Here is a 55,662-nt window from a genome sequence, read left to right as displayed (position 1 = left end):
GGCGACGTGCTGTGGTCGGCGTTGACGCCGGTCTTAATATCAAAGTAGACATGACCGCTGATGACAGCCGGATGCGTGGGATTAGGGCTGAATTTCCTAGCAGAAGATACGATGTAGGCCGAAGTTGCCAACGGCCGCCTGGCCTACCATATGCGACGAAAAATGTACGCCTCCGCCAGCAAAGATCTGGCGCTTCAAGCCTTACGCAGCCTCAATCATTAACAACGTGCGGCGGCAGCGCTTGCGAGATGCGACGGTAGTGTTCCAGGCGCTGTTTGAAATAAGCGCGCAGATGCTCTGGTTGTTCGGCCTCGACCAGATCGGGCCTTACCGGCAGATTCATCCACTCTTTGCCCGCCACGCCGCTGGCGGCGATATCCGCGCTGACTTTCCCCTCATACTTACCGGGCAACCCACTGTAATAAAGAGACATTGAACACCATCCTGCGCTAAAGGCTGCGTTATTGCCGAGCGTACCTTCACGTTCACTGAACATCGGCAAAGCGGAATGTAACCAAATATATAGCGACTTTCCAGACCGCGACAAAACGATCGGGCCCCGCATCATGGGGTAGCCCAAATGCGCCATACATGGTGGCCCCCTACACAACGCCCATTCCATGCATCACGATGTCATTCGGGGTATTATCGCCGCCTCCACTGCCGCAACGGCGGCAAGGTGGTCTTTATATCGTCAGAAGATACTACCTTCTGGCGCAGTGTAGAGTTTTTGGTTGAGATCAAAGGACTGCGGATAAATGCGATTTTTCATCGGTTTTCTTATCATCATGAGCCCAATCCTGTGGCTTACTGATACGCTCGGCAAGTTTGCCATCATCGCCTGGTTGGCAAACGGCGTGATTCTTACCTGTATCGCTAAATATATCGTCAACAGCAAACCCAAAGAGTACGACGAGGATCAGGATGTATTCTGATTCCTTTCATGCAACGGTGGTTGAAATAAAACCAGGTAAGAGCAACCCCATATCATTCGGATATCCCGTCCTTACCGGCCCGAACCGCTTATCACGTTGATCGCAGGGAACCCCTTGAGCACTTCCATGTCTAATTCTCCGGTCCAGGCAAGGAGCAACACCATGAGAAAACGCACATTTTTAAGCATCGTCGCCGCAATGCCCGCTTTTGGCGGCACCACTTTCGATACCCTCCCTATTGGAATCGGCGATCCGACCGAAACGGTCTTGTTGGTGCCACGGGAAGAAAAGGTGAAATTTGCCGCAGCCGGCGACGACTACAGCTGTTTTTACAAAGGCGAGAAATTTTCTCTCGGCGCCACGCTGGACGGTAAAACCTGCCGACTAATGGAGATAAAATCCGGTAAACTGCTGTCGAAAGTCAGCGTGCCACAGTGGGTGAAAGACGGGTAAATGTTTTAATTATCTTGCCTGCGTCATATTGGCCCTATTTGTGATAATGGAAGCCTAACCTGACAGCTCAGTATTGTAAAAATGCGGGGACGATGCCGGCTTACCACTACCGGAACATCATGTATTCCAGCCAACTCAACGATTGATGATGGAAAGACATCCATTCCTTTTGATTAGATAAAAAGTGGAGCACTTCATATTAACACCTCCCCTAACTTATTAAGTTAACAACAATCAATAGCTCTCCCCGATGCAGAAATTCTATCCATACCAAGATAGCCAACACCATTAAAAGAAAGCAAAAAAAGGATAATACCCAAAACAAAACAAGATAAATCCCTTTACTATCGGAATACTCCATTTAATATCCATGCTTTTAAATACAATAAAGACTTTCTTATGGAATAGCATCTAAATCGAGGTTAAGATACGAAGAGATTACGATAAGGAACGTTAATCCTCACAATCATTACATTATAAAAATCAATGAAAATAAATTAAGTTATCATTTTATGGATAGGGATATGCCTTTATTTTTAAAAAATATAGAGTTAACCTTTTACTTTTCTGCATCTTTAATTCTTATGCTGATTTCATTTCTATCGGCGACATGTCGCTCAATATCACTTGACAGGATTAACGCCTTTTTGGTGGCAATAATGATGGTGCTTTTTTATGGACTAAGGGCTGAAGGCACGTCAGACATAAAAATGTATCTTGATTTCTTTGACAAAATGGGTGACTTTGAAGACTTCCCATGGAGTTATGGTTTTTACGTCATAGCCCAAACGATAAAATCAATTAATCCATCACATGAATTCTACATATTTTTCACATCCCTATTTTTTGTTTTCGCCGTTTTAATATGCACATTCAAGTACTTAAAAGGAGAACCATACAAGTCATTACTTATGCTTTCTTTTTTTAATGGCTGGTATATCTTGGATTTAGCAACAAATACCATAAGACAAGGTATGGCGCTCCCATTCGTCATGCTCTCATTTTATTTCTTAATATACGGAAGAAAGTCTCTTTTCTTACTATTTGCAGCATTAGGAATAAGTATACACTGGGGCGCATTAACCCCCCTGTGCTTTGGTGTTGCCGCCTACTTTATCGCCAAAAGAAGATTCCTGCTAAGATCAATCACGATAGGCGTCCTCCTTTTTTATACAAGCTCTTACTTCATTAACCTCGATATTGCCCGAGTCCTGGTGGAGAAAACGTTCATTGACACGCTCCAAAAAGTTTTTGTCGGCGTTAACCTAAAAAGCAAAGCCTATGCGTACCTCAACTCAGAAATAATCGGAGCTCATTTTTACCAACTGCCAATTATTACACGACTAAAATACACCACAGAGTCATTTATTCCACTTGTTGTCAATGCTATCTTTTTCCTCAGTCGCAAAAAAAACGATCCGTTTTTTTATCAAAACAAATTATACCTGCCTGTATATACTCTATTCTTACTCTTAACCGCATATGGCGTAAGCATCATATCCATGGTGTGGTTCTTCCGGAATTTTTACTGGGGACCAATGTTATCAATGATAAGCTTGATGATAATACTTTCATATTATAAAAAATCAAAAAATCACAATGCATACGTGTTTGTTTTAACTTTATGTGTGCTTATCGTAGGGTTGCTTGCCAACTGGCCGTCAGCACTTTTACAGTTGTCATATCCCGCTTAGTTATCAGGATGATTATATTTATTCTTGCCGCCCGAGCGCTGAAAGGTAAGAACCACACCACAGAATACAAACAATCTGACATAGTATAAAAAACTTCAATTTAATGCCGGGTATCCCCCGGCATCTTTACCTGGCAAACAGGTTACGGTTTTTCCGCAATTCTTCGCAGATATTCGTTATTTTTAAAAGCAATAATAATCATCTCAAATGCCACACGGACAAATACGCCGCCAATCAGGATAGCCAGCAAACCACTAAACACTCCGCTGTACGTCATCATACCAATGCCGCTAATGATCACCCCCAACAAGGTTAACCAATAAACTACAGTGATGATTTTTGGCGTAAGCATCGCATCAAATAAAAAAATACTCTTCATTACTATCTACCTTAATATTATTAATACTATTCCATAAGTTCTACCGCTGTGCAGCGGTTCTATTTTGACATAATAATAAGATTGGCGGCTAGCCCTATAGCCGCGTTGGCGGAGTAAAATCACATTTCCAGGATGCGGACGGAAAATAGTGGCTAATACGGAAGTCCGTTTCCCCTGTCGGAAATAATGACGTTCTCGATATGAGCATGGCCAAATGAATCAGGCGTCAACCAACGGAACCTGGAGAAGATAAAACTGCTGCTCGGGGAAAAGTTCAGACTCGAAATGGCACGCCCTGTAGGACTCGAACCTACGACCTACGGCTTAGAAGGCCGTTGCTCTATCCAGCTGAGCTAAGGGCGCATTGAAGAGATGCGGCAACCCGGGGTTGCGGCTTGGATTATACGGCCCGAAGAGAGTGAGTCAATGCCTTTTCATTGTGTTGTCGTCGGCAGGGCGTTTTATGCTGCTTTTTCCGCCACCGCCGTACGCTAACATCATGATCTCTTAGCGCTAATCAGGTGTTTTACTGATGTGAAAACACGCGTATTGCACGGCTTCGCGCCCCATCGACTTCACCGCAATCGCGACATTAACACGATTCAGCGCCTGACAGCGCGCTCAGCTTCTGACAAAATAGCGCCATCCCCCGCTTTTTCTTTAAATGATGGATTTCCACACCGATGGCAGCAAAGATTATTGATGGTAAAACGATTGCGCAGCAGGTTAGAAGCGAAGTGGCTGAGCAAGTTAAACAACGTCTGGCCGCAGGAAAACGCGCGCCGGGTCTGGCCGTTGTGCTGGTGGGTGAAAACCCGGCCTCACAGATTTATGTCGCCAGCAAACGCCGCGCCTGTGAAGAAGTCGGCTTTGTTTCCCGCTCTTACGATCTGCCGGCCTCCACCAGCGAAGCAGAGCTGCTCAAGCTGATCGACCAGCTGAACGCCGACGCGGAAATCGACGGTATTCTGGTGCAGCTGCCGCTGCCTGCCGGCATCGATAACGTCAAGGTGCTGGAACGCATCCACCCGGACAAAGACGTCGACGGCTTCCACCCGTACAACGTCGGCCGCCTGTGCCAGCGCGCGCCTAAACTGCGCCCGTGCACCCCGCGCGGCATCGTCACCCTGCTGGAGCGCTATAATATCGATACCTACGGCCTGAATGCCGTGGTGGTCGGCGCGTCCAACATCGTCGGCCGCCCGATGAGCATGGAGCTGCTGCTGGCCGGCTGCACCACCACTGTGACGCACCGTTTTACCAAAAACCTGCGCCATCACGTGGAGAATGCCGATCTGCTGGTGGTGGCCGTCGGCAAACCGGGCTTTATCCCGGGCGACTGGATCAAACCGGGCGCGATCGTGATTGACGTCGGTATCAACCGTCTGGAAAGCGGCAAAGTGGTCGGCGACGTCGAGTTTGACGCCGCAAGCGAACGCGCCGCCTATATCACGCCGGTTCCCGGCGGCGTCGGCCCGATGACCGTCGCCACGCTGATCCAAAACACCTTGCAGGCCTGCGAGGAATATCATGACGTTCAACCTAAATAAGTAAGGCAGTATGGAAATTTTTAATCTGGATAACCACCCGCACGTCGAACTCTGCGATCTGCTGAAGTTTCAGGGCTGGAGTGAAAGCGGCGGCGCGGCGAAAGAAGTGATCGCCGACGGCCTGGTCAAGGTTGACGGCCAGGTGGAAACCCGCAAACGCTGCAAAATCGTCGCCGGACAAAAAGTCAGCTTTGCCGGCCGGACGGTCACCGTTCAGGCTTAAACGCCGCGGCACAGCCGGGTTGCACACGTGCAGCCCGGCTTTCCCCCTTGTTCCCCTCCCTTTTCGCCGCTAATTTCTCGATCGTCGTCAAAAAATCACTTTTTCCTCTGGATGAATGTGAAAATTATGTTGCACGCCCCGCTGAGTTGCCAGACGATGAGTAGAACGTTCTACTAGAACGTTCTACTTACAATAACAACGCCGTTTCAGGCGCATCCAGGGTCTCACATCGGGGGAAAACAGCATGGGTCTGTTCTCAGGGTTTGTTAAATCGTTATCCAAACTGTCTATGATTGGCCGCGCGCTGATGCTGCCGATTTCACTGCTGCCGGCCGCCGGCCTGTTGCTGGCATTCGGCGACAAATTCCATCTGCCGCTGATGATGAACGCCGGCGGAGTGATTTTCGATAACCTGCCGATGCTGTTCGCCATCGGCTCGGCGGTCGGGCTGGCCTCCGAATCCGGGATTGCCGCACTGTCCGCCGCCGTATCGGTGTTTGTCACCAATATCACCATCGGCACGCTGCTCGGCATCACGCCGGAGATGGCCGCACAGGGCGGAAAATATGCGCTGGTGGTCGGCATCCCCACCCTGCAGATGGGCGTGTTCGGCGGCCTGATCTGCGGCATTCTCGCTGCCTGGTGCTACAACCGTTTCCACGCCATGCAGCTGCCGGAGTTCCTCGGCTTCTTCTCCGGCAAACGCTTTGTGGCCATCGCCACCGCCTTGCTGTCGTTTATCATGGGTCTGCTGCTGCCCTACGTCTGGCAACACATTCAGTCCGGTATCGATGCGCTCTCGGTGGTGGTCAACGGCGATAATCAGGCGGCCTCCACCTTTATCTTCGGGCTGGTGGAGCGGGCGCTGATCCCGCTCGGCCTGCACCATATCTGGTATCCCTCCTTCTGGTATTCGTTCGGCGACTACACCACCGCCGCCGGCCAGGTAATCCACGGCGATCAGACCATCTGGTTCAAGATGCTGGAGGAAGGCGTGAAGTCTTTCAGCAGTGACAGCTACCAGGACGCCGGTAAGTTTATGCAGGGCGAATTCCCGCTGATGCTGTTTGCCCTGCCGGCCGCCTGCCTGGCGATGTATCACGAAGCCCAGACGGCCAATAAGAAAATCGCCGCCGGCATTCTGTTTTCCGCCGCGCTGACCTGCTTTTTAACCGGCATCACCGAGCCGGTGGAGTTCACCTTTATCTTTGTGGCGCCGATTCTGTACGTCTTTAACGCCATCATGGCCGGCCTGGCGTATATGACCATGTATCTGCTGCATGCGCATATCGCCAAATCGTTCTCGGCGGGCTTTATCGACTACCTGTCATTCGGCATCCTGCCCTCGTTCAACGGCTACCAGACCAACTTTATCAGCGCCGTGATCGTCGGTATTCCGATGGCGCTGATCTACTACTTCACCTTCCGCTTTGTCATCCGCCGTTTCGACGTGAAAACGCCGGGACGCACCAACGTAACCGCCAATGCGGATGACAAAAGCGACACCGAGCTGGCAACGGAAATCATCAGTCTGCTGGGTGGCGCACAGAATATCGACTCCGTCGGTTCCTGCATTACCCGCCTGCGCCTTGAGGTGGTAGACAGCAAATCGGTGGATAAAGACGGCCTCAACGGCCTCGGCGCACGCGGCGTGGTGTTTGTCGGCGACGCCGGCATTCAGGTTATTTTTGGCGCCAGGGCGCAATTTATTGCACAAACCATGTCAACGATGATGGGCAAATAAGCAAAAAATGGTAGGCTGTGAACGTCTCCGGCAGCGGCCGGAGACGTTGTGTTATCCCGCTGATTGCAGCGGATTTTTCTGGGAGCCGGTGTGAAAAAAGTCAGCATTATCGACGTGGCAAAGCTGGCGGGGGTCTCCGTCTCGACGGTGTCGCTGGTGCTGCGCCAGAAGGGCAAAATCTCCGACGCCACCATCGCCAACGTACAGGCCGCCATCCGCCAGCTGGGCTACGTGCACAACGTGGCGGCTGCCAATTTACGCGCCAGCACCTCTAACCTGATCGGCCTTATTCTGCGGGATTTCAGCGACAGTTTCTCCATCAAGGTGATGGCCAGCATCGTGCAGGAGCTGGAAAAACAGGGTTATATGGTGTTTCTCGGCCAGCCGCAGGACGAAGGGGAACACCTTGAGCGTTGCCTGCTCTCCTTCAAACAGCAGGGGGTGGCCGGCGTGATTTATCTGGCGTCGGACGCCGCCAGCCCGCATCTGCCCGCGCTTATCCGCCAATGTCCGCTGCCGCTGGTGGCGGTCTCGCAATCGCTGCTGGAGGAAAACGGCAACCTGGTGATGCGCGACAACCGCCAGGCGGCGGGGCTGGCCGCCCGCTATCTGATCGAACGCGGGCACCGCAGCATCGGCTATATCGGCGGCCGACAGGAGTCGCTGATTCGCCAGCAGCGGCTGCTGGGGTTGCGCAGCGCGCTCGTCCAGCACGGCATGAGCTACAAAGAGGAGTCCGCCCCCGCCTGCAGCGACGATACCCGCGCCGCCAGCCAGGCAACCCGCCATTTGCTCGAGCAAAACAACACCATCACCGCCCTGCTCTGCCACTCGCCGGACGCCATGCTTGGCTGCATTAACGGCATTCATCAGGTGGGGCGCACCATCGGCAAGGATGTATTTCTGACGCAGCAGGTGGCGCTGATTGGCTTTGAGGATATGCTGCACGTCAACCTCACCTCGCCGTCGTTCACCTACGTCTCCTCCGCCAGCGAAGAGACCGGTCGTCAGGCCGCAGCGCTGATGATGCGCAAGCTGAAGGAGCCGGCGTTACCGACCCAGCGCATTACGCTGTCCGGCCAATTGGTCGCCCGGGAGTCGGCATAAAAAAAGCCGGGGAGTGCGGCACACTCGCCCGGCCTGAGAATGGCTTGATGAACTCAGCGCTTACTTACGGCGCCAGGTGGTGCCCTGCGGGCCGTCTTCCAGCACGATGCCCATTTCGTTCAGCCGGTCGCGGGCGGCATCCGCCAATGCCCACTCTTTCGATTTACGCGCGTCATTGCGCTGCTTGATCAGCGCTTCGATCTCCGCCACTTCACCGTCATCAGCCTGCGCGCCGCTCTGCAGGAACGCTTCCGGCTCCTGCTGCAGCAGGCCCAGCACGTTCGCCAGTTTGCGCAGTTCGGCCGCCATGGCGTTGGCCGCCGCCATATCTTCACTTTTCAGGCGGTTGACTTCACGCGCCAGATCGAACAGCGCCGAATAGGCTTCCGGCGTATTGAAATCGTCGTCCATCGCCTCGCGGAAGCGCGCCTCAAAGGCTTCTCCGCCGGCAGGCTGCGCCGCCGGGTCGGTGCCGCGCAGCGCGGTGTACAGACGCTCCAGCGAAGCGCGCGCCTGCTTCAGGTTCTCTTCGCTGTAGTTCAGCTGGCTGCGGTAGTGGCCGGACATCAGGAAGTAACGCACGGTTTCCGCATCGTAATAGCCCAGCACGTCGCGGATGGTGAAGAAGTTGTTCAGCGACTTGGACATTTTTTCGCGGTCGATCATCACCATGCCGGAGTGCATCCAGTAGTTGACGTACGGGCCGTCGTGGGCGCAGCTGGACTGGGCGATTTCGTTTTCATGGTGCGGGAACATCAGGTCCGAACCGCCGCCGTGGATATCGAAATGGGTGCCGAGCTGTTTGCAGTTCATCGCCGAGCACTCAATGTGCCAGCCCGGACGGCCCGCGCCCCACGGTGATTCCCAGCTCGGTTCGCCCGGCTTGGACATTTTCCACAGCACAAAGTCCATCGGATTGCGTTTGACGTCGTCAATCTCCACCCGCGCACCAGCCTGCAGCTGCTCCAGGTCCTGACGCGACAGCAGGCCGTACTGCGGATCGCTGTCGATGGAGAACATCACGTCGCCGTTGCTGGCCACATAGGCGTGATCGCGTTCCAGCAGGCGCTGGGTAATCTCAATAATCTCGGCGATATGCTGCGTGGCGCGTGGTTCCAGATCCGGGCGTTCGATCAGCAGCGCGTCAAAATCGGCGTGCATCTCCGCCAGCATGCGGCCGGTCAGTTGTTCGCAGGTTTCACCGTTCTCCGCCGCCCGGCGGATGATTTTGTCATCCACGTCGGTCACGTTGCGCACGTAGTTCAGATCGTAACCGAGATAGCGCAGGTAGCGCGCCACCACGTCAAAAGCAACGAAGGTGCGGCCGTGGCCGATATGACACAGATCGTAAATGGTTACCCCGCACACATACATACCGACCTTTCCGGCATGAATTGGTTTGAATTCCTCTTTTTGACGACTCAGGGTATTAAAAATCTTTAGCATCGGGACATTCCGTGGTGTGCGTTGTAACAATATTAATTAACAGGGATCCGCGTATTGAACCCCGAAGGCCGCAGTAATGCAAGGTTAAGGCCAAGGAATGCTGACATCATCGGCAGAAAACCCTGCGTCGCGCGCCGCCTTCCGGTGTTATCTTATAACAAAACCCGGCGAACAGACAGCGCAAGCCAAGCCCGCTGCTGACTCGCTAATAGAGATATGTTATAAGGTCGGTCTGATTGTTTGCAGCCCGCTGTAACATCTCACTTCACCTTGTTAGGATTAAAACTATGGTTACTTTCCACACCAATCACGGCGACATCGTCATCAAGACCTTTGCCGACAAAGCACCGGTCACCGTTGAAAACTTCCTGAACTACTGCCGCGCAGGTTTCTACGACAACACCATTTTCCACCGTGTTATCAATGGCTTTATGATTCAAGGCGGTGGTTTTGAACCTGGCATGAACCAGAAAACGACCCAGTCGCCAATCAAAAACGAAGCCAACAACGGCCTGCAGAACACCCGCGGCACCCTGGCCATGGCGCGCACCAACGACCCGCACTCCGCCACCGCACAGTTCTTCATCAACGTGGTTGATAACGACTTCCTGAACTTCCGCGGCGAAAACGCGCAGGGCTGGGGCTACTGCGTATTTGCCGAAGTGGTAGAAGGCATGGACGTGGTCGACAAGATCAAAGGCGTGAAAACCGGCCGCAGCGGCATGCACCAGGACGTACCGGTCGAAGACGTGGTCGTCACCAGCGTAACCGTCAGCGAGTAACCGCGACGGCATGCACACGCTGTTTATCGCAGATCTGCATTTATGCGCACAGGAACCGGCAATTACTGCCGGTTTTCTGCATTTTTTGCAGCGCGACGCCGTTCACGCGGACGCGTTATACATTCTTGGCGACCTGTTTGAGGCCTGGATCGGCGATGACGATCCGGAACCACTGCACGCCGAGATCGCCGCCGCGCTGAAGGCGCTGCAGCAGGCCGGCGTCCCCTGTTACTTTATCCACGGCAACCGCGACTTTCTGCTGGGCAAACGCTTCGCCCGCGCCAGCGGCATGACCCTGCTGCCGGAAGAACAGGTGCTGGAGCTGTACGGCCGCCGCGTGCTGATCCTGCACGGCGACACGCTGTGCACCGACGATACCGACTACCAGCACTTCCGCCGTCGCGTGCACAATCCGCTGATTCAGAAGCTGTTTCTGGCGCTGCCGCTGCGCTGGCGTCTGAAGATTGCCGCCGGCATGCGCGCCCGCAGCCAGCAAAGCAATCAGCACAAGACGCTGGATATCATGGACGTGAACCCGCAGGCGGTTGCGCAGACGATGGAGCGCCACGACGTGCGCTGGATGATCCACGGCCACACGCACCGTCCCGCCATTCATCAACTTTCACTGCACGGCGCAGCGGCGCACCGCGCGGTATTGGGCGCCTGGCACCAGGAAGGCTCAATGATCAAAGTCAGCCGCGACGACGTCGAGCTGATCGCCTTCCCGTTCTGATAAATCGCTAACCTACTGACTTCAGGCGCGAGTGAAAGAATTCGCGCTTTTCACGGTGAAAACCGGCTACGCAACCGTTTTCCTTGCCGGGCGCCCGTGGTATGCTCTACGCCCTCAAATGGCTTGCCGCCTCAGGCAATTGGCCAACGCTTGTACAATACAGGAGCCTTACACCCATGGGAGCCAACGCCGCTTCAGCCACCACCGCTGGCGCTAAAATCGCAATTGTAATGGGATCGAAAAGTGACTGGGCCACCATGCAATTTGCGGCCGACGTCCTGACCTCGCTTGATGTCCCGTTCCATGTTGAAGTCGTCTCCGCTCACCGCACGCCGGACAAACTGTTCAGCTTCGCCGAACAGGCCGACGCCAACGGTTTCGATGTGATCATCGCCGGCGCCGGCGGCGCGGCGCACCTGCCGGGCATGCTGGCGGCGAAAACGCTGGTGCCGGTGCTGGGTGTGCCGGTGCAGAGCGCGGCGCTGAGCGGCGTAGACAGCCTGTACTCCATCGTCCAGATGCCGCGCGGCATTCCGGTGGGCACGCTGGCGATTGGCAAGGCGGGTGCGGCCAACGCCGCCCTGCTGGCGGCGCAGATCCTGGCGCGTCACGACGGCGCACTGGCGCAGCGGCTGGCCGACTGGCGTCAGGCGCAGACCGACGAGGTGCTGAGCAACCCGGACCCGCGGGAGGAAGCATGAAGCCGGTTTGCGTACTGGGCAATGGCCAGTTGGGCCGCATGCTGCGTCAGGCCGGCGAACCGCTGGGGATCGCCGTCTATCCGGTCGGTCTGGACGCCGAGCCGGAGGCGGTGCCGTATCAAAACAGCGTGATTACCGCCGAGATTGAGCGCTGGCCGGAAACCGCGCTGACGCGCGAGCTGGCGACGCACGGCAGCTTCGTCAACCGTGATATTTTCCCGCGTCTGGCCGACCGCCTGACGCAAAAGCAGCTGCTCGACCAGCTGAAGCTGGCGACCGCACCGTGGCAACTGCTGGCCGACGCGGCCGAGTGGCCGCAGGTGTTCGCCACGCTGGGTGAGCTGGCGATCGTCAAACGCCGCGTCGGCGGCTACGACGGCCGCGGTCAGTGGCGTCTGCGCCCCGGCCAGGAAAACGAGCTGCCGGCCGACGCCTACGGCGAATGCATCGTCGAGCAGGGCATCAATTTCTCCGGCGAAGTGTCGCTGGTGGGCGCGCGCGCTCACGACGGCCGCTGCGTGTTTTATCCGCTGACCCATAATCTGCACGAAGACGGTATCCTGCGCACCAGCGTGGCGCTGCCGACGCCCGATCCGGCGCTGCAGCAGCAGGCGGAGCAGATGCTGTCCGCAATCCTCAACGCGCTGGACTATGTCGGCGTGATGGCGATGGAGTGCTTTATCGTCGGCGACCGTCTGCTGATCAATGAGCTGGCGCCAAGGGTGCACAACAGCGGCCACTGGACGCAAAACGGCGCCTCCATCAGCCAGTTCGAGCTGCATCTGCGCGCCATTCTCGGCCTGCCGCTGCCGACGCCGGTGGTGAACACCCCGTCGGTGATGGTGAACCTGATCGGCACCGGTGTGAACAACGACTGGCTGGCGCTGCCGCTGGTGCATCTGCACTGGTATGACAAAGAGGTGCGCGCCGGCCGTAAAGTCGGCCACCTGAACCTCAACGATCCCGATGCTGGCGCACTGCGGCAGGCGCTGCAACAGCTGGCGCCGCTGCTGCCCGCCGAGTACCAAAGCGGCCTGGCGTGGGCACAGCAGAAGCTGGCGTAATCTGCGCCGCTAGCAACAAGGGTTCACGCTGGTGAACCCTTCAAACTGCTGACAAAGCCTGTTATTAGGGAGAGCGTGGCGATGGGGTCGTAGCGGCGTAAGCCGCCGGACAAATTTGCCGGGAGCAAATTTGAACAACCGCCAGGTTGGCCCGTAGGGTGGGACGCAGGGACGCGTCCCATAATCCCCCTCGTTACGCTAGGCCCGAGTATCTCGGATTCTCAGACCACGTTGTCATCAATCTCAAGGGTTCACGCAGGTGAACCCTTTTTTATCTCTGCATGAACACCACCTCCTATGGAGGTGGTCAGCAACAAGTTGGCTCTGCCAGTAATGCTACTCATGGGAAAATCCGAATCTGTTATCCCCATAACTGATAAGGATTTAACCATGAGTAGATTCCAGAAAGCATCTCATGTGCTCTGGTGTTGTCAATATCATATTGTATGGACACCCAAGTACCGATTTCGCATCCTTAGGAATAATGTTGGCAAAGAGGTCTACAAGCAGATAAGGATCTCAAGTGAGCAACTCGGGATAGAAGTGGTAGAGCTGAATGTTCAGATAGATCATGTCCATTTACTGGTAAAAGTCCCGCCACGTCTTTCTATTTCACATGTGATAGGTCATTTGAAAGGTAAAACAGCCCTTAGGCTGTTCAGCAAATTTCCCTATCTGCGGAAGAACAAGTTGTGGGGAAATCACTTCTGGGCGCGGGGTTACTGCGTAGATACCGTAGGTATAAATGAAGAAATGATAAGAAAGTACGTGAAGTATCAGGAAAAGCATGAAGTTGAAGAGAGCCAGCTTCCACTAAAAGAGGTGTGAAGCGAAGGCTCTCAGAGTCTGAGCTAAGTACGCCCCTCTGGGGCGCTATCAATGCCACCTGCTATGCAGGTGGTTTTTTACTGGCGTTAGCCGTCGTAGCGGCGGAACAGCGCCTGTCCGCGCAGCAGCCGGACGCCCAGCCAGCCGCCGCACAGTGACAGCAACAGCGCGCTGAGCAGCGGCAGCGCCCACCACAGCAGCGGCGTCGGCTGCCACGGGAAGTCGAACACCCGGCTCTGCAGCTGCCACAGCGCGGCTTCAGCGCCCAGCGCCGCCGCCAATCCCGCGGCCAGCCCCAGCAGCGCAAACTCGCACCACAGCGTCCGCCGCAGCAGGCGCTTGCTTGCCCCCAGCGTGCGATACACCACCAGCTCCTGACGGCGCTGGCGCATCCCCACCTGTACCTGCGCCAACAGCAGCAGGCCGCCGCACAGCACTACCAGAATCACCATCACCTCCAACGCCCGGCTGACCTGCTGCAGCACGCCGCCGACCTGATGCAAAATGGCGCCGATATCCAACAGGCTGAGCGTCGGGAACTGCCGGTTCAGCAGGGTCAGCACGCTGCCGTCGCCGCCGTAGCGGAAACTGGTCAGCCAGGTCTGCGGCTGGCCGTCCAGCGCGCCCGGCGGGAAGATAAAGTAGAAATTAGGCCGCAGGCTCTCCCAGTCCACCTGCCGCAGGCTGGTGACCTTGGCCTGAAACGACTGGGTATCGCCGCTGAAGGTCAGCGTGTCGCCCAGCTTCACCTTCAGCCGCTCCGCGATGCCGGCATCCATCGATACCTCGCCGCGCTGCGGCGGCCACTGACCCGCGGTCAGCGGATTATGTTCCGGCCGCTGCGCCAGCCAGGTCAGGTTCAGCTCGCGATTGACCGCCTCGCCGCCGGGATCGTCCTCGCGCACCAGCTCCGTTGCCGCCCGCTGATTAATCTCCGTCAGGCGTACGCGCACGATCGGATAGAAGGTTTCCGGCGCGATCTGATGCTGCTGCAGGAAAGCGCGCACCTGCGGCACCTGCTGCGCCGTCATATTCATCAGGAAGTAGTTCGGCGCCTCCGGCGGCAGCTGCTGCTGCCAGCGCTCCAGCAGATCGCCGCGCAGCACCAGCAACAGCGCCAGCAGCATAAACGACATGGAAAAGGCCGCCAGCTGGCTGACGGTGACCCACGGCTGATGCAGCAGCCGGTTGACCGCCAGCCGCAGCGCCAGGTTGCGCAGCCGGATACGGCGCAGCAGCGCGATACAGCCCCAGCCGATTGCGCCGAGCAGCAACGCCAGCACCACCGTACCGGCCAGCACTGACCACAACAGCGTGCTGCCGCCCATCAGCAGGCTCAACAGCGCCACCACAATCAGCAGCGCCGCCGGCAGGAAATAGCGCAGCGGCCAGACGTTGGCCACCACGTCGCGCCGCAGCACCCGCAGCGGCTGGGTCGCCAGCAGCTGCCGGTAAGGACGCAGCCCCACCAGCAGAGAGATCATCACCAGCGCGCCCAGCGCCCACAGCCACGGCCAGCCTCCGGCGGCCGGCAGCGCGTTGGGCAGCACCGGCGCCAACAGCCGGATCAGCAGCGCCTCAAACGCCAGCCCCAGCAGGCTGCCGCACAGCGCCGCCAGCAGCAGCACCGCCAGCCACTGGCCGATAATCAGCCGCCGCAGCGCCTTGCGTCCGGCGCCCAGCGTTTTCAGCACCGCTATCAAATCATGGCGGCTGCGGCAGTAGTGGCTCATTGCCACCGCCACCGCGGCTACCGCCAGCAACAGCGTCAGCAGCGCCGACAGCAGCAGGAATTGCTGCGAACGCTGCAGCGATTTGCCCAGCGCGCCGCCGGCGTTCTCCGTATCAAACCAGCGCTGGTCGGCCTTCAGCTGCGGCGTCAGCGCCGCCGCATAACGCGCCAGATCCGCCTCGGCGCCGGCGAACATATAGCGGTAGGTCAGGCGGCTGCCGGGCTGCACCGCGCCGGTTTTCTCAACGTCCGCCATATTGATCAGAATACGCGGTGCGGTCTGGAAAGGATTAAAGCCGGCGTCCGGCTCCTGCAGTATCTCCCCGGCGATGCGCAGCGTGGCGTCGCCGACGTCCAGCTCATCGCCCACCTTGACGCCCAACAGCGCCAGCAGGCGTGGCGCCACCAGCACCGTGCCCGGCTGCGGCTTGACGTCCGCCGGCCGCGTTTCCAGCCTGCCGTACAGCGGATAGGCCAGATCGGTCGCCTTGACGTTAGCCAGCTGCGGCCGATCGCCGGCATAGGTCATGGTGGTAAAAGAGAGCTGACGGCTTATCCGCAGGTTTTGCCGGCTGGCGTCAAGCAGCCAGCCTTCCGGCACAGGATGCGCGCTGCGCAGCACCCGGTCCCCGGCGATAAAATCACGGCTCTGCTGGCTCAGCCCTTTTTCCATCCGGTCGCTGATGCTGCCGAGCGCCAGCACGCAGGCCACCGCCAGCGTCAGCGCCAGCCAGACAATCAGCAGCGACGGCGAACGCCATTCACGCCAAAACCAGCGCCAAATCATGCTTCCTCCCACAGCTTGCCGTCACGCAAGCGCAGCCGGCGCTGGCAGCGCGCCGCCAGCGTTTCGTCGTGGGTCACCAGAATCAGGGTGGTGGCAAAATCACGGTTGAGGGAAAACAGCAGGTCGGCGATGCGCTCGCCGGTCTGACGATCGAGATTGCCGGTCGGCTCATCGGCAAACAGCACGCGCGGCCGGCCGCTGAAAGCGCGCGCCAGCGCCACCCGCTGCTGCTCGCCGCCGGACAGCTGCGCCGGCAGGTGATCCAACCGCCGTCCCAAACCAAGCTGCTCCAGCAGTTGCACCGCCTGCTCGCGGCTGCGGCGATCGCTCTCGCCGCGCAGCAGCGCCGGCAGCTGTACGTTTTCCAGCGCGTTCAGCGTCGGCACCAGCATAAAGGACTGAAAGACAAACCCGACGTTGTTGGCGCGCAGCGCCGCGCGCCCCTCTTCATCCAGCGCGCCCAGCGATTTCCCCAGCAGATGCACCTCGCCGTCGCTGCCGTCGTCCAGCCCGGCCAGGATCCCGAGCAGCGTCGACTTGCCGGAACCGGACTCGCCGATCAGCGCCAGCGTCTGCGCAGGTTTGACAACCAGCTCGACTCCGGTGAGGATGGTGAGCTGATGCTCACCCTGACCAACGTGCTTACTAAGATGATGAACTTCAAGAACGTTTTCCGCTGGCATTTTCCCATCCTTTTATTGTTGGCTTTATTCAGTTTACGTGCGGCGGCTGCCGATACGTTATTGATTCTTGGCGACAGTCTCAGCGCCGGCTACCGTCTGCCGGTGGCGCAGGCCTGGCCGGCGCGGCTGGCCGAACAGTGGCAGAAACAGCCCGGCGGCCCCAAAGTGATCAACGCCAGCATCAGCGGCGACACCGCCGCCCAGGGGCTGGCGCGCCTGCCGGCGCTGCTGAAGCAGCATCGGCCGCGCTGGGTGTTGATTGAGCTCGGCGCCAATGACGGACTGCGCGGTTTTCCGCCGCCGGATCTGCAGCGCGACCTTGAGCAAATTATCACCCTGACGCAGCAGGCGGACGCCCGCCCGCTGCTGATGCAGATTCGGATACCACCGAACTACGGCCGCCGCTATACTGAGGCATTCAGCGCGGTCTATCCGCGGCTTGCCGAGCAGTTCAAGATCCCCCTGCTGCCATTCTTTATGGAGCAGGTGGCTATCAAGCCGGAGTGGATGCAGGATGACAGTCTGCACCCGAATCTGGACGCCCAGCCGTTTATTGCCAACTGGATGGCGAAACGTCTGGCACCGTTAGTAACACAATAAGCCTGTACCCCTTGATCCAGACCGCATTGCGACCACCCCGCAGCGGCTAGTATGACGGGTATAATCAAATTAGGGATGAAGAGTAGGTAAAGTTATGCAAAAAGCGGTACTCATTACCGGCTGCTCCAGCGGGATCGGCCTGATCGCGGCGCAGGACTTACGCAGCCGCGGCTATCGCGTTCTGGCCGCCTGTCGCAAGGCGCAGGACGTCGACCATATGCAGCAGTTCGGCTTCGAAAGCATCCAGTTGGATCTGGACGACAGCGCCAGCGTCGAGCGCGCGGCGGCGCAGGTGATCGAGATGACCGGCGGCCGCCTGTACGGCCTGTTTAATAACGGCGGCTACGGCGTTTACGGCCCGCTCAGCGGCATCTCCCGCCAGCAGCTGGAACAGCAGTTTTCCACCAACCTGTTCGGCACCCACCAGCTGACGCAGCTGCTGCTGCCGGCCATGCTGCCGCACGGCGAGGGGCGCATTATTCAGACCAGCTCAGTGATGGGGCTGGTCGCCAGCGCCGGACGCGGCGCCTACGCCGCCAGTAAATTCGCGCTGGAGGCCTGGTCCGACGCCCTGCGTATGGAACTGCACGGCAGCGGCATTCAGGTCAGCCTGATCGAACCCGGCCCGCTGACCACCCAGTTCACCCAGAACGTCAACCAGACCCGCAGCGATCAACCGGTGCATAACCCCGGCATCGCCAAACGCCTGACGCTGCCGCCGGAGGCGGTGCTGCCCAAGCTGCGCCATGCGCTGGAAAGCCCAAAAGCCAAACTGCGCTATCCGGTCACCCTGCTGGCCCATGCGCTGAGCGTACTGCGCCGCATTCTGCCCGGCCGGGCGCTGGACTGGCTGCTGCGCGGCAACGGTTAATTACGTTAACGGGGTTGAAGGATGCGTTCCCTGCCCCCACGTAGCCCTATATGCTTCGCAGATCAGAGAGAAAATAATGCTAACGCCGACAGTTATTGAGATTAACGAAACCAACCTGCATCAGACGCTGGAACAGTCAATGTCCGTTCCGGTGCTGTTTTACTTCTGGTCCGAACGCAGCCAACACTGCCTGCAGCTGACGCCGGTGCTGGACAAACTGGCGGCGGAATACGCCGGCCAGTTCGTGCTGGCGAAAGTCGACTGCGACGCTCAGCAGGCGATCGCCGCGCAGTTCGGACTGCGCTCGATCCCGACCGTCTATCTGTTCAAAGACGGCCAACCGGTGGACGGCTTCCAGGGGCCGCAGCCGGAAGAAGCGATTCGCGAACTGCTGCAGCGCGTTCTGCCGAAAGAAGAAGACCTGAAGCTGGCGCAGGCCGGTGAACTGCTGCAGGACGGCAAGGCGATCGACGCGCTGCCGCTGCTGAAAGAGGCCTGGCAGACCAGCAACCAACGCAGCGACATCGGCCTGCTGCTGGCGGAAACCCAGCTGACGCTGAACCGCGTTGATGAAGCCGAAGCGGTGCTGGCCACCATTCCGCTGCAGGACCGCGATACCCGCTACCAGGGGCTGGTGGCGCAGATCGAGCTGTTGAAACAGGCCGCCGACACGCCGGAGATCCAGCAGCTGCAGCAGCAGGTTGAGCAAGACCCGGCCAACGCCGAGCTGGCGACCCAGCTGGCATTGCAGCTGCATCAGGTCGGCCGTAATGAAGAGGCGCTGGAACTGCTGATGGGACATTTGAAACAGGACCTGGCCGCCGCCAACGGCAGCGCGCGCAAAACCCTGATGGATATTCTCGCCGCGCTGGGCACCGGCGACGCGCTGGCCGGCAAATACCGCCGCCAGCTGTACTCCCTGCTGTACTGATCCTCGTCGCCATCGGGGCCGCCACGCCCCGATGGTTCACCATTTCACACGCTCAGCGATACACCCGCACGCCGCCCTCCACCCCTTTCGGACTGAACAATACCTGCCACAGTTGAATATTGCGCGAGCGAAACGCGCCGGCGCAGGCATTCAGGTAATAGGTAAACATCCGCTCGAAGCGTTCCGAGTAGTCAGCGGCCAGCTCGGGCCACGCGCGTTTAAAATTATCCAGCCAGGCCATCAGCGTGCGATCGTAGTCCGCACCGATATTGTGCCAGTCCTCCATCACAAAGCGCCCTTCGCTGGCGTCGGCAATATGTTTGACCGACGGCAGACAGCCGTTGGGGAAAATATATTTATCAATCCAGGCGTCCACGTTCAGGTCGGTCTGATTGGAACCGATGGTGTGCAGCAGGAACAGGCCGTCCGGACGCAGGTTGCGCGCCGCGACGCTGAAGTAGGTATCGTAATTCTTCGGCCCGACGTGTTCGAACATGCCGACGGACACAATGCGGTCAAACTGCTGGTGCAGATCGCGGTAATCCTGCAGCAGGATCTCGACGTCCAGCCCGGCACAGCGCTGCTGCGCCATTTTCTGCTGCTCGGCGGAAATCGTCACGCCAAACACCTTCACGCCGTAATGTTGCGCCGCATACTGCGCCAGCCCGCCCCAGCCGCAGCCGATATCCAGCAGCGTCATCCCCGGCTTTAGCTGCAGCTTTTCGCAGATCATCTGCAGTTTATCCTGCTGCGCCTGCGCCAGCGTTGTCGCCTGTTTCCAGTAGCCGCAGGAGTATTGCATATAGGGATCGAGCATGCGGCTGAACAGATCGTTGCCGATATCGTAATGCTCTTTACCCACCTGCCAGGCGCGCTTGCGCGACTGGCGGTTAAACAGCCGGGCGTAGGCGATACGCGCAATATCCGCGATGTTTTTCGGCAGCCGTTCGTCAACGCCGGCTCGCAGCAGGCGGCTAAACAGCATATCCAGACGCTCGCACTCCCACCAGCCGTCCATATAGCTTTCGCCAAAGCCCAGCGATCCTTCCTGCAGCACCCGTTTAAACAGCTGCGGGTTATTCACCTGAATATCAAACGCCTGGTTGCCGTTAATCGTAATGCCGGCTTCCGCCAACATCTCTTCAACGATGGCGTACCAGCGATCTTTTCTACGGGACAGTGTGTTAATACCAGCCGAATCCATAACAATCCTCAATGCAGAAGACGTTTCAACAAGCATAGTCGCAAATTGAAATGACAAAATTTTGAAAGGAAAAAGCGCGTTGATGCAGGTTAACCAAGGTGGGAAACGGGTTGAAATGAATTAAAATCATTAACAATATGCCTGATTGGCATAGTGACCTGCTCCGGGGATACGGCGGACTTCCCCGCTCCGCCGTTCTGCACGGCAGATATACCGAATAATATCGGCCCCCAGGGCAGAGAAAACAGGCTTTCCTCGACAAAGTGGCGTAATATCCGCTTACATCTGTAAAACAGGAGGTTATGCAATGTTCGCTTTTATTCTGATCGTAATTGTTCTGGCGTTGGTCACCGTGTTTGCCGGCGCCAAAATCGTGCCGCAGGGTTACCAGTGGACGGTGGAGCGCTTCGGCCGCTATACCAAAACACTGATGCCGGGTCTGAACCTGGTGGTGCCGTTTGTCGATCGCATCGGCCGTAAAATTAATATGATGGAACAGGTGATCGACATTCCGTCACAGGAAGTCATCTCCCGTGATAATGCCAACGTCGCCATTGACGCGGTCTGTTTTATTCAGGTGATCGACCCGGCGCGCGCCGCCTATGAGGTCAGCAACCTGGAGCTGGCGATCATCAACCTGACCATGACCAACTTCCGCACCGTGCTGGGGGCGATGGAGCTGGACGAGATGCTGTCGCAGCGCGATAACATCAACAGCCGCCTGCTGCAGATCGTCGATGAGGCCACCAACCCGTGGGGCGTGAAGATCACCCGTATCGAAATCCGCGACGTGCGTCCGCCGGCCGAGCTGATCGCCTCCATGAACGCCCAGATGAAGGCGGAACGCACCAAGCGCGCCGATATTCTGGAGGCCGAAGGGGTGCGACAGGCGGCAATTCTGCGCGCCGAAGGGGAAAAACAGTCGCAGATTCTGAATGCGGAAGGCGAACGGCAGTCGGCGTTCCTGCAGGCCGAGGCGCGTGAACGTGCGGCCGAAGCGGAAGCCCGGGCGACGCAGCTGGTCTCTGACGCCATCGCCAACGGCAACATTCAGGCAGTGAACTACTTCGTCGCGCAAAAATATACCGATGCGCTGCAAAGCATCGGCGCTGCCGATAACAGCAAAGTGGTGATGATGCCGCTCGACGCCAGCAGCCTGCTCGGCTCCATCGGCGGCATTACCGAGTTGCTGAAAGACGGCAAAGGTAAGGCGTAATGCTGGCGCTGATAACGGAAAACCCGCACTGGATCTGGCTGTCGCTCGGCGGTCTGCTCTTAATTGCCGAAATGCTCGGCACCGGCGGTTATCTGCTGTGGAGCGGCGTGGCGGCAGCGATCGTCGGCACGCTGGTCTGGCTGTTTCCCGGCATCGGCTGGGAATGGCAGGGGGTGCTGTTTGCCATTCTGGTCATCGTGGTCGCCTACCTGTGGTGGTACTGGCTGCGCGCCCGCGCCTCCGCCAACGACGGCGCTCAGCTGAACCAGCGCAACCGTCAGCTGATCGGCACCCGCGCCACACTGGCCGAACCGCTGCATAACGGCGTGGGACGCATTAATATCGGTGACGGCAGCTGGCGCGCCCGCGCTACGCAGGACTTACCGGCAGGCGCCGAAGTGGAAGTGATCGCCGTAGAAGGCACAACGCTGGTGATCCGCGCCGTTATCCGCGGATAACGGCGCGGCTGTTTAATTCGGCGTATGGCAGCAGCCGGCCAGATTATTAATAATCGGGCAGTCGGCGCCGTCATCGCCGGGACACTGCTCCGCCAGCGTCAACAGACGCTGGCGCATCTCCTGCAGCGCCTGAATATGCTTTTCAATCTCCGTCACCTTGTGCAGGGTGCGCGCCTTCACATCGGCGCTGTGCCGCGCCGGGTTGTTGAACAGCGCCACCAGCTCGCGGCACTCGTCCAGATTAAAGCCCACCTGCCGCGCCTGGCGCAGCAAGGTCAGCTCTTCAATATGTTTAGGGTTGTAGCTGCGATAACCATTGCCGGTGCGGATTGGCGCGGTAACCAGACCTTTCTCTTCATAGAAGCGAATCGCCTTGCTGGTTAAACCGGTTTTTTTCGCCACATCGCTGATATTCATCGTTCCCCCTTGACCTTCCCCTAGCGGTAAGGCTCTAGTACAGCGCAGTACCGTAACATACAGCGCCTACACTGCAGTTTACAAACTTAGCCTACCTCTGCAATATTTTTCAGCGGATAACGAAAATGGACGCGCGACTAAAACCGGGAAAAATGTTAACCCCATAATATCAAAGGGGCCGTTTTACTTGCCATGAGGATACCACAGATATCTGACCTCTTTGCATCAATCAGTAAGTACCGACTTATTACCAATGCCGGTGTCGCTTGGCGGGTATTTTGAGCGGTATAAAGCATTTTCTCTGTAAAGCATGCAAGTCACAACAGGCCGAACCCACCACTATCGACTCAACATGTATTACGCACTAACTTGACGACATATCAATGACATCATCATCCAACTGGCTTCAGTGGCAGGTGGTTATTGATAAACATCAGTACCATTTATTATATTTAATGTAAACAAAAGAAACCAATATGACCCAAGATAAGCTAAGAGCCGCTGCGTAATCGGGAGTGAATTTTATAAATACATAGACTCCCAACATGATAACAATAGCGGGAACCAAATAAAAAAACGACTGCATCAGCCATAAAATAGCGCGTTTCATTTCCGTAGAATCTCATATAAAGCGTCAGCTATTTTCTCTTCATTATTATCACCAGAGTTTATTTGATATATTATTTTTGACATTTGAGGCTCAATCAAAAAGTAAAGCATTTCAAGGTTTTCTTTGCATAGCGCTTGGTAGTATGAGGCATCTTGATACTTGAGTTTATTAGCGGATGATGCTGCTATCTGCGCCTTTGCATAGAGTGTTGCACCATTTACAAACCATGATGAGAAAGAATTAACAAGTTTCACATGGCTATTTTTAAAATCCGCACTACCGAGTACTAAGTTTGCTAGTGTCAATGATAATGCTAGCTTACTGGCTTTAACAGAAGCATGTTCTGCTGCTTTACCTAACAATTTTTGGATCCGGAATACCAAATTATTACTTTTTTGGTCTCCAAGCTTTGTTAACGTTTTTCGAAAGTAAATCTCAACCATATCTAGAGCAACATCGTTTCTTTCATAAATTTCACCTAAAGCAAGAACTAGTCTTTTATCCTCTCTCCACGTGTCACGACAGGAGCTACGATAATACTCATTAGGGATAAGGCATGAACCATAATTAGTAAGCCGTTGCCCACCAAGCTTTACTTTTTCAATGGTGGTAATATAATTTGCATGAATGTCACTTAATGAATTTGTTAACGCGATAGCTAACCGTTTATTGGCCTGCATCTTCAATTTTAAGTAGGTTTGTGACATAACTGAGCTCCCTGTTGTATCATTTACTCAATTTTTGATCATGTTCGCCAACAGGGGCAAGAAAAAGATGGGAAAAACAAAAAAGACACTGATATACATTTCAGTTGTTATTATTTTCTTCCTAATAGTACCGGAGGTTATCCTTCGAACATTAACATCTGAGCAGCTAGCCAGAATTAGTGATTTCACAAGCTTGGGAGGGGTGATTAACCCATTGCTTTCATTGCTTTTTTTCTTGGGTTTCTTGTCCATTATCTTAGCCGCCATCACCATTTCTGTTGTAAAAAAAGTTTATCGAACGCTATCACAAACTGAGAAAGAATGACGCTATCGCCTGCTGAAGTAGTCAAATTCGCAGAACGTCAAATCGCCGCCTGTATTGAGCAGGTTGTGTTGAAACCACGTATTTATTGTGTTGTTTGGCTTGACTAATAGCAGCAGCGATCGGGACTTCTACCCAGACTTACCATCGGGCGATGTAAGTGGTAAAAGGGGAAAGCCCTACCAAGTGGGGCCTTATCATTGTTATATAAACACTTTTAACACAACGAAATCCCCATCTGGGCGTTGATTGTAAAATCATTTTTCATCAGAAAAGTAAAATCTTGACCTTCCCCTAGCGGTAAGGTTTAACCTTATTCTTAATGAAAAGCGATTAGGCGGTCAAGCCTTAATCAATGACGCTCACACGAAGGAGACAAACCATGTCGCACACTACCGTACTTACGCTGCAGGGCCTCACTTGCTCACACTGCGTCGGGCATACGCGTAAAGCTCTGGAAGCCGTTCCCGGCGTTACCGCCGCCGATGTCACCCTTGAGCAGGCAACCATCACCGGCGATGCCGCGCCGCAGGCGCTGATCGGCGCCGTGGAACAGGCCGGCTACCACGCCCAACTGGCCGGGTAAGGCACATCATACCGTTGCCGGTCACCCCACCGGCAACTCACCCGACGGCGGCACTCCCGCCGCCCCGCCTCCTCGTCGTTTCCCTTTGAGATAATTCCATCGTCCGTCGGGCTTTCCCGCGCGGTGCGCAGCGTTTAGCATGGATCACACATTTTACCCATTAGCTTTCAAGTAATGTTGGAATCTGCAGGGATAATCAGGAGCTATGCCGTATGGGTCAACTGTTACGCCGTCTGGCCACCTTTCTTGGCTTATTGTCGCCGGTCGCCTATGCCTACCCGGGCATCGATATTACGCTGCCGGGCGATCGGCAGCTGCATCTGGTCGGCAGCATCCATATGGGAACGGCCAATATGGCGCCGCTGCCCGCCAGGCTGCTCAGCCGTCTGAAGCAGGCTGACGCGCTGATCGTCGAGGCCGATATCACCGGTTCAGCATCGCCGTTCGGCGAGACGCCAGAGCAGCCGTCGCTGGCTGAACGCCTGAGCGACCAGGAGCAGCAGCGTTTACAGACGCTGTGTCAGGAGCTGGGCGCCGATATTACGCAGTTCGACACGCTGCCCGGCTGGCAGATCGCGCTGACCATGCAGGCGCGTCAGGCGCAGCGGCTGGGGCTGCGCGCGGAATATGGCATCGACCACCAGCTGCTGGACGCCGCCCGCAGCCAGCAGAAAAAGGTGATTGAGCTGGAAGGCGCCGATGCACAGCTCAACATGCTGCTGCAGCTGCCCGAAGGCGGTATGGCGCTGCTGCGCGATACGCTGACGCACTGGCACACCAACGCCCGGCTGCTGCAAACCATGATCGGCTGGTGGCTGGACAGCCAGCCCAGCATCGCGCTGGAAACCCTGCCCGCCACCTTCAGCGCCGGGCTGTATGACGTGCTGATGCATCAGCGTAATCTGCAGTGGCAACACCAGTTACAGGCGCTGCCGCCCGGTAATTACGTGGTGGCCGTCGGTGCGCTGCACCTGTACGGCGAAGACAACCTGCCGGAAATGCTGCAAAAAACGCCATAAAAAAATGGCCAATATCGCTATTGGCCAGTCAAAGAGGAATTTCTCATATTCTCGTTATACGCATGCCGCCGCTTGGCGGCTGCGGTAGACAGGGTAGCAACCTGTATAACAACTTGGCAACCGACTTTACTTAGCCTGCATACCATTGCCGGCATGCCGCAATGCGGAGTACAGTTGCCCACGCTGGCTATCACGGTTTAAGGACACCGATTATGACACCCGCAGTGGTACTGCTTGAAAAAAACAAGGTCGCTTTTACGCTCCATCCCTACCATCACGACAGCGATGAAACCAATTTCGGCGATGAGGCGGTAAAAAAACTGGGGCTGAACGCCGACCAGGTATACAAAACGCTGCTGGTGGCGCTGAACGGCGACGCCAAAAAGCTGGCGGTGGCGGTCACGCCGGTCGCCACACAGCTGGATCTGAAAAAGGTCGCCAAGGCGCTGGGGGCGAAAAAAGCGGATATGGCCGACCCGCAGCTGGCGCAGCGCGTCACCGGCTATCTGGTGGGCGGCATCAGCCCGCTGGGGCAAAAGAAACGGCTGCCGACGGTGATCGACAGCCCGGCGCAGCAGTTCGCCACCATTTTCGTTTCCGGCGGCAAACGCGGGCTGGATATTGAACTGGCGGCCAGCGACCTATGCCGCCTGCTGGCCGGCACCTTCGCCGATATCGCCAAACGAGATTAACGCGACGCCAACCTCAGCGGGCGACGCACCCTCGTGCCCGCCCGCACTGCATTACCGATAGACGATCTCACCTTTCGGTTCGAACGCCGCCGCATCCAGCGGCGAGTGCTTCTCGATATACTGCTTCAGCACTTCGGCGTCGATAAAACCGGTATTGACGTAGCTCGGCAGGCCGTCCACCTTCGGATAGCCGTCGCCGCCCAGCGCGTTGAAGTTCAGCGTCGCCATACGGTAGGTTTTATCCGCCTGCAGCGGCTGACCGTTAATCTTCACCGCGCTCACGCCGCTGCCGTCCGCCACCAGGCTGACGTTGGCGAACTGCGCGTAAGCTCCGGAGTCCGGCTTCATATTGGCCACCACCGCCAGATACTTCTCGACCTCACGCCCCGTCATATCGACGTACACCAGCGTATTGCCGAACGGCTGCACCTTGAGCACGCTTTTGTAGGTAATATCGCCGGCTTCGATCGAGTCGCGGACGCCGCCGCCGCTCATCACGGCAAAGTCGGCGTTGGCGCGCTCCATCTGCGCCGCCAGCAGCACGCGCGCCAGATTGGTCTGCATAAAGCGAACCTTGCTGCGGTCCCCTTCCAGCTTGCCGTTGACGCTGCCGATTTTCACCTCCAGCTGCGCCCGGCCCTTATCCTGGAACGGCGTCAGCAGTTTCATCATCGCCGGATCTTCCGCAATCTGCCGGGTGTAGTAAACGCGCTCGCTGCTGCCGTCGGCCTTCTCCACCTTTTTCTTCAGGTTGACCGGGATCAGCTGGTAGTGCTTCAGCGTCAGCTTGCCGTTACGGAACTGGAAATCCGCCCGCCCGACATATTTGCCCCACTCGTGCGCCTGTACGATCCAGGTGCCGTTTTGCCGGTCCGGCGCACAAGGCGTGCCCGGCACATAGTCCACCTGCTTGTGGTTATCGCTCGCCATGCACACCGGATCCTGCGAATGACCGCCGACGATCAGATCGAGATAGCCGGCCGGCAGGCTGCGCGCCATCTCCACATCCCCCGGCGCGTTGGAGCCGTGATTGCCGTTATCGTAATGCCCCATATGGGTGGCGGCGATCACCACGTCCGGCCGCTCATCATGGCGCAGCTGTTCCACCACCTGCCTGGCTTCCTGCGCCGGCACGCGGAATTCAATATCGGTGAAATACTCCGGGTTGCCGATTTTGGCGGTATCGTCGGTCGTCAGGCCGATCACCGCAATCTTGATGCCCTGCCGGTCAAACAGCGCGTAAGGCTTAAATAGCCGCTGTCCGGTGCTTTTCTGATAAATATTGGCGGACAGCAGCGGGAAGGTCGCCCACTTCTCCTGCTGACGCAGCACGCTGAGCGGGTTATCGAACTCGTGGTTGCCGACGGCCATGGCGTCATAGCCGATCAGGTTCATACCGCGGAAATCCGGTTCGGCATCCTGCAGGTCGGACTCCGGCACGCCGGTATTGATATCGCCGCCCGACAGCAGCAGCAGGCTGCCTCCGTTGGCCGCCACTTCCTGACGAATGCCGTCCACCAGCGTTTTTTGCGCGCCAAGGCCGTACTCGCCGTGGTCGTTCTGCCAGAAATGACCATGATGATCGTTGGTATGCAGGATAGTAATGTCGTAAGTCTTATCCTTCTCCCAGGCGCTGGCCAATCCCGGCAGCAGGCTCAGGGAAATCAGCAGCGCTCTGGCGCTGGCTGTTAACGAAAAACGCATGGCGACTCTCCAGATAATCTTAATAGGCAAGTAGTGATAGCGATGGAATTGTAACGTGAATTAATCGCTTACGATTTCAAATAATTGGGATATGCATCAAATTATGTCGCATATGGTAAAAAATAAGCAACCCGCCTAAGATAGGAACCTCTCTCTGTTACTTACCAGGCTAATAATAATATGACCGATCGTAGCGATACCGCAGCGCCGCCGGCCGGAAACAGCGCGGTAAAAGGCACCGCCTTCTCGATTCTCGGCGCCATCAGCGTTTCACACCTGCTCAACGATATGATCCAGTCGCTGATACTGGCGATCTACCCGATCCTACAGGCCGACTTTAATCTCAGCTTCGTGCAGATCGGGATGATCACGCTGACCTATCAACTGACCGCCTCTCTGCTGCAGCCGCTGATCGGCTACTACACCGATAAATACCCGCAGCCTTACTCGCTGCCGATCGGCATGGGCTTTACCCTGTCCGGCCTGCTGCTGCTGTCGGTGGCCAACACCTTCCCGCTGGTGCTGCTGGCCGCCGCGCTGGTGGGCACCGGCTCCTCGGTGTTCCACCCGGAATCATCGCGGGTGGCGCGCATGGCCTCCGGCGGCCGCCACGGTCTGGCGCAGTCGCTGTTTCAGGTCGGCGGCAACTTCGGCAGTTCGCTCGGCCCGCTGCTGGCGGCGCTGATTATCGCCCCGTACGGTAAAGGCAATATCGCCTGGTTTACGCTGGCGGCGCTGCTGGCCATTGTGGTGCTGCTACAGGTCAGCAAGTGGTATCAGCAACAGCATCGCGCGGCGCAAAACCGGCCAAAAACGGCGTCCGCCATCAAACCGCTGCCCAAACGCACCGTGGCGTTTTCTCTGACCATTCTGCTGGTGCTGATTTTTTCCAAATACTTCTATCTCACCAGTATCAGCAGCTATTACACCTTTTATCTGATACATAAGTTCGGTGTTTCGGTGCAAAACGCGCAAATTCATCTGTTTGCCTTCCTGTTCGCCGTCGCCGCCGGCACCATTATCGGCGGGCCTCTCGGCGACAGGTTTGGCCGTAAATATGTTATTTGGGCCTCAATACTGGGCGCAGCGCCGTTTACCCTGGCTTTACCCTATGTATCCCTGGCCTGGACCGGCGTTTTGACGGTGATTATCGGCCTGATTCTCGCCTCCGCCTTCTCCGCCATTCTGGTTTACGCGCAAGAGCTGATCCCCGGCAAAGTAGGCATGGTATCCGGGTTATTCTTCGGTTTTGCTTTCGGCATGGGCGGGTTAGGCGCGGCGGTACTTGGCTATGTCGCCGACTTGACCAGCATCGAGCTGGTTTACAAAATCTGTGCTTTCCTGCCGTTAATCGGCATTATCACCGCCTTACTGCCGAATATGGACGGTAAGGACGGCTAAAGCCCTCCTTTTCCCGGCTGAAAGCGATCGTTCAGCCGGGATTTCCTCATATTCCAAGCTGGTTAAGTCATCAATTCCCCCTAAAATCCCCTGTTCATTCCCTTTCCGGCAAAATTGCGTGCTTTTTTATAACAATGACAAATTTAGCCAAACTATGATTGATTAAATGCAATAAACTAAATGTATCAATACGTAAAAAAACGCCGCCTACTGTAACGCCTATCACCCATCAAGAAGGAGCCTGGATGCATCATTCAACGCCGCTCATCACCACCATTGTCGGAGGCCTGGTACTCGCCTTCCTCCTCGGTATGCTGGCGAACCGCCTGCGCATCTCCCCGCTGGTGGGATACCTTGCCGCAGGCGTGCTCGCCGGCCCGTTTACTCCCGGGTTTGTCGCCGATATCTCCCTGGCGCCGGAGCTGGCGGAAATTGGCGTTATCCTGTTGATGTTCGGCGTTGGCCTCCACTTCTCCCTGAAAGATCTCCTCGCGGTTAAATCCATCGCCATTCCCGGCGCCGTAGCGCAGATTGCCGTCGCCACCCTGCTGGGGATCGGGCTGTCGCGCCTGCTGGGCTGGGATCTGGTCTCCGGCCTGGTGTTCGGCCTGTGCCTGTCGACCGCCAGCACCGTGGTGCTGCTGCGCGCGCTGGAAGAGCGCCAGCTGATCGACAGCCAGCGCGGGCAAATCGCCATCGGCTGGCTGATTGTCGAAGATCTGGCGATGGTGCTGACGCTGGTGCTGCTGCCGGCCTTCGGCAATATGATGGGCAATAACGGTGCCAGCACCGCGCAGCTGTTGAGCGAGCTGACGCTGACCATCGGCAAGGTAATCGCCTTTATCGCGCTGATGATTATCGTCGGCCGCCGGCTGGTGCCGTGGATCCTGGCGAAAACCGCCAGCACCGGCTCGCGCGAGCTGTTTACCCTGGCCGTTCTAGCATTGGCGTTGGGCATCGCCTACGGCGCGGTAAAGCTGTTCGACGTGTCGTTCGCGCTCGGCGCCTTCTTCGCCGGTATGGTGCTGAACGAATCAGAGCTTAGCCACCGCGCCGCCCACGATACCCTGCCGCTGCGCGACGCCTTCGCCGTGCTGTTCTTTGTCTCGGTCGGTATGCTGTTCGACCCGCTGATCCTGATTAACGAACCGCTGGCGGTGCTGGCGACGCTGGCGATCATCGTCTTCGGCAAATCCGTCGCCGCGTTCCTGCTGGTCAGAATGTTCGGCCACTCCAAGCGCACCGCACTGACCATTTCCGCCAGCCTGGCGCAGATTGGCGAATTTGCCTTTATCCTCGCCGGGCTGGGCATCGCGCTCGGCATGATGTCGGAGCACGGCCGCAATCTGGTGCTGGCCGGCGCAATACTGTCGATCATGCTCAATCCGCTGCTGTTTACCCTGCTGGAGCGCTACCTGAGCAAAACGGAAACCATCGAGGAGCAGACGCTGGAAGAAGCGGTGGAGGAAGAGAAACAGATCCCGGTGGATATGTGCAACCACGCGCTGGTGGTCGGCTATGGCCGCGTCGGCAGTCTGCTGGGCAGCAAGCTGCGCGAGGCCGGTATTCCGATGGTTGTCATAGAAAACTCCCGGCCGCGGGTCGAAGCGCTGCGCGAACAGGGAATTAAAACCGTGCTGGGCAACGCGGCCAACGGGGAAATCATGGAGCTGGCGCGGCTGGACTGCGCACGCTGGCTGCTGCTGACCATTCCGAACGGTTATGAAGCCGGTGAGATTGTCGCCTCGGCGCGCAGTAAACGGCCGACGATCGAAATTATCGCCCGCGCGCACTATGACGATGAGGTGACCTATATCACCGAACGCGGCGCCGATCAGGTGGTGATGGGAGAGCGGGAAATCGCCAACAGCATGCTGAATATCCTGCAGCTTGATCGGATCAGCGAGGAAGAAAAAGCCGGCGCCTGCCCGATCTAAGCCTGCACGGGCCGGCATCGCCGGCCCGCAAGGTCAGCCTCAGCGTTCCCAGTACGCCTCTTCCAGGCTGTCTTCCCGCTCCGGCAAACCGCGCGTCAGGCGCGGCGAATGCTGGTTCAGCACCTGATAGCTGACGCGGTTAGCGTATTTACACACCTGCGCAAGCGAGGAGTAGGTCAGATAGCTGCGCACGTGCTTGCTGGAGTTCGGCACATTATTGCGGTGATAACCGTTGGCCGCGATATCATGCAGCAGGGCCGACAGCGCGCCGTCGCCGGCGCCGTTGGTATTCATGATCTTTTCCGGGCCGCCCATATACGGGGCAATATGCGAATAGACGCGGAACGGGTTTTCGCAGCTCTCGCGGCGCATGGCGCGACTGAACTCATAGCGGTTGAATTCGGCGATATGGCCCGGCAGCAGCGGATGCTGCGTCTCGCGCTTGTTGGCCTCTTCGGTGTAACCGGCCATATACAGGCCGTGCGGCCCGGCGGTGCACAGCACCAGATCCACCCACTCCAGCGCCATATCCGACGCGGTCAGCGGATCGCTCAGGCCGGTCAGCTCCTGCGCTTCGTCCTCGTTCATCGCCAAAATTGAAACGTTATCGCGCAGGAAATCGCGCCACCACTGCGGATCGTCGGCAATCACATACTTGGTGCCGAGCGTCAGCACCACCGGCACGTCATACTTTTTGGCGTACTCAATCGCCTGCATGGTCGCCGCCGGCATCGGTTCGCCCGGTTTGCAACGCACCAGATAGGAGGTCAGCACCAGCGCCGAGGCGCCGGCAATCACTGCTTCCGGGATGCTCTCCGGGGTCAGCTGGTTCATCTGGCCGGGGCTGATGGCAAAGGTGCGCTCGCCGCTTTCACTAATCAGCGTAAAGCAGCGGCCGATCGCGCCGTCCACGCCCTGCAGATAGTTGAGGTCGGTACGGCTGGAGGTGTTGCACAGATAGCGGTAGGCGTAACTGCCAATCTTGACGTTGCTGCACATCACGCCCAGCAGCACCGAGCGGTCGTCCGCCAGTACCGAGTAGTTATGCAGGGTGTTGCCGATGGTGCCGCCGGCAAACTGATGAGTAATCAGGTTGTTGTCGCTTAATTCCTGATACAGCGCTTCCGCCACGTCATCTTCAATCACCAGCGAATGCCCCAGACTCAGGCCGTAGCGCTGGACAAACGCGTCATCCACTTTGGCTTCAATATCCACCAGCGTCTGGTCGATACCGACGATATAAGAGGTGCTGACGTCATGCTCCGGCTGAGCCTGCAGCAGCAGCGGATCGCGGGCGCTCACCGGAAAATAGTGTTTGGATTTACGTTTACCAGGAAATTTCATGTGATTGGCGGTTGTGGCAGTTAACAGACGGGAAATGTTAACACATTCCCGCCTGATTGCAGATCAGAACGACTGCGTCACCAGCTGGCGCATCATCTCGATATGGGCCGGATCGTCATTAAGTGCGGAGATGTACTCAAATTTTTCCCCGCCGGCCTGCAGGAAGATTTCCCGGTTCTGCTCTTTAATCTCTTCCAGCGTTTCCAGACAATCCGCCGAGAAGCCGGGACAGATTAACTGAATATGCTTCACGCCCTGCGCCGGCAGTGATTTCAGCGTTTCATCGGTATACGGCGTCAGCCAAGGCTCGCGGCCGAAGCGCGACTGGTAGGTCAGCATAACGCGCTCCGCCGGCAGCGGCAGCGTCGCAGCCAGCGCGCGGCGGGTGTCTTCGCAGCGCTGCGGATAGTCATCCCCGGTCTGTGCGTAGCGCTTGGGAATGCCGTGGAACGACAACACCAGACGGTCCGGTTGGCCATGTTCGGCGAAAGCGCGCTCAACGCTCTGCTGCAGCGCGGCGATATAGGCCGGATGTTCGGCATAGTCGCTGATAAAACGGATCGACGGCAGCCGGCGGTAGCCGCGCAGCACGCGCGCTACGCCGTCCCAGACCGCGGCGCTGGTGGAGCAGGAGTATTGCGGGTACAACGGCAGCACCACCAACTGCGTGACCCCCTGCGCCAGCAGCTTGTCGATGGCGTCGTTCAGGCTCGGCGCGCCGTAGCTCATGCCCAGCTCCACCGGCACCGACGGCATGCTGGCGGCCAGCGCCCGCTGCTGCCGGCGGCTGTACACCAGCAGCGGCGAGCCTTCTTCCATCCAGATCGACTGATACAGCTTGGCGACGCGCGGCGACCGGATCGGCAGGATCGCGCCGTTGAGAATCGGCTTCCAAATCAGCGGCGAGGTATCCACGACGCGCGGGTCGCTGAGGAACTCTTTCAGGTAGCGTTTTACCGCCGCGGACGTCGGGGCTTCCGGCGTGCCTAAATTGACCAGCAACACCCCATGTTTTTCTTGCGTCATTTCAGCGCCTCTCATTGCCGTTACGCTCGGCCTGTCTCGCCGATGCGCTGCGGCCTTGAATAAATAAGGCCGTATTGTAACGGAAAAGCCGATGGCCGAAACCGATATCAGCAACAGGCATTACCGTTCGGCCAGTTGCCACACCGCGGCGACGTTGCGCGCCGTGACTTCGAGGTTGCGCGCCGCGTCCGTCAGCGCCTCCTCCAGCGTCACCACCCGATCCAACACCGAGAACGCCGCGTCGATGCCGTGTTGATGCACCACCTGATAGTCGCGCGTCAGGCTGCCGGCAATGGCAATCACCGGGCGCTGATGGCGCTTGGCGACGCGCGCAACGCCGATCGGCGTTTTACCGTGGATCGACTGGCTGTCGAGCCGCCCTTCGCCGGTGATCACCAGGTCGGCATCCTGCAGCGCCGCCTCCAGCCGCAGCGTTTCCACCACGATCTCAACCCCCGGCCGCAGCTCGGCGTTCAGCATGCCCAGCAGCGCGGCGCCCATGCCGCCCGCCGCGCCGGCGCCGGGCGCGTTAATCACCGCGCGGCCGGTTACCCGCTCCAGCAGTTCGCCATAGTGGCGCAGCGCCCGATCCAACTGTTCCACCATCTGCGGCGTTGCCCCCTTCTGCGGGCCAAACACCGCCGAGGCGCCCTGTGCGCCGCACAGCGGGTTATCCACATCGCAGGCGACGGTGATCGTCACCCGACGCAGACGCGCATCCAGCGCGTCAAGCTCAAGCCGCGCCAGATCCGCCAGCGCCGCGCCGCCGGGCGGCAGCGGCTGCCCCTGCCGATCCAGCAGCTTAACCCCCAGCGCCTGCATCATGCCCGCGCCGCCGTCGTTGGTGGCGCTGCCGCCGATGCCTAAAATAATCGCGCTGACGCCGCGGTCGAGCGCCGCCAGAATCAGCTCCCCGGTGCCGAAACTGGTGGTTATGCGCGGATCGCGACGCTCACCGGCCGCCAGATGCAGGCCCGACGCCGCCGCCATCTCGATCACCGCCGTTTTACCGTCGCCTAGCAACCCGTAAAACGCCTCTACCGGCTGGCCCAGCGGCCCGGTGACGGCAACGTTGACGATTTGCCCGTCCGTCGCGGCCACCATCGCGTCAACGGTGCCTTCGCCGCCGTCGGCCATCGGCAGTTTCACATAGCGGGCATCCGGATAAATCTGGCGGAATCCGCGCTCAATCGCCGTCGCCACCTCCAGCGCGCTCAGGCTCTCCTTGAATGAATCCGGCGCTATCACCACTTTCTTCAGCGTTTTCATCGTCAATTCCTTATCCTGCCAGATTAAATACGCCAAACATCAGCGCGGAAACCGCCGCAATGGTGAAGCCCACCAGCGTTTCATACGGCAACAGCTTCAGGCGTTCATGCACCGACATATTGACGCTGCCGCCGGTGGCGTGGAAAAAGCTGCCGTGCGGCAGATGGTCCAGCACGGTGGCGCCGGCATGAATCATGGCCGCGCCCGCCAGACCGCTGACTCCCAGCTCCAGCAGCGTATTGCTGAAGACGCCGGAGGCGACGGCGGTGCCGGCGGTGGTCGAAGCGGTCGCCATCGACATCAGCGCCCCCGACAGCGGCGCCAGCAGCCAGGCCGGCAGCCCGGTATGCGTCAACGTGTTAATCAATGCGTCCTTCAGCTGCGAGTTGGCGATAATGCCGGCCAGCGTGCCCGTACCCAGCAGCATGATCGCCACCGGCGCCATACGGCTCAGGCCGGACATCATAAACTGATTGCACTGGCGGATGCGCCCCATCAGCAGCGCGCCGGCCAGACCGCCTACCGGCAGGGCGATCAGCGGATCGATGGCAATGCCGGCGATCGGCCGCAGCGACAGCAGCACAATGGCGATCAATGGCGCGCTGAGGGCGGCCCAAAATCCGGGGCGTGCGCCTTCGTTCTGCGCCGTCAATTCTTCCGCCAGTACCATGCTGCCGCGGTTGCTCAGACGTTTGGCCAGCAGATACGCCACCAGCAGCCCGCACAGGCCGGGTACGATGCCCGCCATCATCACCGAGGTCAGCGGCTGATGAAAGTTATCCGCGGCGGCGATGGTGTTCGGGTTCGGCGACATCACGTTGCCGGCCTTACCGCCGCCAATCATCGCCAGCAGGATCGCCACCCGCGAGATCCCGGCCTTATGTGCAATCGACAGCGCGATCGGCGCTACGGTGATCACCGCCACATCGATAAATACGCCGACCGCCGTCAGGATCAGTGTAGCCACCGCCAGCGCCAGCAGCGCGCGGGTTTCCCCGACTTTACGCACGATGGTTTCGGCAATGGTGTGCGCCGCCCCGGATTCGATCAGCACGCCCGCCAGTACGCCGGCCGCCAGAATACGCATCACCGCATTGGTGATGCCCTGCGCGCCGCCGATCATCAGCGTGACGGTTTCGACCAGATCGGCGCCGCCGCACAGCCCGCCGGCCAGAGCGCCGGCAATCATGCCGTATGCGGGTGGAACCTTGCGTAGAATCAAGACGATGGCGACGACTAACGCCACCAGTGCGCCCAAAGTGGATACCGTTGTCATTGTTGTTATTCCCCGTTGTTGGTGTCAGGCCAACATATGCCGCGCCGGGACGGTTAACTTGAGAGGAAACAACAAAAAATCAGCGGTCAAAACGCCGGCGACTTGTGGGTTTACACAATTCACTCGTTGAGCAGCATGCCGATATAGAGCTGCAGCGTCGTCGTCAATGCGTTGATTTTTAAACCGGTAATGGCTTCGATACGCTGCAGGCGATAGCGCAGCGTATTGACGTGAATATGCAGCTGCAGCGCAGTCTGCGTCTGATCACAGTTCCGCGAAAAATATTGCCTCAGGGTGTGGCGCAGCACCCCTTTGTCATCCTGCTCGCTCAGAACGCGCCAGGGTTTGCTCAGCTCCAGCGCGCGCCAGTCCTCACACATGTCGCACAGCAGCGCCGGCAGCGGATAGTCATCATAGAACAGCGACTTGTGGCGCAGCTTCAGCCGCCGCGCCATCGCCTGCGTGGCGCGGGCCGTCAGCCCGGAGCGGAACACCCCCTCTTCGCCGGCAAAATAGCCGCCGACGATCAGCCGCACGGAGAAGCGCTGCTGCAGCCGGGCCTGCAGCGCCTGCGCCTGTTTGCGCTCCAGCTTCTGGCTCCAGGCGCCCTGCAGCCAGCTGGCGGGACGCAGCAGCACCAGCTCGTTAAGGCCGGTCATGGCGATTAGCGTGTCGCGCTGGCTGCTCTCCAGCTCATTGAGCAGTTCACGCAGCAGGTGCGGCTGGCGATCGTGCAGCTCAATAATCCATACGATGCGCGGCTGCAGCAGATCCAGCCCCAGGTAAGCGGCCATCGCCTCCAGCGCCGCCCGGTCTCCCGCCCCCTGCAGCAGCTGATTGGCCAGCTCTTCGCGGTAGCGTTTCTCCCACTGATGCTGGTCAAGCAGCGCCGCCTGTTCGACCATCAGCTCAGCCGCCATTTTGACCAGCTCCGCATAGTTGCGCACCTGCGCCGGATCGCCGGAAATACCGATCACCCCCACCCGCTGGTTGCGAAAACAGAACGGCAGGTTGATGCCCGGCTGCACGCCTTTCAGATGGGCGGCGGTGGCGACGTCAATCTCCACCACCCGGTTCTCCGTCAGCGCCAGCACCGCGCCTTCGTGGCGCTGGAACAGGCGCGAGGCGTCGCCGGAAGCGATAATGACGCCGTTGTTGTCCATCACATTCACCGAGTAGGCAATAATGCCCATCGCGCGCTGGACGATCTGGCGAGCGGTGGATTCTTCCAAGAAATTGGTCGGTCTTAGCATGCGCTTCTTCCTGCAAACTGAAGTGTGGGCTGTTATACGTTATTCGCCGCGGGGAATTAAACATCAGCCCGAGCACAAAGCCAGGCGGATCACATTTCATAAGAAAAAAAGGCAAAAAAAAACGCCGGACATCAGCCGGCGTTATCTATCAACGAAGCGCGATCAGCTCAGGATGGACGCCAGTTCGGCGCTGACTTCGTTAACCTGACGGGTACCATCGATTTTGTGGTACTGGGTATTACCCGCGTCGGCTTCTTTACGGTAGTAAGACACCAGCGGCGCGGTCAGCTGATGGTACTCCACCAGACGTTTGCGCACGGTTTCTTCCTGGTCGTCTTTACGCGTGGTCAGCGCTTCGCCGGTCACGTCGTCTTTACCTTCCACCTGCGGCGGATTGAATTTTACGTGATACACGCGGCCGGACGGCGCGTGCACGCGGCGGCCAACGATGCGATCGACGATCAGTTCGTCCGGCACGTCGAACTCCAGCACGTAATCCACCTTGATGCCGGCTTCTTTCATTGCGTCAGCCTGCGGGATGGTGCGTGGGAAACCGTCCAGCAGGAAGCCGTTACGGCAATCTTCCTGGGCGATGCGCTCTTTCACCAGAGCGATAACCAGCTCATCGGTGACCAGCTTGCCGGCATCCATAATTTCTTTCGCCTGCTTGCCCAGTTCAGTGCCAGCTTTCACAGCTGCGCGCAACATATCACCGGTGGAGATTTGCGGAATGCCAAATTTCTCCATGATGAATTGAGCCTGAGTACCTTTACCAGCGCCCGGAGCGCCCAGCAGAATGATACGCATTGCGTAAATCCCCTTGCTATGTATCCCCTTGTATCCCTGGCCCGCGGCCGGAATCTATCGGGTATAAGTTTTTATATTAAAATTGCGAAAACGCTCAACCATACCATTTTAGCGGGGGGCGGCTCAAGGCGCAGCGGGAAATCGCTTGCGCACAATAAACAGCCAACGGCATAAAAATTAACGGCTTACGCTGGTCGGCAAACCACGCGTCAAGCGCTGGCCAGATTGCCGGAGGCCGTAAAGACAGGGCCGCAGCGCGATGCGCTGCGGCCCTGGAGCGTTAAGGCATAAATCAGAATTATACTGACAGCAGTTTGTTCATCCGACGGATAAACAGGTTCGGATCTTCCAGCGTGCCGCGCTCGGCCAGCAGCGCCTGATCCAGCAGCAGATCGATCCACTCGGCGAATTGTTCGTTATCGCCCACGTCGGATGCGCGTTTCACCAACGCATGTTCCGGATTCAGCTCGAAAATATACTTCACTTCCGGCGCCTGCTGGCCCGCAGCGGCGAACAGTTTCGCCATCTGGGTGCTCATTTCATCCGCATCGGTGGTGACGATCGCTGGCGTATCGGTCAGACGGTGCGTCAGGCGCACGTCCTTCACCCGCTCGCCCAGCAGCGTTTTCACGCGGTCGATAAACGGCTCCAGCTGTTTTTCCGCTTCTTTCTGCTCTTCGGTTTCATCCGCCAGCTTCTCCAGCGCCTCATCCGCCTTGCTGACCGACTGGAATACCTTACCGTCGAACTCGGTCAGGTAGCTCATCATCCACTCGTCGATACGGTCGGACAGCAGCAGCACTTCGATGCCTTTCTTGCGGAACAGCTCCAGATGCGGGCTGCTGTTGGCCGCGGCATAGCTGTCGGCGGTGATGTAGTAGATCTTCTCCTGCCCTTCGCCCATGCGGCTGATGTACTCTTCCAGCGACACGGTCTGCGCCGAGCTGTCGCCGTGGGTCGAGGCAAAACGCAGCAGCTTGGCGACGGCGTCTTTGTTGTTGGCGTCTTCCGCCGGGCCTTCTTTCAGCACCAGACCGAACTGCTGCCAGAACTTCTGGTAGGCTTCGGCATCGTCTTTGGCCAGTTTTTCCAGCATCTGCAGCACGCGTTTGGTCAGCGCGCTGCGCAGGTTCTGGGTCACGCGGCTGTCCTGCAGAATTTCACGCGAGACGTTGAGCGGCAGATCGTTGGAGTCGATCAGACCGCGCACGAAGCGCAGGTAGTTCGGCATAAACTGCTCGGCGTCGTCCATGATAAACACGCGCTGCACGTACAGCTTCAGCCCGTGCTTGTGGTCGCGGTTCCACATATCCCACGGCGCCTGCGCCGGGATATACAGCAGGCTGGTATACTCCTGCTTGCCTTCCACCCGGTTGTGGCTCCAGCTCAGCGGGTCGCTGAAGTCATGGGCGATGTGCTTATAGAACTCTTTGTACTCGTCGTCGGTCACGTCCGACTTGCTGCGGGTCCACAGCGCCTGGGCCTTGTTGACCTTCTCCCAGGTGACGGTGTCGTCTTCTTCGTTTTTGGTTTCAATCTCGACCGGCAGCGCGATGTGATCGGAGTATTTGCCGATCACCGAACGCAGACGCCAGGCGTCCAGGTATTCATCTTCACCTTCGCGCAGGTGCAGGGTGATCTCGGTGCCGCGATCTTCTTTGCTGATATCGGCAATGGTGTAGTCGCCTTCGCCGACCGACTCCCAGAACACGCCTTCATCAGCGGCGGCGCCCGCAGCGCGGGTGCGTACGGTGACTTTATCGGCGACGATAAACGCCGAGTAGAAGCCCACGCCGAACTGACCGATCAGCTGGCTGTCTTTCGCCTGGTCGGAGCCGATGGACTCCAGAAACGCCTTGGTGCCGGATTTGGCGATGGTGCCGAGGTTTTCGATCACCTCGTCGCGGCTCATGCCGATGCCGTTATCTGAGATGGTCAGCGTACGCTTGTCTTTGTCGAAAGACAGTCGAACGCGCAGGTCGCCGTCGCCCGCATAGAGTTCCGGCGCGGACAGCGCGCGGAAACGCAGCTTATCCGCGGCGTCGGAGGCGTTGGAAATCAGCTCGCGCAGAAAAATTTCTTTGTTGGAATACAGCGAATGAATCATCAAATGCAGCAGCTGTTTGACTTCAGACTGAAATCCGCGGGTTTCTTGGCCTTTCATACTCATCGATTACCTCAAAGACAATTGGTACCAAAACGAACGATGAGGATCAGATGGGGATAAGTGCGTGGTTTTTCAAGCGGGTGGAGGGAAGTTTTTATCCTGAAACGGGATGCGCGCGGCATCCCGTGAACGGCAAACGTCAGAATTTGATGGCGTGACGCCCGGCCAGCGAGTGCGACAGCGTAGTGCCGTCGACCATTTCCAGCTCGCCGCCAACCGGCACCCCGTGGGCGATGCGGCTGGCCAGCACGCCGTACTGGCCGCACATTTCCGCGATGTAGTTGGCGGTGGCTTCACCTTCAACCGTCGGGTTGGTCGCCAGGATCACCTCGGCGATCTCCTCCTGCTCAAGCCGCTGCTCCAGCCGGTCGAGGCCGATATCGGCCGGGCCGATGCCGTCCAGCGGCGACAGATGCCCCATCAGCACAAAGTAGCGGCCGGCGAACTGGCCGGTCTGCTCAATGGCATGGATATCCGCCGGGCTCTCCACCACGCAAATCTGGCCGTTTTGCTGACGGCGCGGATTGGCGCAAATGGTGCAGACGTCTTGCTCGGTAAAGGTGCGGCAATCGGCGCAGTGGCCGATTTCCGACATGGCGCGGGTCAACGCCTGCGCCAAACGCATACCGCCGCTGCGATCCCGTTGCAGCAGTTGGAACGCCATACGCTGCGCCGACTTCGGGCCAACGCCCGGCAGGCAGCGCAGCGCTTCCATCAATGACTCCAGCAGCGGACTGGTTTGCATCAGAATGGCATCTTAAAGCCAGGCGGCAATTGCATGCCGCTGGAGACCGAGGCCATTTTCTCTTTCTGCGTTTCTTCGATACGACGCGCGGCGTCATTGAACGCGGCGGCGATCAAGTCTTCCAGCATCTCTTTGTCGTCTTCCATCAGGCTAGGATCGATCTCCACGCGACGGCAGTTGTGCGCCCCGTTAATCGTCACTTTCACCAGGCCAGCGCCGGATTCGCCAGTCACTTCCAATTTGGCGACTTCTTCCTGCATCTGCTGCATTTTTTCCTGCATTTGCTGGGCTTGCTTCATCAGGTTGCCCAGACCGCCTTTACCAAACATAGTCGTCTCTCGTGCAATGGGCCGCGCAGGGTGCGCAGCGATTAAAGGGGGCGAACGCTGTCTTCATCCAGCTCCGCGTCAAAGAAACGACGCAGCGTCTGAATATTGGCGTCCGCAACGATCGACTGGCGCGCCTGCGCCAGTTTTTCTTCATAAATGGCTTGCCGCCATTCCAGCGGAGTACGCTCCGCCGGGTTTTCGTCTTCCACCACCGTCAGCTCAACCGGGCCGCCGTGCAGCTCGCTGAGCGCCTCGCTGAGCGCCTTCTGCGCCGAAGGCGAATTCAGATGGCGCTGCGCCGGCCGCAGGTGAAGACAAATTTTTCCTGGCGCCGGCTGCTCTTTAAAGGCGTTTAACGCCAGCTGCTGCACCAGTTTGGGAATTTTAAGCTGGTCGATCTCCGCCGCCCAGGCGTCGCGTTCGATCGACTCTGCCACCAGTTTAGCCGACAGTTCGGGCGTTTTTTCATGCTCCAGCGCGGTGCGCAGCGCCTTCGGCGTCGCGACCGGTTCGGGCGCGGCTTCCGGTTCGGTTTGCGCACGCCAGCGGTAAGCTTCCGGCTTGGCCGGTTTTTGCTGCACGATCTTTTCCGCCTGACGCTGCTGGCTGCGCTCAGTCACGGAAGCTAATCGCTCCAGCGCTGAGTTTGCCGGCCGCGCTCTTCCTGGCGCCGCCGGCTCACTCTTTTTTGCGGTGGATGCCCCCTGTTGCCGCTGCAACTGGGTGCGCGCTTTCAATAACTGCGCGGTGGCATCCGGTAATGACGTTCCCGCCGCGCGCGGCGGCGGCGCGCTGCTGCCCAACGGCGGCGGCGCATCCTGCATAGGTGGCTGCTGCTGAACCTGCGGCGCCTGTACCGCCGCCGGCGCACTGGCGACCGGCTCCGGAATCAGCGCCTTGGGGTGAAACGCCAGCGCGCGCAGCAGCGTCATTTCGACGCCCATGCGGCGATCCGGCGCGTAGGCCAGCTCTTTACGGCCAATCAGCAGCGTCTGGTAATACAGCTGTACGTCGGTCGGCGGCAGCGTGCGGGCCAGCTCGCGCAGCCGCTGCTCGATCGCCGCGTACTGGTTATCCAGCACCGACGGCAGCAGCTGCACCATGGCGATGCGGTGCAGCAGCGCCAGGGTCTCCACCAGCAGGTTTTCCCAGTCGACGCCGCGCGAAGCGGCCTGCGCCACCTGCGCCATCACTTTTTCACCGTCGCCGGTCACCAGCGCCTCAAGGATCGCCAGCGGCTGTTCGTCGTCCAGCGTGCCGAGCATCTGGCTGACGGTGGCGGCGGTAACCTGTCCCTGGCCCATGGCGATCGCCTGATCGGTCAGGCTCAGGGCATCGCGCATGCTGCCGTCGGCGGCGCGCGCCAGCAGCTGCAGCGCGCGCGCGTCGCTGGTGATGCTCTCGGCCTGCAGCACCATCTCCAGCTGGAGGCGGATCTGTTCGACGTCCAGGGCTTTCAGATGGAATTGCAGGCAGCGCGACAGAATGGTCACCGGCAATTTTTGCGGATCGGTGGTCGCCAGCAGGAATTTGACGTGCTCCGGCGGCTCTTCCAGCGTTTTCAGCAGCGCATTGAAGCTGTGACGCGACAGCATATGCACTTCATCGATCAGATAGACCTTGAAGCGGCCGCGCGCCGGCGCGTACTGGACGTTATCCAGCAGATCGCGGGTGTCCTCCACCTTGGTGCGCGAGGCGGCGTCGATTTCAATCAGGTCGACAAAACGCCCCTGCTCAATCTCGCGGCAGTTATCGCATTGGCCGCACGGCGTGGCGGTGATGCCGGTTTCACAGTTCAGGCCTTTGGCCAGCAGGCGGGCGATGGTGGTTTTACCCACGCCGCGCGTGCCTGAGAACAGATAGGCGTGATGAATCCGCCCCAGCGAGAGGCCGTTAGCCAGCGCCGTCAGGACATGCTCTTGTCCGACAACATCTGCAAACGTTTGAGGGCGCCACTTACGGGCGAGAACCTGATAGCTCATTAATACCGGAGAAGTCGAGTAATCTGGAGGGTCATGCTAACACAGCCCCGCGTCAATCCGCGAGGCCGATATACGCATTGCATCGTCAGACCGCCGCGCGTAAGCCTACGACGGCGGGCAACATGCCGGGCGGGCAACCGCCGTCAATCAGTGGCCGGCGAAGTTCACCAGGCTGTAGCAGTCGATGCCCAGCGTATTCAGCCGCGCTTCGCCGCCGAGGTCCGGCAGGTTGATGATGAATGCCGCGTCTTTGACTTCGCCGCCCAGGCGGCGGATCAGCTTGGCGGTGGCCTCGATGGTGCCGCCGGTCGCCAGCAGATCGTCCACCACCAGCACGACGTCGCCGGCTTCGATGGCGTCGGTGTGGATTTCCAGCTGGTCGGTGCCGTACTCCAGCTCATAGCTTTCGCTCAGCGTCGCACGCGGCAGCTTGCCCGGTTTACGCACCGGCACAAAGCCCACGCCCAAGGCCAGCGCCACCGGCGCGCCGAACAGGAAACCACGCGCTTCGGTACCAACCACTTTGGTGATGCCTGCATCGCGATAACGCTCAACCAGCAGTTCGATGCTGGAAGCATAAGCCAGTGGGTTCTCCAACAGGCTGGTGACGTCACGGAACAGTATGCCCGGCTTCGGGTAATCCGGAATGGTTTTGATACTGTCTTTAATAAACTGAAGCTGCTGCGCAGTAGCGGTCATAATTATTGCCTGATAAAACTGCTTAAAACTGGAACGCGGGACGCCTGAAATCCGGGGCGCCTCGAAGGGAGGATGCCCTGAAAAAAGGATAATAAGGAGGTAACCCGCGCACGAAAACGCTCAAATTTATGCAAACTGGCGCACAAATGCAACCGTCCCTTACTTTTGGCCGGCCGACGCCCGTCAATTCTGTCTATCATAAACGGCGTTCAGCGCCGCTTTTCTTGTGGCAGATCAACAACCGGCAGACGCCACATAAAAATCAGCAGCGCGAGCAGCATCAGCAACAGCATCACGCGCAGCCAGACGATCTTCACCAGCCAGATCGACACGGCGAAGGTCAGCGTGCTCAGCAGCATCGCCTTCCATTTGGCGCCGGGCGGCAGCGCCTTATGCTGCTGCCAGTGGCGCAGATAGCCGCCGCACCATGAGCGATACAGCAGCCAGTGGTGAAACCGCGGCGAAGAGCGCGCGAAACACCAGGCTGCCAGCAGCAGGAACGGCGTCGTCGGCATCAGCGGCAGCACCACGCCGAGCGTCGCCAGCACCACCGCCAGCCAGCCCACTCCGATCAACAGCCAACGCGCCATCGTTTTTCCTCTTCGCCATGCAGACCCCCACTTTACCACCGCACCAGGCCGGCGCGGTAACATTCCCCTCCAGCCGCCGCTTTCAGGTAGTATACCGGTTAGACCGATAACGCCCGTTAGGACACACCACCGTGAGCACACACCGACTGATACAGGTTCTGGAACAGCAGATCGCCCAACTGGCCGGCGAGGTTTCGCCGCACGGCGACGCACCGATCCCGCAGGCCCGCTTCGACAGCGCGCTGTTCAGCCATCAGGGCACGCGGCTGCGCGACTATCTGGCGCAGATCCAACACAACTTTGCCCAGTTGAAAGATGCGGTCAACGACAACCGTACGCCGCAGGTGGCGTTTCTGGCGGAAAAGCTGGTGGCGCAAATCGCCGCGCTGCAGCGTGAACTGGCCACGCAGGCGCTGCGGCGCAAAAACCAACCCCGGGCGCCGAAAGAGGAAGATCTGTACCACAAGCTGGCGGAGCACCAGGATTACGAGCGCCGCCTGATCGCCATGATTCAGGATCGGGAAAGTTTACTCGGCGCGCAGAGCACGCTGGCGGCGCAACGCAAGCTGCAGCAGGAAGTGGCGGCGCTGGAGGGACGCCTGATGCGTTGCCGGCAGGCGCTGGCGCGCATTGAGCGCGGCATCGAGCGTAAAGAAAACGGTTTTTGAATATTTGTCACAATATTTGAAGGAAAATGCCCGGCGCCGCGCGACCTTCACTATACTCAGTGCTGGTTAGCGGGCCGCTTCCCGCTATTTTCCGACCGATTAGGCGCTAGCGTGCCGGATAAACTTACTCATTGAATTAAACGTTGGATTTATGTCCCTAGAAAATGCTTCACCGGAACTGCAGCTGGCGGTAGACCTGATTTACCTGCTGGAGTGTAACGAGATCGATCCAGCCACCGCGCTGGCGGCGCTGGATATTGTCAAACGGGACTATCAGGAAAAACTGCAGCGCGCCGGCGTCACCTCGCCCTATCTGCCGGAAAGCTGAGTCGCCGCTTAAAACGTCAGTACTTTATCTGCGGCCAGCGTCCACTGCGCCAGTTCCACCAGCGTGCCGATCTCCACGCCGTCGGTCAGCGTCAGGCGGCTGACGCCGCGCGCATCCGCGCAGGTCTTGCACAGCCTGATCGGCACCTGCTGCGCCGTCAGAATTTCCAGCATCTGCTGTAAATGGTAGCCTTCATGCGGCTGCTGCCCGGCAATGCCGGCCACCACCGCATCAGACATCAGAAAAATTTTCAGTTCCAGCGCGCTCTGCTGCTCTTTCAGCGCGATCGCCAGACGCAGCGCGTTAAACAGGGATTCCTGGCCATAGGCCGCGCCGCTGGCGACTAATACGATAGATGACATCACTGCCCCCTTGTTCTCTATTTCTGCGAAAAGTACCCGCTCAGGGCGTCAGCGCCGCCCGCTCGGACTGGCTGACGCGCAGCGTCGGGCAATACTGCACCATTTCGATAAACGCATCGACCAGCGCCGCCGCTTCGCCCTTCAGATCGAAGGTTTCCGGCATAAACAGCCAGTTTTCCATCAAACCGGTGACGTAAGCGCGTAAAATAACCGCCGCGCGCCGGGTATGCAGATCGGCCGGCAGCTGGCCGCAACGCATGCTGTTGCGCAATACGCTTTCAATATGCTCGTAACTTTCGAGGTATAAAACTTTGTGAATGTCATGCAGCTGCATCATTTCGCCGACAAATTCACATTTATGGAAAAGGATCTCCATCAGGGCGCGGCGGCGCACGTCGTCCACCGTCGCCGTCAGGACATAGATAAGGATTTCCCGTAAAATCCTCAGTGGATTATCGGGAAACTTTGCCTGATACTCTATTTCGAGGTCGCCTATTTTCGACTCTGATAATTCCCAAACTTCGTTAAACAGGTCTACCTTATTCTTGAAATGCCAGTATATCGCACCGCGCGTCACCCCGGCTGCCGTTGCAATATCGGCGAGCGAAGTAGCGGAAACGCCTCGCTCGGAGAATTCTCGCACTGCAGCGTCGAGAATCTGTTGTCGGGTTTCTTGCGCCTGCTGTTTGGTTTTTCGTGCCATGGCATTGTTTTTTCGGGGGAGCGTGATTTACATACATTTGCGAATGTATGTACCATAGCACGCACATAAAATTAACGCAGCAATGGGTTTGCGCGCTTGTGATCCATTGATCATTTTGAAATCGGACACTTGAGGTTTTTCTATGAACAAAAACAGAGGGTTAACGCCTCTGGCGGCAGTTCTGATGCTTTCCGGCAGCTTAGCGCTTACAGGATGTGACAATAAAGAAGCCCAACAGCAAGGCGCTCAGCAGGCTCCCGAAGTGGGCGTGGTTACCTTGAAGGCGCAGCCTCTCAATATGACGACCGACCTGCCGGGCCGCACCGCTGCATTTCGCATCGCCGAAGTTCGTCCTCAGGTCGGCGGCATCATCCTGAAGCGCAACTTTGTCGAAGGCAGCGATATCAAGGCCGGCGAATCTTTGTATCAAATCGATCCTGCCACCTACCAGGCCAGCTACAACAGCGCCAAAGGCGATTTGGCCAAAGCGCAGGCCGCGGCGGAAATCGCACGCTTAACCGTCAACCGCTACAAACCCTTGCTGGGCACCAACTACATCAGTAAGCAAGATTACGATACCGCCACCTCCACCTTGCAGCAGAACAATGCCGCAGTGCTGGCCGCCAAGGCCGCAGTGGAAACGGCGCGCATCAACCTGGCTTACACCAAGGTGACCTCGCCAATTTCCGGCCGTATCGGCAAGTCCTCCGTCACCGAAGGCGCGCTGGTGTCCGCCGGGCAGAGCACCGCACTGGCCACCGTACAGCAGCTGGATCCGATGTACGTCGACGTGACCCAGTCAAGCAACGATTTTCTGCGTCTGAAACAGGAGCTGGCCAACGGCACCCTGAAACAGGAAAACGGCAAGGCGAAGGTCAAGCTGCTGCTGGAAAACGGTAAAGAATACGCGCAGGAAGGCACCCTGGAGTTCTCCGACGTCACCGTCGATGAAACCACCGGTTCCATCACCATCCGTGCGGTATTCCCTAACCCGAACGACCAGCTGCTGCCCGGCATGTTCGTGCGCGCCCGTCTGGATGAAGGCGTACGCAGCAACGCGCTGCTGGTGCCGCAACAGGGCGTGACGCGCAACCCGCGCGGCCAGGCGACTGCGCTGGTGGTCGGCGCCGACAACAAAGTTGAAATGCGTACTCTGCAGGCTGACCAGGCCATCGGCGACAAATGGCTGGTTACCGACGGTTTGAAATCCGGCGACCGCGTGATCGTCACCGGCCTGATGACAACCAGACCAGGCATGCAGGTAAAAGCACAAGAAGTTGACACTCAGGCGCAAAAACAGCCGCAGGCTGACGCGCAGAAGTCATAAAAAGGAGCCGGTAATACATGGCTAAGTTCTTTATAGATCGCCCCATTTTCGCCTGGGTAATCGCCATCATCGTGATGTTGGCGGGGGTGCTTGCGATAATGAAACTGCCGGTTGCGCAGTATCCGACTATCGCACCGCCGGCGGTAACCATCTCCGCCACCTACCCTGGCGCGGATGCCACCACGGTGCAGGACACCGTCACGCAGATTATCGAACAGAATATGAACGGTATCGATAACCTGATGTACATGTCCTCCTCCAGTGACTCCTCCGGCAGCGTGCAAATCACGCTGACGTTTGATTCCGGCACCGATCCTGACATCGCGCAGGTGCAGGTCCAGAACAAACTGTCGCTGGCAACCCCGCTGTTGCCGCAGGAAGTCCAACAACAAGGCCTGAAAGTAGAGAAATCCAGCAGCAGCTTCCTGATGGTGGCCGGCTTCGTTTCCGACGATCCGAACATGACGCAGGATGATATTGCCGACTACGTGGCCTCCAACATCAAGGACCCGATCAGCCGTGCTTCCGGCGTGGGTGAAGTGCAGCTGTTCGGCGCCCAGTATGCAATGCGCGTCTGGCTGGACCCGAACAAGCTGAACAACTACCAGCTGACGACGACCGACGTTACCAGCGCCATCACCGAGCAGAACAACCAGATCGCCGCCGGGCAGCTGGGCGGCCTGCCACCGGTTGAGGGCCAGCAGTTGAACGCCTCCATCATCGCGCAGACCCGTCTGAAAACGCCGGAAGAGTTCGGCAAGATTCTGCTGAAGGTGAACAGCGACGGTTCACAGGTGCGTCTGCGGGACGTGGCGCGCATTGAGCGCGGCGCTGAAAGCTACGCCGTGACCGCACGCTACAACGGCAAACCGGCCGCCGGTCTCGGTATCAAACTGGCCACCGGCGCCAACGCGCTGAACACCGCCGCGGCGGTCAAAGCCGAGCTGGGCAAGCTGGAGCCGTTCTTCCCGCAGGGGATGAAGGTGGTCTACCCGTATGACACCACGCCGTTCGTTAAGATTTCCATTAACGAGGTGGTGAAAACGCTGTTCGAAGCGATCGTGCTGGTGTTCCTGGTAATGTACCTGTTCCTGCAGAACTTCCGCGCCACGCTGATTCCAACCATCGCGGTGCCGGTCGTCTTGCTGGGTACGTTCGCCATCCTGGCGGCGTTCGGCTTCTCGATAAACACCCTGACGATGTTCGGCATGGTGCTGGCGATAGGCCTGTTGGTGGATGACGCCATCGTGGTGGTGGAAAACGTCGAGCGCGTGATGTCCGAGGAAGGACTGCCGCCGAAAGAAGCCACCAGAAAATCGATGGGGCAGATTCAGGGCGCGCTGGTCGGTATCGCCATGGTGCTGTCCGCGGTATTTATCCCGATGGCCTTCTTCGGCGGCTCTACCGGCGCCATCTACCGTCAGTTCTCGATCACCATCGTTTCCGCGATGGCCCTGTCGGTACTGGTGGCGATGATCCTGACGCCGGCGCTGTGCGCCACAATGCTCAAACCGATCCCGAAAGGCGATCACGGGGTGAAAACCGGCTTCTTCGGCTGGTTCAACCGCATGTTCGAAAAGAGCACGCACCACTACACCGACAGCGTGGCCAACATTCTGCGCAGCACCGGCCGTTATCTGCTGATCTACCTGCTGATCGTCGTGGGCATGGCGTTCCTGTTCCTGCGTCTGCCTTCTTCATTCCTGCCGGATGAGGACCAGGGCATTCTGCTGACCATGGTGCAGTTGCCTGCCGGCGCGACGGAAGCGCGTACGTCGAAAGTGCTGGAAGAGGTGACCAACCACTTCCTGACCAAAGAGAAAGATAACGTGGTGTCCGTGTTTACCGTTGCTGGCTTCGGCTTTAACGGTAACGGCCAGAACAACGGTCTGTCGTTCGTCAGCCTGAAAGACTGGAACGAACGTCCGGGCAGTGAGAACAAGGTTGAGGCGATTGCCGGCCGTGCGATGGCCGCCTTCTCGCAAATCAAAGACGGGATGGTGATTCCATTCAACCTGCCGGCGATTATCGAGCTGGGCACCGCGACCGGTTTCGACTTCGAGCTGATTGACCAGGGCGGCCTCGGCCACGAAAAACTGACCGAAGCGCGTAACCAGCTGCTGGGCATGGCCGCACAGCATCCGGACGTGCTGGTGGGTATGCGTCCTAACGGCCTGGAAGATACGCCGCAGTTCAAACTGACCGTCGACCAGGAGAAAGCCAAGGCGCTGGGCGTCAGCCTGACCACCATCAACAGCACGCTGACCACCGCGCTGGGCGGCTCGTACGTCAACGACTTCATCGACCGCGGTCGTGTGAAGAAGGTATACGTACAGTCTGATGCACCGTACCGCATGCTGCCGGAAGATATCAACAACTGGTATGTCCGCGGCGAATCCGGTCAGATGGTGCCGTTCTCCGCCTTCTCCAGCGCCAAGTGGGAATACGGTTCACCGCGTCTGGAGCGCTATAACGGTCTGCCGTCCATGGAGATCCTCGGCCAGGCGGCGCCAGGCAAGAGTACCGGTGAAGCCATGAGTCTGATGGAAGAGCTGGCGTCGAAACTGCCAAGCGGCGTAGGTTACGACTGGACCGGCATGTCCTATCAGGAACGTCTGTCCGGCAACCAGGCGCCGTCGCTGTACGCTATCTCGATTCTGGTGGTGTTCCTGTGTCTGGCAGCGCTGTATGAGAGCTGGTCGATTCCGTTCTCGGTCATGCTGGTACTGCCGCTCGGGGTTATCGGTGCGCTGCTGGCGGCCACGATGCGCGGCATGAACAACGACGTTTACTTCCAGGTAGGCCTGCTGACAACCATTGGTCTATCGGCGAAGAACGCGATATTAATCGTCGAATTCGCCAAAGATCTGATGGAAAAAGAAGGCAAGGGCCTGATTGAGGCGACGCTGGATGCGGTACGCATGCGTCTGCGCCCAATCCTGATGACCTCACTGGCATTTATCCTCGGGGTACTGCCGCTGGTCATCAGCTCCGGCGCAGGTTCCGGTGCGCAGAACGCGGTAGGTACCGGCGTAATGGGCGGGATGATTACCGCTACCGTGCTGGCCATCTTCTTCGTTCCGGTCTTCTTCGTGGTGGTACGCCGCCGCTTCTCCAAGAAGTCTGAAGATATCGAGCACAGCCACCCGGTTGAACATCGTTAATCGCATTTAGCTCACACCAAGGCCGCGCAAGCGGCCTTTTTTTCGCCCGACGTTCCCTCCCCCTTCCCCGCCTCTTTTTTCACTTGATCGCCGGCGGTAAGCGGCGCATAATAATTGTTATGATATAACATATCACAAGGAGTCTATCATGAAGCCCGACATTCATCCGCAGTACCGTCCGGTGGTCTTCCACGATCTGAGCGCCAACAGCTACTTCAAAATCGGTTCGACCATCAAAACCGATCGCACCGTGGAGTTCGAAGGCGAAACGCTGCCCTACGTCACCATCGATGTCTCTTCCGCCTCCCACCCGTATTACACCGGCAAGCAGAAAGAGTTCTCGAAAGAAGGCAGCACCGCCCGTTTCCAACAGCGCTTCGGCCGTTTTATCGGCAGTAAATAAGGGATCCATATGCAGGTTTTAAGTTCGTTGCGTTCGGCGAAGAATCGCCATCCGGATTGCAAAGTCGTGCGCCGCCGCGGCCGCATCTATGTCATCTGTAAGTCCAACCCGCGCTTTAAAGCGGTGCAGGGACGTAAGAAAAAGCGTTAACCGTAGTGCCTCATCTGTCGCCAAAGCCCCGCTGCCGTTTGCGGGGCTTTTTTATACCGGCAACCCTCCGGCCCCGTTTGGCACGGGCGCAAAAAGGTTATTTCATACCGGCGATCATCGCGCTGACATTATGTTTGAAGGCTTTCACATAGGAAGAAGCCGGCCCGCGCGCGTCGGATAACGCCTCCGGATAGAGTTCACCGCCGGCTTTGGCGCCGGTGGCCGCCGCAATTTGCTTCACCAGACGAGGATCGGTCTGGTTCTCAATAAAGTAGCTGTGTACGCCTTCACGTTTGATTTGTTCGATTAAACCGGCAACCTTGCTGGCGCTGGCCTCCGATTCGGTGGAGAAACCCACCGGCGCAAGGAAAGTCACGCCATACTCCTGGCCAAAATAGCCGAAGGCGTCATGACTGGTCAGTACCTTACGCCGCTGCGGCGCAACCGCCGCAAACTCACTTTTTGCCCAGCTGTCCAACTGTTGCAGCTGCTGCACATAGGCTTTGCCCCGCTGACGGAAATAGTCGGCGTCCTGCGGGTCGGCAACCACCAGCGCATTCATCACATTGGTGGCGTAGCGTACGCCGTTCCTCATGCTGTTCCAGGCGTGCGGATCGGTAATCTGTTGCCCGTCTTCCTCCATGCTACGCGTGTCGATGCCCTGCGAGGCGACCACCACCGGCCCCTGATACCCCGATGCGCCGACCAGCCGGTCCAGCCAGCCCTCCAGCCCCAGGCCGCTGACAAACACCACGTCAGCCTGCTTCAGCGCCTTGCTGTCCTGCGGCGACGGTTGAAACGCGTGCGGATCGCCATTCGGCCCAACCAGCGACACCACGTTAACGTGCTCACCGCCTACCTGCTTAACGATATCCGCCAGGACGGAAAAACTGGCGACGGCGTCTACGGTTTTTGCCATCGCCGCCGGGCTGACCAGCAGCGCCGCCGTCAGAGTGATTGATAAAGATTTCATATTTTCTCCTTGCCATTACGCCAATCGACGCCGCACCACGGAAAATATCCCGCCGTGCGCGCCAAACAATACGGAAACGAAAAAGACCAGGCTGGCGCTCAGCACGATCGACGGCCCGGCCGGCAGCGAGGCATAGTAGGAACCGATCAGCCCGATCAAAGAGGCGAACATCGCCAGCCCCATGGAAACCAGCAGCGTCTGCGGCAGGTCACGCGCCCAAAAACGCGCGCTGGCGGCGGGCAGCATCATCACCCCCACCGACATCAGCGTGCCGAGGATCTGAAAACCGGCCACCAGATTGAGCACCACCAACGCCAGAAATACGCCGTGGATCAGCGCCAGACTGCGCGGCGCGCTGACGCGCAGAAAGGTAACGTCGAAGGCCTCGATCACCAGCGCGCGATACAGCGCGGCCAGCGTCAGCAGCGACAGGCTGGCGATCCCCCCCACCATCACCATCGCCTGCGCATCGATCGCCAGTATCGAGCCGAACAGCACGTGCAGCAGATCGACGCTGGAGCCGCGCAGCGACACCAGGGTGACGCCCAGCGCCAGCGAGCCCAGGTAAAACCCGGCAAAGCTGGCGTCTTCTTTTAATGGCGTACGACGGCTGACCACGCCGGACAGCATCGCTACCGCCAGCCCGGCGACAAACCCGCCGGCCCCCATCGCCACCAGCGACATACCGGAAATCAGATAGCCGATGGCCGCCCCCGGCAGCACCGCATGGGATAATGCATCACCCACCAGGCTCATACGTCGCAGCAGCAGCAAGACCCCCAACGGCGCGCTGCTCAGCGACAGCGCCAGACAGGCAACCAGCGCGCGGCGCATAAAACCGAATGAGGTAAAAGGATCCGTCAGCAGATGAAATAGCATCATGGTGCGACCGCCAGCCGGTACGCTGCCGCATGCTCCGAAGGATCCGGCGCCAGTACCGCCTCCGCGCGCCCCCAGCGGCAGTACTGCGGCGTCAGCATGAGTGCCTGCGGAAAGTGGCCGGCCACCATCGCCATATCATGCAGTACGGCAATCAGCGTTTTCCCCTGCCGGTGCAGTTGCCCAATCACCTGCAAGAGCAGATCGGTCGTCGCGGTATCAATCCCGGTAAAAGGTTCATCGAGCAGAATCAGCGGCGCCTGCTGCACCAGCAAACGGGCAAACAGCGCCCGCTGCAGCTGCCCGCCCGATAACGCATTCAGCGGCCTGCGCGCCAACGACGCCATGCCCACCGTCTCCAGCGCCTGCGTAATCTGCTGCCGCTGCGCTCGTGTGATGGCCCCGAAGATACCGCTCCGCCGCCAGCAGCCCATCGCGACCAAATCGCCGACGGTGATAGGAAACTGGCGGTCAAGCTCAAGCTGCTGCGGCAAATAGGCGATCGCCGGCGGCGGATAGGGGCTAAACTGCAGCGAGCCGCCCTGCAGCGGCAGCAGACCGGCAATGGTTTTCAACAGCGTGGATTTACCGGCGCCGTTCACGCCGATCACCGCCGTCAGAGAGCCTGTGGCAAAGCGTCCGGTTAACGGCGGGAACAGCGGCGCACCGCCATAACCGACGGTTGCCTGATGCAGTGCGATCATGGCAGCGATACCGCCCAGGCAATGGCCAGCCACAAAAGCGCCAGCAGCAATAGCACCGCCAGGCAACGACGAGCGGCCGAGACGGTGAACACGCTGATGTTCGCCGCCGTTTTCAGGTTACGTTCAGGAGAGTACAGGGACATCATGGCGACCTCACATTAATGTTATAATATAACATCACATATATCACGATAACTCAAGCCGTCATGTCCCGCCCCTGCGCTGTGGGTAAACAGCACGCAAAGCATGCCAACGGCGTATTGAAAATGACGTAAAATGGAAACAGAGCAGAGTAAAACGGTAAAATTTTATGCATATCACCCTGGCCTGTCCCTTGAAAACGCAGCCTGCGTCAACGGATCTATTAAAAAGCATCATTAATGAGAAACGGGCGGAGCTGGCTCCCTTGCTTACCAGCGAGCTGCGCTATTATTCTGAAAATGCGCGTTATGTTGAGGGTTCATTAGAAATACTTGATATTCAGAATGTGTCTGGCCCAGACTATTCAATGAGTTATCGTTACCAATGGCACATTTTTAATGCCTGTCTGGATATCAATACGCAAGAAACCGTCAATGGCAGCGTAAGATTCACCCAGCTTCCACAGGGATTAATTTTTGATATAATCGATAACACGCCTCCGTCACCTGCCGATGAATTGTAAGTTTACGTAATAATGACAGGCCGAACGCCGCGAAATGTTTTATATTAAAAATATCCGGAATAATTGCCGCAGCCGTGAGGAAATCATCCCGCCGCTGGGTTAAGCCGGAGTTTCATGCCAGGCAACGGCGTTACGCTTTCAAGCATAAAGGGGTTATACGGAAAGTTTATACGCCCTAAATAATTCACGTTGCAGGAAGGCGGTAAGGGAAGGAATCTCAATGCGCTGATTCAGGCGCAGCCAACGTACCGGCAACCTGAAGTATCGCGGGTATAAACGGTATCCGTTAATGACATCAATCCATCTACTCACCCAAGTGCGGTCACCGAGAAAT

56 protein-coding genes, 1 tRNA gene, 1 pseudogene and 1 other annotated feature are annotated in these 55,662 nt (G+C 58.2%); of the genes and pseudogenes, 30 read left to right on the top strand and 28 right to left on the bottom strand.

All coding sequences use genetic code 11. The features are described from left to right. Nucleotides 1-211 precede the first annotated feature (211 nt). Nucleotides 212-433, bottom strand: a complete 222-nt coding sequence (locus tag I6G83_RS12555) for a DNA polymerase III subunit theta (protein WP_054305922.1) — start codon at nucleotides 431-433, stop codon at nucleotides 212-214. Nucleotides 434-758: 325 nt separating this feature from the next. On the opposite strand from I6G83_RS12555, the gene I6G83_RS12550 reads away from it, so the two are divergent. From I6G83_RS12550 to I6G83_RS12540, 3 genes are all read left to right on the top strand, one after another. Then, nucleotides 759-935, top strand: coding sequence for a hypothetical protein (locus I6G83_RS12550; RefSeq protein WP_156484028.1), 177 nt, complete (start codon nucleotides 759-761; stop codon nucleotides 933-935). Between the two features lie 162 nt (nucleotides 936-1,097). Continuing rightward, nucleotides 1,098-1,388, top strand: a complete 291-nt coding sequence (locus I6G83_RS12545) for a hypothetical protein (RefSeq protein ID WP_152972189.1) — start codon at nucleotides 1,098-1,100, stop codon at nucleotides 1,386-1,388. Between the two features lie 524 nt (nucleotides 1,389-1,912). Continuing rightward, the gene (locus I6G83_RS12540; RefSeq protein WP_072186108.1) at nucleotides 1,913-3,082 is read left to right on the top strand and encodes an EpsG family protein; all 1,170 of its coding nucleotides are present in this window, start codon (nucleotides 1,913-1,915) and stop codon (nucleotides 3,080-3,082) included. Nucleotides 3,083-3,224: 142 nt separating this feature from the next. On the opposite strand, the gene I6G83_RS12535 is transcribed toward I6G83_RS12540, so the two are convergent. After that, complete coding sequence (locus I6G83_RS12535) at nucleotides 3,225-3,461, bottom strand: DUF4282 domain-containing protein (protein WP_054305925.1); 237 nt, start codon at nucleotides 3,459-3,461, stop codon at nucleotides 3,225-3,227. 286 nt (nucleotides 3,462-3,747) lie between these two features. Continuing rightward, nucleotides 3,748-3,824 (bottom strand) — tRNA-Arg (locus I6G83_RS12530). Nucleotides 3,825-4,144: 320 nt separating this feature from the next. On the opposite strand from I6G83_RS12530, the gene folD reads away from it, so the two are divergent. The 4 genes from folD to malI all read left to right on the top strand — a co-directional run bounded on the left by folD (nucleotide 4,145) and on the right by malI (nucleotide 8,085). Beyond that, on the top strand, nucleotides 4,145-5,011 hold the full coding sequence (gene folD, locus I6G83_RS12525; RefSeq protein ID WP_054305926.1) for a bifunctional methylenetetrahydrofolate dehydrogenase/methenyltetrahydrofolate cyclohydrolase FolD: 867 nt from the start codon (nucleotides 4,145-4,147) through the stop codon (nucleotides 5,009-5,011). A 10-nt stretch (nucleotides 5,012-5,021) separates the two neighbouring features. Then, on the top strand, nucleotides 5,022-5,234 hold the full coding sequence (ybcJ, locus tag I6G83_RS12520; RefSeq protein WP_015671267.1) for a ribosome-associated protein YbcJ: 213 nt from the start codon (nucleotides 5,022-5,024) through the stop codon (nucleotides 5,232-5,234). Between the two features lie 244 nt (nucleotides 5,235-5,478). Then, on the top strand, nucleotides 5,479-6,978 hold the full coding sequence (locus tag I6G83_RS12515; protein WP_054305927.1) for a PTS transporter subunit EIIC: 1,500 nt from the start codon (nucleotides 5,479-5,481) through the stop codon (nucleotides 6,976-6,978). Between the two features lie 90 nt (nucleotides 6,979-7,068). Continuing rightward, nucleotides 7,069-8,085, top strand: coding sequence for a Mal regulon transcriptional regulator MalI (malI, locus tag I6G83_RS12510; RefSeq protein ID WP_054305929.1), 1,017 nt, complete (start codon nucleotides 7,069-7,071; stop codon nucleotides 8,083-8,085). Between the two features lie 60 nt (nucleotides 8,086-8,145). On the opposite strand, the gene cysS is transcribed toward malI, so the two are convergent. Then, nucleotides 8,146-9,531, bottom strand: a complete 1,386-nt coding sequence (cysS, locus tag I6G83_RS12505; protein ID WP_054305928.1) for a cysteine--tRNA ligase — start codon at nucleotides 9,529-9,531, stop codon at nucleotides 8,146-8,148. A 287-nt stretch (nucleotides 9,532-9,818) separates the two neighbouring features. Here cysS and ppiB point away from each other — a divergent pair, with 287 nt between their 5' ends. From ppiB to tnpA, 5 genes are all read left to right on the top strand, one after another. Next, the gene (ppiB, locus tag I6G83_RS12500; protein WP_015671263.1) at nucleotides 9,819-10,313 is read left to right on the top strand and encodes a peptidylprolyl isomerase B; all 495 of its coding nucleotides are present in this window, start codon (nucleotides 9,819-9,821) and stop codon (nucleotides 10,311-10,313) included. A gap of 10 nt (nucleotides 10,314-10,323) precedes the next feature. Further along, nucleotides 10,324-11,046, top strand: a complete 723-nt coding sequence (locus I6G83_RS12495; RefSeq protein ID WP_015671262.1) for a UDP-2,3-diacylglucosamine diphosphatase — start codon at nucleotides 10,324-10,326, stop codon at nucleotides 11,044-11,046. Between the two features lie 176 nt (nucleotides 11,047-11,222). Continuing rightward, nucleotides 11,223-11,747, top strand: a complete 525-nt coding sequence (gene purE, locus I6G83_RS12490) for a 5-(carboxyamino)imidazole ribonucleotide mutase (protein ID WP_062779322.1) — start codon at nucleotides 11,223-11,225, stop codon at nucleotides 11,745-11,747. Continuing rightward, the gene (purK, locus tag I6G83_RS12485; protein ID WP_054306048.1) at nucleotides 11,744-12,811 is read left to right on the top strand and encodes a 5-(carboxyamino)imidazole ribonucleotide synthase; all 1,068 of its coding nucleotides are present in this window, start codon (nucleotides 11,744-11,746) and stop codon (nucleotides 12,809-12,811) included. Before purE ends, purK begins: the two co-directional genes overlap by 4 nt. A 390-nt stretch (nucleotides 12,812-13,201) precedes the next feature. Further along, on the top strand, nucleotides 13,202-13,639 hold the full coding sequence (gene tnpA / locus I6G83_RS12480; RefSeq protein WP_032751944.1) for an IS200/IS605 family transposase: 438 nt from the start codon (nucleotides 13,202-13,204) through the stop codon (nucleotides 13,637-13,639). A gap of 86 nt (nucleotides 13,640-13,725) precedes the next feature. Here tnpA and ybbP read toward each other — a convergent pair whose 3' ends face one another. Both ybbP and ybbA read right to left on the bottom strand, forming a co-directional pair. After that, nucleotides 13,726-16,158, bottom strand: a complete 2,433-nt coding sequence (gene ybbP / locus I6G83_RS12475) for a putative ABC transporter permease subunit YbbP (RefSeq protein WP_054307728.1) — start codon at nucleotides 16,156-16,158, stop codon at nucleotides 13,726-13,728. After that, a complete protein-coding gene (ybbA, locus tag I6G83_RS12470) occupies nucleotides 16,155-16,841 on the bottom strand; it encodes a putative ABC transporter ATP-binding protein YbbA (protein ID WP_054307727.1) in 687 nt (228 codons plus the stop codon). The genes ybbP and ybbA overlap by 4 nt, the downstream gene beginning before the upstream one ends. Here ybbA and tesA point away from each other — a divergent pair. From tesA to I6G83_RS12455, 3 genes are all read left to right on the top strand, one after another. Next, on the top strand, nucleotides 16,812-17,441 hold the full coding sequence (tesA, locus tag I6G83_RS12465) for a multifunctional acyl-CoA thioesterase I/protease I/lysophospholipase L1 (RefSeq protein WP_054307726.1): 630 nt from the start codon (nucleotides 16,812-16,814) through the stop codon (nucleotides 17,439-17,441). The two genes, ybbA and tesA, sit on opposite strands and share 30 nt — an antisense overlap. A 94-nt stretch (nucleotides 17,442-17,535) precedes the next feature. Further along, nucleotides 17,536-18,312, top strand: a complete 777-nt coding sequence (locus I6G83_RS12460) for an SDR family oxidoreductase (RefSeq protein ID WP_054307725.1) — start codon at nucleotides 17,536-17,538, stop codon at nucleotides 18,310-18,312. A gap of 76 nt (nucleotides 18,313-18,388) precedes the next feature. Next, nucleotides 18,389-19,243 (top strand): co-chaperone YbbN, encoded by an 855-nt coding sequence (locus I6G83_RS12455; RefSeq protein ID WP_015671255.1) that lies wholly within the window; start codon nucleotides 18,389-18,391, stop codon nucleotides 19,241-19,243. A 52-nt stretch (nucleotides 19,244-19,295) separates the two neighbouring features. Here the strand turns inward: I6G83_RS12455 and cfa are convergent, their stop codons facing one another. Beyond that, nucleotides 19,296-20,447: a cyclopropane fatty acyl phospholipid synthase gene (gene cfa / locus I6G83_RS12450; protein ID WP_054307724.1), complete on the bottom strand. Its 1,152-nt coding sequence runs from the start codon at nucleotides 20,445-20,447 to the stop codon at nucleotides 19,296-19,298. 307 nt (nucleotides 20,448-20,754) lie between these two features. On the opposite strand from cfa, the gene I6G83_RS12445 reads away from it, so the two are divergent. Beyond that, nucleotides 20,755-21,663, top strand: a complete 909-nt coding sequence (locus I6G83_RS12445) for an SPFH domain-containing protein (protein ID WP_054307723.1) — start codon at nucleotides 20,755-20,757, stop codon at nucleotides 21,661-21,663. Next, a complete protein-coding gene (locus I6G83_RS12440; RefSeq protein WP_054307722.1) occupies nucleotides 21,663-22,121 on the top strand; it encodes an NfeD family protein in 459 nt (152 codons plus the stop codon). The genes I6G83_RS12445 and I6G83_RS12440 overlap by 1 nt, the downstream gene beginning before the upstream one ends. A gap of 12 nt (nucleotides 22,122-22,133) precedes the next feature. Here the strand turns inward: I6G83_RS12440 and cueR are convergent, their stop codons facing one another. Then, entirely contained in the window at nucleotides 22,134-22,538 is a 405-nt protein-coding gene (cueR, locus tag I6G83_RS12435; RefSeq protein WP_054305406.1) for a Cu(I)-responsive transcriptional regulator, read from the bottom strand. Nucleotides 22,539-23,144: 606 nt separating this feature from the next. Next, nucleotides 23,145-23,855, bottom strand: a complete 711-nt coding sequence (locus I6G83_RS12430; protein WP_061324788.1) for a hypothetical protein — start codon at nucleotides 23,853-23,855, stop codon at nucleotides 23,145-23,147. 67 nt (nucleotides 23,856-23,922) lie between these two features. Between I6G83_RS12430 and I6G83_RS12425 the strand changes: the two genes are divergently transcribed. The 4 genes and pseudogenes from I6G83_RS12425 (at nucleotide 23,923) to ybaK (ending at nucleotide 26,474) form a co-directional block, all read left to right on the top strand. Next, nucleotides 23,923-24,180 (top strand): hypothetical protein, encoded by a 258-nt coding sequence (locus I6G83_RS12425; protein ID WP_054305465.1) that lies wholly within the window; start codon nucleotides 23,923-23,925, stop codon nucleotides 24,178-24,180. A 379-nt stretch (nucleotides 24,181-24,559) separates the two neighbouring features. Beyond that, nucleotides 24,560-24,760 (top strand): annotated as a pseudogene (locus I6G83_RS12420) (cation transporter); the annotation flags it as partial. Nucleotides 24,761-24,975: 215 nt separating this feature from the next. Then, nucleotides 24,976-25,782: a TraB/GumN family protein gene (locus tag I6G83_RS12415; RefSeq protein ID WP_054305407.1), complete on the top strand. Its 807-nt coding sequence runs from the start codon at nucleotides 24,976-24,978 to the stop codon at nucleotides 25,780-25,782. A 212-nt stretch (nucleotides 25,783-25,994) separates the two neighbouring features. Next, on the top strand, nucleotides 25,995-26,474 hold the full coding sequence (gene ybaK / locus I6G83_RS12410) for a Cys-tRNA(Pro)/Cys-tRNA(Cys) deacylase YbaK (RefSeq protein WP_015671248.1): 480 nt from the start codon (nucleotides 25,995-25,997) through the stop codon (nucleotides 26,472-26,474). Between the two features lie 51 nt (nucleotides 26,475-26,525). Here ybaK and ushA read toward each other — a convergent pair whose 3' ends face one another. After that, nucleotides 26,526-28,178: a bifunctional UDP-sugar hydrolase/5'-nucleotidase UshA gene (ushA, locus tag I6G83_RS12405; RefSeq protein WP_054305408.1), complete on the bottom strand. Its 1,653-nt coding sequence runs from the start codon at nucleotides 28,176-28,178 to the stop codon at nucleotides 26,526-26,528. A 180-nt stretch (nucleotides 28,179-28,358) separates the two neighbouring features. Here ushA and I6G83_RS12400 point away from each other — a divergent pair, with 180 nt between their 5' ends. After that, nucleotides 28,359-29,579: an MFS transporter gene (locus tag I6G83_RS12400; RefSeq protein ID WP_015671246.1), complete on the top strand. Its 1,221-nt coding sequence runs from the start codon at nucleotides 28,359-28,361 to the stop codon at nucleotides 29,577-29,579. A 245-nt stretch (nucleotides 29,580-29,824) separates the two neighbouring features. After that, a complete protein-coding gene (ybaL, locus tag I6G83_RS12395) occupies nucleotides 29,825-31,516 on the top strand; it encodes a YbaL family putative K(+) efflux transporter (RefSeq protein WP_054305409.1) in 1,692 nt (563 codons plus the stop codon). Nucleotides 31,517-31,555: 39 nt separating this feature from the next. On the opposite strand, the gene I6G83_RS12390 is transcribed toward ybaL, so the two are convergent. The 12 genes from I6G83_RS12390 to I6G83_RS12335 all read right to left on the bottom strand — a co-directional run bounded on the left by I6G83_RS12390 (nucleotide 31,556) and on the right by I6G83_RS12335 (nucleotide 45,003). Beyond that, entirely contained in the window at nucleotides 31,556-32,860 is a 1,305-nt protein-coding gene (locus I6G83_RS12390) for an inosine/guanosine kinase (protein WP_054305410.1), read from the bottom strand. A 63-nt stretch (nucleotides 32,861-32,923) separates the two neighbouring features. After that, a complete protein-coding gene (gene hemH, locus I6G83_RS12385; protein ID WP_054305411.1) occupies nucleotides 32,924-33,886 on the bottom strand; it encodes a ferrochelatase in 963 nt (320 codons plus the stop codon). A 120-nt stretch (nucleotides 33,887-34,006) separates the two neighbouring features. Then, nucleotides 34,007-35,155: a glycerate kinase gene (locus tag I6G83_RS12380; RefSeq protein ID WP_054305412.1), complete on the bottom strand. Its 1,149-nt coding sequence runs from the start codon at nucleotides 35,153-35,155 to the stop codon at nucleotides 34,007-34,009. A gap of 10 nt (nucleotides 35,156-35,165) precedes the next feature. Beyond that, nucleotides 35,166-36,431: a GntP family permease gene (locus I6G83_RS12375; protein WP_054305413.1), complete on the bottom strand. Its 1,266-nt coding sequence runs from the start codon at nucleotides 36,429-36,431 to the stop codon at nucleotides 35,166-35,168. A gap of 119 nt (nucleotides 36,432-36,550) precedes the next feature. After that, nucleotides 36,551-37,684: a sugar diacid recognition domain-containing protein gene (locus I6G83_RS12370; RefSeq protein ID WP_054305414.1), complete on the bottom strand. Its 1,134-nt coding sequence runs from the start codon at nucleotides 37,682-37,684 to the stop codon at nucleotides 36,551-36,553. Between the two features lie 162 nt (nucleotides 37,685-37,846). Beyond that, complete coding sequence (adk, locus tag I6G83_RS12365; RefSeq protein WP_015671239.1) at nucleotides 37,847-38,491, bottom strand: adenylate kinase; 645 nt, start codon at nucleotides 38,489-38,491, stop codon at nucleotides 37,847-37,849. A 298-nt stretch (nucleotides 38,492-38,789) separates the two neighbouring features. Continuing rightward, nucleotides 38,790-40,655 (bottom strand): molecular chaperone HtpG, encoded by a 1,866-nt coding sequence (gene htpG, locus I6G83_RS12360; protein WP_041411723.1) that lies wholly within the window; start codon nucleotides 40,653-40,655, stop codon nucleotides 38,790-38,792. A gap of 142 nt (nucleotides 40,656-40,797) precedes the next feature. Continuing rightward, nucleotides 40,798-41,403: a recombination mediator RecR gene (gene recR, locus I6G83_RS12355; protein ID WP_015671237.1), complete on the bottom strand. Its 606-nt coding sequence runs from the start codon at nucleotides 41,401-41,403 to the stop codon at nucleotides 40,798-40,800. Beyond that, nucleotides 41,403-41,732 carry a YbaB/EbfC family nucleoid-associated protein gene (locus I6G83_RS12350; protein ID WP_004940264.1) on the bottom strand — a complete coding sequence of 110 codons (330 nt, stop codon included), beginning with the start codon at nucleotides 41,730-41,732 and terminating at the stop codon, nucleotides 41,403-41,405. The genes recR and I6G83_RS12350 overlap by 1 nt, the downstream gene beginning before the upstream one ends. Before the next feature lie 41 nt (nucleotides 41,733-41,773). Continuing rightward, complete coding sequence (gene dnaX, locus I6G83_RS12345; RefSeq protein ID WP_054305415.1) at nucleotides 41,774-43,714, bottom strand: DNA polymerase III subunit gamma/tau; 1,941 nt, start codon at nucleotides 43,712-43,714, stop codon at nucleotides 41,774-41,776. Beyond that, nucleotides 42,377-42,441: a sequence feature (DnaX frameshifting element), on the bottom strand. Its footprint overlaps the gene before it by 65 nt. A gap of 147 nt (nucleotides 43,715-43,861) precedes the next feature. Then, nucleotides 43,862-44,413 (bottom strand): adenine phosphoribosyltransferase, encoded by a 552-nt coding sequence (apt, locus tag I6G83_RS12340; protein WP_015671235.1) that lies wholly within the window; start codon nucleotides 44,411-44,413, stop codon nucleotides 43,862-43,864. Nucleotides 44,414-44,622: 209 nt separating this feature from the next. Then, nucleotides 44,623-45,003, bottom strand: a complete 381-nt coding sequence (locus I6G83_RS12335; RefSeq protein ID WP_054305416.1) for a DUF454 family protein — start codon at nucleotides 45,001-45,003, stop codon at nucleotides 44,623-44,625. Nucleotides 45,004-45,134: 131 nt separating this feature from the next. On the opposite strand from I6G83_RS12335, the gene priC reads away from it, so the two are divergent. Beyond that, complete coding sequence (gene priC / locus I6G83_RS12330; RefSeq protein ID WP_015671233.1) at nucleotides 45,135-45,671, top strand: primosomal replication protein PriC; 537 nt, start codon at nucleotides 45,135-45,137, stop codon at nucleotides 45,669-45,671. A 151-nt stretch (nucleotides 45,672-45,822) separates the two neighbouring features. Further along, nucleotides 45,823-45,999 carry a pleiotropic regulatory protein RsmS gene (gene rsmS / locus I6G83_RS12325; protein ID WP_015671232.1) on the top strand — a complete coding sequence of 59 codons (177 nt, stop codon included), beginning with the start codon at nucleotides 45,823-45,825 and terminating at the stop codon, nucleotides 45,997-45,999. 8 nt (nucleotides 46,000-46,007) lie between these two features. Here rsmS and I6G83_RS12320 read toward each other — a convergent pair whose 3' ends face one another. Then, nucleotides 46,008-46,361: a DsrE/DsrF/TusD sulfur relay family protein gene (locus I6G83_RS12320; protein ID WP_015671231.1), complete on the bottom strand. Its 354-nt coding sequence runs from the start codon at nucleotides 46,359-46,361 to the stop codon at nucleotides 46,008-46,010. 40 nt (nucleotides 46,362-46,401) lie between these two features. Further along, the gene (gene acrR, locus I6G83_RS12315) at nucleotides 46,402-47,064 is read right to left on the bottom strand and encodes a multidrug efflux transporter transcriptional repressor AcrR (protein ID WP_054305417.1); all 663 of its coding nucleotides are present in this window, start codon (nucleotides 47,062-47,064) and stop codon (nucleotides 46,402-46,404) included. 142 nt (nucleotides 47,065-47,206) lie between these two features. Between acrR and sdeX the strand changes: the two genes are divergently transcribed. The 4 genes from sdeX to ykgO all read left to right on the top strand — a co-directional run bounded on the left by sdeX (nucleotide 47,207) and on the right by ykgO (nucleotide 52,108). Next, complete coding sequence (gene sdeX, locus I6G83_RS12310) at nucleotides 47,207-48,391, top strand: multidrug efflux RND transporter periplasmic adaptor subunit SdeX (RefSeq protein ID WP_054305418.1); 1,185 nt, start codon at nucleotides 47,207-47,209, stop codon at nucleotides 48,389-48,391. Between the two features lie 17 nt (nucleotides 48,392-48,408). Next, entirely contained in the window at nucleotides 48,409-51,555 is a 3,147-nt protein-coding gene (gene sdeY / locus I6G83_RS12305) for a multidrug efflux RND transporter permease subunit SdeY (protein ID WP_054305419.1), read from the top strand. Nucleotides 51,556-51,703: 148 nt separating this feature from the next. Beyond that, nucleotides 51,704-51,958: a type B 50S ribosomal protein L31 gene (locus I6G83_RS12300; RefSeq protein WP_015671227.1), complete on the top strand. Its 255-nt coding sequence runs from the start codon at nucleotides 51,704-51,706 to the stop codon at nucleotides 51,956-51,958. Nucleotides 51,959-51,967: 9 nt separating this feature from the next. Continuing rightward, nucleotides 51,968-52,108 carry a type B 50S ribosomal protein L36 gene (gene ykgO, locus I6G83_RS12295; protein ID WP_004940304.1) on the top strand — a complete coding sequence of 47 codons (141 nt, stop codon included), beginning with the start codon at nucleotides 51,968-51,970 and terminating at the stop codon, nucleotides 52,106-52,108. 97 nt (nucleotides 52,109-52,205) lie between these two features. Here the strand turns inward: ykgO and I6G83_RS12290 are convergent, their stop codons facing one another. From I6G83_RS12290 to I6G83_RS12275, 4 genes are read right to left on the bottom strand one after another with little or no spacing between them, the layout of a single operon-like run. Beyond that, nucleotides 52,206-53,081, bottom strand: coding sequence for a metal ABC transporter substrate-binding protein (locus tag I6G83_RS12290; RefSeq protein ID WP_054305420.1), 876 nt, complete (start codon nucleotides 53,079-53,081; stop codon nucleotides 52,206-52,208). A 15-nt stretch (nucleotides 53,082-53,096) separates the two neighbouring features. After that, nucleotides 53,097-53,963, bottom strand: coding sequence for a metal ABC transporter permease (locus I6G83_RS12285; protein WP_054305421.1), 867 nt, complete (start codon nucleotides 53,961-53,963; stop codon nucleotides 53,097-53,099). Continuing rightward, nucleotides 53,960-54,664 carry a metal ABC transporter ATP-binding protein gene (locus tag I6G83_RS12280; protein WP_054305422.1) on the bottom strand — a complete coding sequence of 235 codons (705 nt, stop codon included), beginning with the start codon at nucleotides 54,662-54,664 and terminating at the stop codon, nucleotides 53,960-53,962. Before I6G83_RS12280 ends, I6G83_RS12285 begins: the two co-directional genes overlap by 4 nt. After that, nucleotides 54,661-54,810 (bottom strand): hypothetical protein, encoded by a 150-nt coding sequence (locus tag I6G83_RS12275; protein ID WP_156484024.1) that lies wholly within the window; start codon nucleotides 54,808-54,810, stop codon nucleotides 54,661-54,663. The genes I6G83_RS12280 and I6G83_RS12275 overlap by 4 nt, the downstream gene beginning before the upstream one ends. Before the next feature lie 164 nt (nucleotides 54,811-54,974). Between I6G83_RS12275 and I6G83_RS12270 the strand changes: the two genes are divergently transcribed. Beyond that, on the top strand, nucleotides 54,975-55,328 hold the full coding sequence (locus I6G83_RS12270; protein WP_054305423.1) for a hypothetical protein: 354 nt from the start codon (nucleotides 54,975-54,977) through the stop codon (nucleotides 55,326-55,328). Nucleotides 55,329-55,662 lie beyond the last annotated feature (334 nt).

The organism is Serratia rubidaea (genome assembly GCF_016026735.1).
GTDB lineage: Bacteria > Pseudomonadota > Gammaproteobacteria > Enterobacterales > Enterobacteriaceae > Serratia_B > Serratia_B rubidaea.
Note: the sequence above shows the minus strand (reverse complement) of the source record. Positions and strands in the feature narration are given on the sequence as shown.

Bases quoted from the DNA above. Each gene is read 5' to 3' on its own strand.
- sdeY (WP_054305419.1), top strand. From the start codon at position 48,409: ATGGCTAAGTTCTTTATAGATCGCCCCATTTTCGCCTGGGTAATCGCC.
- ybcJ (WP_015671267.1), top strand. From the start codon at position 5,022: ATGGAAATTTTTAATCTGGATAACCACCCGCACGTCGAACTCTGCGAT.
- I6G83_RS12440 (WP_054307722.1), top strand. From the start codon at position 21,663: ATGCTGGCGCTGATAACGGAAAACCCGCACTGGATCTGGCTGTCGCTC.
- adk (WP_015671239.1), bottom strand. From the start codon at position 38,491: ATGCGTATCATTCTGCTGGGCGCTCCGGGCGCTGGTAAAGGTACTCAG.
- I6G83_RS12515 (WP_054305927.1), top strand. From the start codon at position 5,479: ATGGGTCTGTTCTCAGGGTTTGTTAAATCGTTATCCAAACTGTCTATG.
- htpG (WP_041411723.1), bottom strand. From the start codon at position 40,655: ATGAAAGGCCAAGAAACCCGCGGATTTCAGTCTGAAGTCAAACAGCTG.
- I6G83_RS12455 (WP_015671255.1), top strand. From the start codon at position 18,389: ATGCTAACGCCGACAGTTATTGAGATTAACGAAACCAACCTGCATCAG.
- I6G83_RS12335 (WP_054305416.1), bottom strand. From the start codon at position 45,003: ATGGCGCGTTGGCTGTTGATCGGAGTGGGCTGGCTGGCGGTGGTGCTG.
- ybbP (WP_054307728.1), bottom strand. From the start codon at position 16,158: ATGATTTGGCGCTGGTTTTGGCGTGAATGGCGTTCGCCGTCGCTGCTG.
- I6G83_RS12430 (WP_061324788.1), bottom strand. From the start codon at position 23,855: ATGTCACAAACCTACTTAAAATTGAAGATGCAGGCCAATAAACGGTTA.
- I6G83_RS12400 (WP_015671246.1), top strand. From the start codon at position 28,359: ATGACCGATCGTAGCGATACCGCAGCGCCGCCGGCCGGAAACAGCGCG.
- I6G83_RS12350 (WP_004940264.1), bottom strand. From the start codon at position 41,732: ATGTTTGGTAAAGGCGGTCTGGGCAACCTGATGAAGCAAGCCCAGCAA.
- I6G83_RS12540 (WP_072186108.1), top strand. From the start codon at position 1,913: ATGCCTTTATTTTTAAAAAATATAGAGTTAACCTTTTACTTTTCTGCA.
- I6G83_RS12370 (WP_054305414.1), bottom strand. From the start codon at position 37,684: ATGCTAAGACCGACCAATTTCTTGGAAGAATCCACCGCTCGCCAGATC.
- folD (WP_054305926.1), top strand. From the start codon at position 4,145: ATGGCAGCAAAGATTATTGATGGTAAAACGATTGCGCAGCAGGTTAGA.
- cueR (WP_054305406.1), bottom strand. From the start codon at position 22,538: ATGAATATCAGCGATGTGGCGAAAAAAACCGGTTTAACCAGCAAGGCG.
- I6G83_RS12270 (WP_054305423.1), top strand. From the start codon at position 54,975: ATGCATATCACCCTGGCCTGTCCCTTGAAAACGCAGCCTGCGTCAACG.
- I6G83_RS12290 (WP_054305420.1), bottom strand. From the start codon at position 53,081: ATGAAATCTTTATCAATCACTCTGACGGCGGCGCTGCTGGTCAGCCCG.
- dnaX (WP_054305415.1), bottom strand. From the start codon at position 43,714: ATGAGCTATCAGGTTCTCGCCCGTAAGTGGCGCCCTCAAACGTTTGCA.
- cfa (WP_054307724.1), bottom strand. From the start codon at position 20,447: ATGGATTCGGCTGGTATTAACACACTGTCCCGTAGAAAAGATCGCTGG.
- I6G83_RS12550 (WP_156484028.1), top strand. From the start codon at position 759: ATGCGATTTTTCATCGGTTTTCTTATCATCATGAGCCCAATCCTGTGG.
- I6G83_RS12300 (WP_015671227.1), top strand. From the start codon at position 51,704: ATGAAGCCCGACATTCATCCGCAGTACCGTCCGGTGGTCTTCCACGAT.
- I6G83_RS12320 (WP_015671231.1), bottom strand. From the start codon at position 46,361: ATGTCATCTATCGTATTAGTCGCCAGCGGCGCGGCCTATGGCCAGGAA.
- I6G83_RS12555 (WP_054305922.1), bottom strand. From the start codon at position 433: ATGTCTCTTTATTACAGTGGGTTGCCCGGTAAGTATGAGGGGAAAGTC.
- I6G83_RS12495 (WP_015671262.1), top strand. From the start codon at position 10,324: ATGCACACGCTGTTTATCGCAGATCTGCATTTATGCGCACAGGAACCG.
- sdeX (WP_054305418.1), top strand. From the start codon at position 47,207: ATGAACAAAAACAGAGGGTTAACGCCTCTGGCGGCAGTTCTGATGCTT.
- I6G83_RS12415 (WP_054305407.1), top strand. From the start codon at position 24,976: ATGGGTCAACTGTTACGCCGTCTGGCCACCTTTCTTGGCTTATTGTCG.
- ybaK (WP_015671248.1), top strand. From the start codon at position 25,995: ATGACACCCGCAGTGGTACTGCTTGAAAAAAACAAGGTCGCTTTTACG.
- I6G83_RS12375 (WP_054305413.1), bottom strand. From the start codon at position 36,431: ATGACAACGGTATCCACTTTGGGCGCACTGGTGGCGTTAGTCGTCGCC.
- hemH (WP_054305411.1), bottom strand. From the start codon at position 33,886: ATGACGCAAGAAAAACATGGGGTGTTGCTGGTCAATTTAGGCACGCCG.
- ybaL (WP_054305409.1), top strand. From the start codon at position 29,825: ATGCATCATTCAACGCCGCTCATCACCACCATTGTCGGAGGCCTGGTA.
- I6G83_RS12425 (WP_054305465.1), top strand. From the start codon at position 23,923: ATGGGAAAAACAAAAAAGACACTGATATACATTTCAGTTGTTATTATT.
- ybbA (WP_054307727.1), bottom strand. From the start codon at position 16,841: ATGCCAGCGGAAAACGTTCTTGAAGTTCATCATCTTAGTAAGCACGTT.
- apt (WP_015671235.1), bottom strand. From the start codon at position 44,413: ATGACCGCTACTGCGCAGCAGCTTCAGTTTATTAAAGACAGTATCAAA.
- I6G83_RS12380 (WP_054305412.1), bottom strand. From the start codon at position 35,155: ATGAAAACGCTGAAGAAAGTGGTGATAGCGCCGGATTCATTCAAGGAG.
- I6G83_RS12390 (WP_054305410.1), bottom strand. From the start codon at position 32,860: ATGAAATTTCCTGGTAAACGTAAATCCAAACACTATTTTCCGGTGAGC.
- I6G83_RS12535 (WP_054305925.1), bottom strand. From the start codon at position 3,461: ATGAAGAGTATTTTTTTATTTGATGCGATGCTTACGCCAAAAATCATC.
- purE (WP_062779322.1), top strand. From the start codon at position 11,223: ATGGGAGCCAACGCCGCTTCAGCCACCACCGCTGGCGCTAAAATCGCA.
- tesA (WP_054307726.1), top strand. From the start codon at position 16,812: ATGAACTTCAAGAACGTTTTCCGCTGGCATTTTCCCATCCTTTTATTG.
- ppiB (WP_015671263.1), top strand. From the start codon at position 9,819: ATGGTTACTTTCCACACCAATCACGGCGACATCGTCATCAAGACCTTT.
- cysS (WP_054305928.1), bottom strand. From the start codon at position 9,531: ATGCTAAAGATTTTTAATACCCTGAGTCGTCAAAAAGAGGAATTCAAA.
- ykgO (WP_004940304.1), top strand. From the start codon at position 51,968: ATGCAGGTTTTAAGTTCGTTGCGTTCGGCGAAGAATCGCCATCCGGAT.
- I6G83_RS12285 (WP_054305421.1), bottom strand. From the start codon at position 53,963: ATGATGCTATTTCATCTGCTGACGGATCCTTTTACCTCATTCGGTTTT.
- I6G83_RS12280 (WP_054305422.1), bottom strand. From the start codon at position 54,664: ATGATCGCACTGCATCAGGCAACCGTCGGTTATGGCGGTGCGCCGCTG.
- ushA (WP_054305408.1), bottom strand. From the start codon at position 28,178: ATGCGTTTTTCGTTAACAGCCAGCGCCAGAGCGCTGCTGATTTCCCTG.
- purK (WP_054306048.1), top strand. From the start codon at position 11,744: ATGAAGCCGGTTTGCGTACTGGGCAATGGCCAGTTGGGCCGCATGCTG.
- I6G83_RS12275 (WP_156484024.1), bottom strand. From the start codon at position 54,810: ATGATGTCCCTGTACTCTCCTGAACGTAACCTGAAAACGGCGGCGAAC.
- recR (WP_015671237.1), bottom strand. From the start codon at position 41,403: ATGCAAACCAGTCCGCTGCTGGAGTCATTGATGGAAGCGCTGCGCTGC.
- rsmS (WP_015671232.1), top strand. From the start codon at position 45,823: ATGTCCCTAGAAAATGCTTCACCGGAACTGCAGCTGGCGGTAGACCTG.
- I6G83_RS12460 (WP_054307725.1), top strand. From the start codon at position 17,536: ATGCAAAAAGCGGTACTCATTACCGGCTGCTCCAGCGGGATCGGCCTG.
- tnpA (WP_032751944.1), top strand. From the start codon at position 13,202: ATGAGTAGATTCCAGAAAGCATCTCATGTGCTCTGGTGTTGTCAATAT.
- I6G83_RS12545 (WP_152972189.1), top strand. From the start codon at position 1,098: ATGAGAAAACGCACATTTTTAAGCATCGTCGCCGCAATGCCCGCTTTT.
- I6G83_RS12445 (WP_054307723.1), top strand. From the start codon at position 20,755: ATGTTCGCTTTTATTCTGATCGTAATTGTTCTGGCGTTGGTCACCGTG.
- acrR (WP_054305417.1), bottom strand. From the start codon at position 47,064: ATGGCACGAAAAACCAAACAGCAGGCGCAAGAAACCCGACAACAGATT.